Genomic DNA, 57,671 nt, shown 5'->3' on the forward strand with positions numbered 1-57,671 from the left:
AAACAGATGTTCAAATAGAAACAATAGAATTTGTTGATTTAAATTTTATTTCGGTGCATGATGCGCAAAAAGGTGCCGAAGCCAAGCTTACTAATTTGAGCAGTGATGTTAAGAAGCTGGGAGATACTACTGTAAAAGTGGATGCTACGCTGAAGGATATCGGCGCAAAAAAAGGCTATTATACGGCATTTTTATCCACCAATGAACTTAGCGCAGGCGTATGGTCAAGCTCAGAAGTAAACGGTTATCGAAATCTTGTAGCAAGCCGTTATGAAAATGAAAACGGTAATAAAGTAATGGGAATTGGTTCAAATGCTTTATATTATCACCGTGATTTTATGAATCAGCCTGCTTCTAATACCCCTACCGTTAAAGTTGTTATTGCAGAAGATATAAATGACGATGGGCAAGTTGATTGGCAGGATGCAGCCATTGAATACCGAGATTTACTGCCAAAAGTAGAAGGTGCTGAGACGGTAAACAATACAGTAGGAACACGAATTGCTATGAACTTTGGCTCTCATGCGCAACAGCCCTTTTTGAAAACGCTTGATAATGTGAAAAAGGTTGCTTTAGCAACGGATGGACTAGGACAAGCAGTTCTCTTAAAAGGATACGCCAATGAAGGACATGATAGTGGACATCCAGATTATGGCGATGTTGGGGAACGTATTGGTGGTATAAAAGATATAAACGCATTAATTAGAGAAGGAAACAAATATAACGCAGAATTTGGTGTGCATATTAATGCTCAGGAAGCTTATCCGGAAGCAAAATCATTTAGTGAAGAATTAATAAATGGACCAGAAGCAAAAGGATGGGGTTGGTTAGATCAGTCTTACACCATCGATAAGTTAAAAGATTTATATACTGGTTCGCGTGCGAAACGCTTGGATGAACTGAAGGCAAATGTACCAAATTTAGATTTTATTTATTTAGATGTATGGTATCAAGATCAATGGGAATCTAATCGTGTAGCAGAGCAATTTGCTGATCGAGGCTGGAGAATGACAACGGAATTTGGCACAGCTATTGCTAATTATTCCACATGGCAGCATTGGGCTACTGATAAAAATTATGGTGGACCAACTGATAAAGGGATTAATTCGGAAGTGCTTCGTTTTATTAGCAATCACCAAAGAGACTCATGGGTGCTGAATTGGCCGGAAGCTGGTGGCACAGCAGATCATCCATTGCTTGGTGGATTTGAGTTAGCTGGATTTGAAGGCTGGCAATCCGATAAAAACTTTGACCAATTTATAAACATGACTTTTGACACCAACGTACCAACGAAATTTTTACAAAAATATTATGTTATGAATTGGGAAACGATGGACGGTGACCCTACTAAAACGAATCTAGAGAAAGAAATTACTTTAAAGGACCCTAGTAATGGTGATGTAGTAAAAGTTACAAGAAAAGACAATTCTAGAGAGCGAGTAATTACGCTTAACGACAAAGTTGTTTTAGATGGCGACACCTATTTATTGCCATGGGTTGAACAAGATTTTGAAACACCGACACCTGATGCAAAAAAATTGTATCATTGGAATTTAGAGGGCGGTAAAACGACTTGGGAATTACCAGATGAATTTAAAAATGCATCGAAGGTATACGTGTATAAATTAACCGATCAAGGTAGATCCAAAAAACAAAAGATAAACGTTAAAAATAATCAGATCACCTTAAACGCTCAACCAGCTACACCATACGTTATTGAAGCGAAGCAAACGAAAGGCGTGCAAGTAAAAGAATGGAGTGAAAACTCCCACGTTAGTGATACAGGCTTCAATGCTGGAACTTTGAAAACGAAGCATACAAAGGTTTCTGGCGATAAAAAATCGGTTCATGTGAAACGAACAGATCAAACAGGTAGTGAACGGAATTTAAGCAGTGGCGATTACTATTTGCAATTTACAAATCCAACCAAAGACTCTAAAGTAACGAAGAAAATTAGTAATTTAGAGCCAGGAAAAGATTATGTTGCAGAAGTTTACGTAGAAAATAATAGTGATGCAAAAGCGAGTATTCAAATCGAAGGCAGTAAGCAGAAAAATGTAGAGAATTATACGTATCGAAGCTTGCAAAAAAATTATGTGAAAGCAGATTCTCATGCAACTAATGACGGATATAATAGTAAGATGCAACGTATGCAAGTAGCATTTACAGCGAAAAAATCATCTGCTAAATTAATTTTAAAACGTGAATCTGGAGAAGGGATTACGAAATTTGATGATATTCGTATCGTACAAAAAAGCTTAAGTAACCACGCTTCTGAAGCTGTATTTGAACAAGATTTTGAATCTGTTGTGCAAGGTATCTATCCGTTCGTTGTTGGTAATACAGAAGGCGTAGAAGATAACCGCGTTCATTTATCTCAGCTTCATGCCCCGTACACACAAAAAGGTTGGGCAGGCAAAAAAGTAGTCGATGATGTAATAGCTGGAAATTGGTCGCTGAAAGTAAATACAGGTAATAAAGGTCTCGTTTATCGTACTATACCTCAACATTTCCATTTTGAAGCGGGGAAAACGTATAAAGTAACGTTTGATTATCAAACAACAGCCGACTCTTATCGATTTATCTCTGGTAATAAGGCGATTGATGTTCGTGACATTAATAAAGCGGAAGGGATTCAAATAAATGAAAAACTTTCGTCAGCAGTTGACACGAAAACGGCAACCTTTACGGTAAAAGGGTCAGAAAATTACCAAACGTATATTGGTATTTTTAATGACGGTACATCATTAAATGGCGGTACTGGTAAAGGTACATTTATGCTAGATAATTTACGAATTGAAACCGTAGAAGATTAGAGACAAATGAAGTAGTTATGCATACGCATACTAAAACTAAGAATACTGTATAAGTCGAAGAAAATATGTACTTATATAATATCACTATAATGAACCGCATGAAATGAAAGTTTTAGAAGAAACTTGTTTTCATGCGGTTTTTCTCTTTATCTCCAGATATATGCATAATTAGCATGGGATTTATATTATAGTCAAAGTGTGAGGTAACATCACCTAAATGACCTTTTTTCGTCAGAGGCCTTCAGGTCATACCCTTGATTCCTAGCAATCAGTGGGATGTGTAAGCACCCCTACACAAATTGTATGAACTTTATCTTTACAAATCTTAGTTATGAATTCGCTCTCATTTCCTTCCGGTATTTAGAAGGCGTTTGCTTTGCTAAGCGCTTGAATGCTTGTGTGAAAAAAGATTGGGATGAAAAACCAGTAAAAGCAGCGATGTGCGCAATAGAGTAATCGGTTGTTTCGAGCATGAGCTTTGCTTCTTTAATTCGGACTCTGTTTAAATACTCAATTGGTGATATACCCATATCTTTTTTAAATGTATGTGCTAAATAATATTTATTAATATGGCCGATCTCAGCTAATTTATTTAAGTTTAAGTCATCACGGTAGTTTTGATTTATATAGTACATGACAAAGGCAGAAGCTTTATTAATATTTGGTGACTCCGTTTGATTGATGGTAAGCTTTTTGTCTCTTTGTAACTTGATAATCATTATCTCGATAATGTTTTGACAAATTAATTCATGTCCTTCTTTATGCTCCTGTATTTCCTCTAATATTCGGTTCAAGTAGAAAAGAATGTTAGTTCGATCTACTTGAAAACGGTATAAGCTAGAGTGTGGGTCTTTATTATCCGCTTGGCTGAAAAACAATCCCTCTATCCCTAAAGCAATATATTCAAGGGAATCATCCCAATTAGACTTTTCTGTATGTTCCACATTCGGATTAATAATGACTAAATCATTTTCTTTAATGGGAACTTCTCGGTCAGCAAGTATAAATGAGCCTTTACCTTTGACAATATAGAATAATTCGGAAAAATGATGGGTGTGTTGCGTGCTATGCCAGCCTTTATCATATTCGGAATGAGTAATATATAGAAGTTTGAACGGTGGCTTTTCATGCTTTGCACCTTTCATTTGGTACACCTCATAGGACATTTACTATAACCTCTTTTCTATCATCTATAAGCTCGTGAAGTGGTAAACAAGTATATGTTACTATTGAACTACACTTTATTTGTTTTTTATATAGAAAATCTACTACATTTTTATATCTAACTAGGAGTGGGTGCATGCAAAGGAGGTAGTTTCATTGTATACATGATAGACTTTATAGTTTAAGCATAACGACCGCTTTCGCCAAAAGAATTCTAATTACGGATATTTTCATATTATGCATCTATACGTACTATTTTATAGGGGGCTTTTGCAAAAAGCAATAAACCTAAAAAAGTAGACAAGATGTTTATTGTGAAAGCGTTTTAACCATTGTAGTATAAGGGTAAGCAAGAAAACAATTAAAACAGGGGGCTTCAATAATGAAAAAAATGAAGTTTTTATTAACTGTTTCTATCATTCTCGTTATTTTTACTTTAGCAGCATGTTCCAATGGAGAAGAGAAGGAAGAAAAATCAGCAGATAAAGAAGGTAGCGGCGAGAAAACAACATTAAAAGTAGCTGCATTAGAATCTGCATATGGTACGGAAATGTGGGAAAATGTTGTGAAGTCTTACGAAGAAGTAAATCCAGATGTAGAGGTTGATCTGCAAATGGAAAAGAACTTGGAAGAAGTTGTACGACCAAATATGCAAGCCGGGGATTACCCAGATGTGTTATTACTAGCTACAAACAGAGAAGAAGCTTTAACGGAAACCTTGATTAAAGAAGATGGTGTAGAAAACATTACAGATGTTTTTGATATGCAAGTACCTGGAGAAGAAACAAAAGTAAATGAAAAACTTTTAGAAGGTTTTACAGATACACTAGCTACTAACCCATACGCTGATGGAGAAACTTATTTAGCGCCAATGTTCTACAGTCCAACTGGCTTATTCTACAATGCAGGTTTATTTGAAGAAAAAGGTTGGGAAGTGCCGAAAACTTGGGATGAGATGTGGGAATTAGGAGATAAAGCAAAAGAAGAAGGTATTTCATTATTTACGTATCCAACGAGCAACTACTTTGATACGTTACTTGGATCCATGCTATATGCTGCAGGTGGAGCAGATTTCTACAGCTCTGCTATGACCTATGAAGATGGCATTTGGGAATCCGAGGAAGCAACTAAAGCATTAGAAACCGTCGAAAAACTAGCAGACTATGTACATCCGAATACAGTAGCAAATGCTAATCCAAATGATTTTACGAAAAACCAGCAATTAGTCTTAGATAATAAAGCTTTATTTATGCCAAATGGTAACTGGGTTGTCGATGAAATGAAGGAAGCACCACGTGCTGAAAACTTTGCTTGGGGTATGACTTCTATCCCTGCCTTTGAAGATGATGGTGACCGTTATGCATTTACTTTCTTCGAGCAAATTTGGATTCCAAAAGATGCAAAGAATAAAGATGTAGCGAAAGATTTTATTGCGTATATGTATTCAGACGAAGCAGCAGATACATTCTTAGAAGCAGGAGCAGTACAGCCAATTGAAGGTATTACCGAACAATTAGATGGCCAAAAACAAACTTTCTATAGTATTTATGACGAGGAAGGTGTGCTGCCAGCTATGGGAACTTTTGCTTCTACAAAACCAGTTCCTGGGGCGAATATGGGTGATACTTTATACGGAAGTATTGATAGTGTCATTAGTGGCGATATGACATTTAAAGAATGGCAAGAGAAAATAGAAGAAGTAAGTGATAAGCTTAGACCAGCTTTAAATTAATCATATCCAATGGACGTTAGAAAGATTTTCGTTCGTTCCAAATCTATTCGCTCAGTCTTTAACAAATAATTGGATGAATCAATAAATGGATTTACAGGGCAGCCTCCTCTGCATGCATGTTATTTTAGGAAGAACAGCATTTTAGGAACTGGCTGCCTTCAATGAATATACAAGTCAGGGCAAGATAATTACAATGAAATGTTAATAAACATACCTATAAATGGCTTTTGACATTTCTAAGAAGCGTTTGAATGAAATTCATGTTACATGATGGTTTTGTATTGGAGAGAGGTGAGAAAATGAGCAAAACGAGGTCACGTAATCTATTTATTGGCTTATGCGTTTCGCCAGCTTTGATTTTATTAATGGTCTTTATGTTTATGCCAACATTCGAGGTGTTTCGGATGTCGCTTTACCGTTGGGGTGGTTTTTCTAACACGCAACAGTTCGTTGGCTTAGATAATTTTAAGCTACTTTGGAATGATATGACGTTTATTCGTTCTTTTCAAAATTCCATCTTCTTAATCGTTGTCGTCGCGATTGTTACATTTTCGTTTGCCGTCTTTTTTGCGGCAATTTTAACGAAAGAAAACGTAAAGGGTGGAAATTTCTTTCGGATTATTTTCTACATCCCAAATATTTTATCCATTGTTGTTATTGCGGGGATATTTTCAGCCGTTTATGACCCTTCAAGTGGTCTATTAAATAGCATTCTAGGTATATTCAGCTTAGAGAATCTACAACAAATGTGGTTGGGGGATCAAAAGGTCGTTATTTATAGTTTGGCTGCAGCTCTTATATGGCAGGCCATTGGTTATTATATGGTGATGTATATGTCAAGTATGGCAGGTATCCCACCAAGTTTTTATGAAGCAGCTTCTTTAGAAGGGGCAAGTAAACTAAAACAGTTTACGAGTATTACATTACCTCTAGTATGGAATAACATTCGTACAACGCTAACCTTCTTTATTATAAGTACGATTAATTTGAGCTTTTTATTAGTAAAAGCGATGACAGGCGGAGGACCTGATGGGTCAACAGAAGTATTTCTTTCTTACATGTATGATCAAGCGTATGGAAACTCTACCTTCGGCTACGGAATGGCTATTGGGGTTATTGTGTTTCTGTTCTCCTTCTTATTAGCAGCGATTGTTAGCAGGATAACAAAGCGCGATGTATTGGAGTATTAAAGGAGGTTTGAGTCTCTAATGAAAAATTCTAAGAAATTGAGTTTAGACGGTTTAATGCGATTATTTATTTATGTGGCGTTAATCACATTAGCGGTTTCCATTATTGTACCTGTCGCATGGGTGTTTTTAGCATCAATCAAGCAAAATAAAGAGTTTTATGGAAGCCCTTGGGCACTTCCGGATGGTATTCATTTAGCTAACTTTGTAGAAGCGTTCCAAGAAGCGCAGATGGGTGAATATCTATTAAACTCTGTACTTGTTACAGCGATGGCTTTAATCATTTTATTAGTTGTAGCACTGCCAGCGGCATACGTATTGTCTAGATTTGAATTTAGAGGAAATCGTTTCATTAATGGCATGGTAAAAGCAGGCTTGTTCATTAATGTTAGTTATATTGCAGTGCCGATTTTCCTAATGCTCTTAGATTGGGATACAGGTTTAAGAACAATTGTAGGAAGTGAGCTTTTACTGAATAATCGATTTATGTTGGCGCTCATTTATGCTTCAACAGCTTTACCATTTACGATTTATTTATTATCAAGTTATTTTAAAACATTACCTTCTGATTTTGAAGAAGCAGCAAGTATAGATGGTGCAGGGTACTATAGGACAATGTTTTCGGTCATGTTTCCTATGGCGGCACCGAGTATCGTGATTGTTATCTTATTTAATTTCTTATTATTTTGGAATGAGTATATATTAGCGCTAACGCTAATGCCGGCAGAAAATCAAACGTTGCCAGTTGGATTGTTGAATTTAATGGCTGCAGAACGTTCAGCAGTGAATTACGGACCGATGTATGCAGGTATGGTAATCGTCATGCTTCCTACATTAATTCTATATATTTTGGTTCAAAAACGTTTAACACAAGGAATGACAGTTGGTGGAGTGAAAGGTTAGGTGTGAGAGATGAAAAAAACAACAGGAAGAGTTACATTACCAAGTCAGCAACATTTTTTACAAGAGACGAAGGAATTGATGGAGCGCTGGGGTGCAGATGCACTGCGAGATAGCGATGGAACGAAGTTGGATGATGAGATCAAACAATTAGATGCGAAAATTTATACGACGTATTTTGTGGCTCGGAATCATAATGATTTTGCTAAACAGCATCCAGAGGAAATGCAGCAACTATATTTAATGTCGCCCTATTATACAGCAACAGAAACCACGTTGGAAATTCCGTTTTTAAAGGGTTATTTTGAGGAACAAATAACGCCGGATTATATTCATGATCCAAAGCGTTGGTGGGAAGTAATCGACCGAACAACAGGTGAGGTTGTTTCACCAGACTATTGGCAAGTAGATGAAGCAACGAATTGTGTAACGATGAAACAAGTTGAACAGTGGCATGAATATACGGTTTCTTTTTTAGCATATATGAAATGGGATCCGACGCAAATGTATAATCATATAACAAATGATTGGGGAGATACACCACATGATATCCCGTTTGATGTCCGTCAACCTCATTCTAACCAGTATGTAAAAGCATATTTACAACAATGGTTAAAGGAAAATCCAGATACAGACGTTGTTCGCTTTACGACCTTTTTCTATCATTTCACACTCATTTTTAATGATTTAGGTAAGGAGAAGTTTGTGGATTGGTTTGGCTACGGTGCGAGTGTTTCCGTTGCAGCACTTGAAGCGTTTGAAAAAGAGAAAGGCTACCGTTTAAGGCCAGAAGATATTGTGGACAAAGGCTATTACAACACGACTTTTCGTATTCCTTCACAAGCGTATTTAGATTATATTGATTTTATTCAGCAGTTCGTTGCAAAGGAAGTGAAGGAATTAGTTGATATCGTTCATGAGCATGATAAAGAAGCGATGATGTTTTTAGGCGATAATTGGATTGGAACAGAACCTTATGGTAGTTATTTTCCATCTGTCGGCATGGACGCCGTTGTTGGTAGCGTTGGTGATGGAACGACGTTACGAATTATTTCTGATATTCCAGGTGTGAAATATACGGAAGGAAGATTTTTACCTTATTTCTTTCCTGACACATTCTATGAAGGCAATGATCCGGTTATTGAAGCAAACGAAAATTGGTTAACAGCAAGAAGAGCGTTAATGCGCAAACCTTTAGATAGAATTGGTTATGGCGGTTATTTAAGTTTAGCATATAAGTTTCCTAAATTTGTTGATTACGTGGAGAAGGTTACAAATGAATTTCGAGAAATTTATGATAATATTCACGGAATTCAACCGTATACAGGTCTAAAAGTAGCCGTTTTAAATGCATGGGGGAAATTGCGAACATGGCAAACGCATATTGTTGCCCACGGAAAATGGTATAAAAAAGCGTATTCTTATCATGGTGTATTAGAAGCATTAAGTGGATCAGCAGTGGACGTATCTTTTATTAGTTTTGACGATGTAATCGCAAAAGGGGTACCAGAAGATATAGATGTGATTATTAATGTAGGTGATGTAGGGACTGCGTTTTCTGGCGGCGAGAAATGGAAAAATCCTCAATTAATTTCCATTCTTCGTAAATGGATATATGAGGGGGGCGGTTTCGTTGGTATAGGAGAACCAACTGCTTATCATCATGAAGGGCGCTATTTTCAGCTTGCTAATGTTTTTGGATTAGATAAAGAATTAGGCTTTAGCTTATCGACGAATAAATATTTTACAGAAGTAATCGAGAATCATTTTATTGCTGAAGATATGACTGCATTTGATTTTGGTGAAAGCATGGAGTATATCTTTGCATTAAACGAGGCGACAGAAATTATCGAATATTCTAATGATGGTGTTCATCTTGCTAGCTCCGGTTTTGGAAAGGGGAGAGCCGTATATATCGCAGGTTTACCGTATAGTCATGAGAATACGAGATTATTATTACGTGCCATGTATTATGCAGCTCATAAAGAAGAAGAAATGAGAAAATGGTTTGCTTCAAATGTGCACTGTGAAGTACATGCATACCCAGAAGTGAAAAAATATGCCATTATTAATAACTCTACCGAAAAACAAGTTACCGATGTTTATGATGGCGATGGAAACAAACGTCAAGTTGAGTTAGAAGCAAGCGAAATCATATGGGAGGACTACACATGAAGGATAAAATTTTTGTAGTTGTCAAGGTTGTTTTCTTTCTATTTTGTCTGTTTCTCATATTTTATGGACAACAAACCGTTGGCAAATTTGAACTATTTCTTCAACTTATTGGCTTAACAGGTCTTTTATTTTTACTATGGAACTATAATCGGAAATTTGTATAAAGGAGTAGTGCAGTCTTTACTCTGTGTGCGGAAGATTAAAAAAGCAGGCTTCGTTCTTGGACTATAGAAAATATAAAAATTTTAAGGTTTATAGTATAAGCAAAACGACGGGTTTTGCCATAAGAATTGGCGATATCTAAGTTTATCTATAAAGAGTAACTTAAGCCATGTGTTGTAAAGGTGAGGATAAGGATGAAATACAGCATTGGGATTGACATTGGTGGAACAAAAGTGGCGGCAGGAATTGTAAATGAATATGGCAATTTAATTCAACAGGTAAAAGTGAGCAGTGATCCTACAAATAAGGAAACGATGTTTGCTAAAGTTGTGCAATGTGTAGAACAGCTGCTAGACCATTCTAGTATTCCAAAACATGAAATATATGGCATTGGCGCAGGTGTCCCGGGGAAGGTAGATCGTGAGCGAGGGATTGCTGTTTATCAGAATAATTTACCCTGGGATAACTTTCCATTTATGGAACGACTCCAAAAAGCAATCGGTATTGACAAAATTGCCATTGATAATGATGTGTATATGGCTGCGTTTGCAGAGTGGAAAAAAGCGGAAATGGCTAATCAAGAATTGCTTGTTTATATCACAATTAGTACTGGTATTTCCTGTTCTATTATTCAAGATGGTGAATTTATTCGTGGTGCTGGTTTTGCTGGGGAATTAGGTTTAATTCCAGTTTATTCTAAATTAAACAGCGAAGCCTTACAAAGATTGGAAAATGCTGCTTCAGGACCAGCAATGCAACTACAGGCAAGAAAGATATATGCAGATGATCAGGTCATAACGAAAGATATTTTTGCTAACTATTTGACAGGTGATGAAGAAGCACAGCAGTTGATAGAAGAAATGGTATTTGTTCTAACACAGGGTGTCTATACTGTCAGTAGTTTGTTAGATCCAAATAAAATTGTTTTTGGAGGAAGTGTAGTTACCCATAATCCTTGGTTATTAGAGCTAATCAAAGTAAAACTCCAAACGTATTTGCTTGCTGAACAAATCCATATCCTAGAAAATATGGAGATTAGTAAGCTGAACAATCACCAAGGCATTATTGGTGCAGGGTTAAGAGCGTGTGTGCTTTCCTAGTTGGATGTTATGTGAAATTGTAGAATATGGACCTTAAAGGAGTGATGAAGGATGGTGTATCCCTATTTAGCAGGACTTATTGAAAAAGCAGGTACCACAGAAATGATTGCACAAGCTGACAAAGTATATGCTAGGAACCAAATTATGAATGTCTTGCAATTAGAGGCATATCCAGATGGAGTAGTACCAGCAAGAGATACTTCCATCCCAAATTTAGTAGAGCATTTGATTGAATATGCATTGGAGCATGAAATTATTCGCAACGTTTTAAGTGAAAAAGAAATACTGACGGCTCATATCATGAATTGTCTTATCGCGCGCCCTTCAGAAATTAACCAGACATTTTATGAAAAGTATAAGCAATCACCAATAGAAGCTACGAATTACTTTTATGCTTTATCAAAAAATAGTAACTATATTCAAATGAATCGAATTGCGAAAAACATAAGCTATAAGGTGGACACGGCTTATGGGACGATGGATATTACGATTAATTTATCCAAACCGGAAAAAGATCCAGAGCAAATGAAGCTAGAGCGGGAAAATGTTAAAAATGTGACGTATCCGAAATGTCTATTATGTATAGAGAATGAAGGCTATGCTGGGCGAATAGATCATCCAGCTCGGGCAAATCACCGCATGATAAGAGTACCTTTACATGACGAGATGTGGTTTTTTCAATATTCTCCGTACGTATATTATAATGAGCATAGTATATTACTAGCTGGAGAACATCGGAATATGAAAATCGATCAGCAAACATTCAAACGGCTCTTAGCATTTATAGATATATTCCCGCATTATTTTATTGGCTCCAATGCAGATTTACCAATCGTTGGTGGATCTATCTTAAGTCATGATCATTATCAGGCAGGGAAGTATGAATTTGCTATGACGAATGCGAAAGAAGCATTTTCCTTTTCGTGGAGAAAGTATCCAAGATTGCATTGTGCTGTCCTACATTGGCCATTATCCGTTATTCGTATAGTGGGAAGCAATAGTACTGATTTAGTAGAAGCAGCAGATGACATTTTAGCCTCATGGAAAGATTATTCGGATGAATCAGCGGATATTCAAGCTTTTACGGAGCAAACGCCGCATAATACCATTACGCCAATTGCTAGAAAACGTAAGGACAAATATGAATTAGATCTTGTCTTGCGGAATAACCGAACGACAGAACAGTATCCTCAAGGTATTTTTCATCCGCATGCAGATGTACATCATATTAAAAAAGAAAATATTGGATTAATAGAAGTGATGGGCTTAGCTGTATTGCCAGCCCGTTTGAAGCAAGAATTAGCTGAAATAGAGAGCTATTTATTACATGGACAGCAGCAAGTAGCGGAGCATCATAGCGTTTGGGCAGACAACTTAAAAAAGCAGTATCCAGATGTACAAACTACAGAAGAAGCAAGAGAAATTGTGCGTAAAGAAGTCGGTAATACGTTCGTACGTATTTTACAAGATGCAGGAGTGTTTAAAGACAATCAATCTTTTCATCGATTTCTGCAAGTGTTTATTAATGAATAAAAGAAATAAATAATAGTATAGATTAAAGGCACTCCATGGGGTGCTTTTTTGCACTATAAGAAAGTATAAAAGTGTAAAGGTTTATAGTATAAGAAAAACTTGACTTATCGCATAACATTTGTCGACAATTCATGTTTTCTACATAACAAAAAATATAGCGTTTATAGAAGAAAACGATATTTGCATTTGTCCCATCCAGGCTTGGCGATTAGTGAGGTTTTATAAGGGGGAATGCTAAAATTTTGATGAAATATGAAACTGTGCCTAGTACCTCTTCGTACTTTATTTAAAAGGGAGGGATTATTGTTGCAATGGGTTTTAGAAATAGCAAGTTTCATTGTCATCATATGCCTTTTATATAAACGAATAAACGATATAGAAGATATATCCCTTATGCATGTGGTATATATTGTTTTGGCATTTATCATTATTTCAGTTCTATCTGCTATTATTTTTTATTATCCTGGTAGTTGGCTTATGAATAAGATTAGTAATAGCTTCTTACGTATCGTTACGGCGTATGCGATCGTTATTATTGTCATTTCAATTGGACGTTGGTTATGGACGAAAACATTTGCTGAAAATCGTTGATAGGGGGTAGGAATTTGTTACAAGAAATGTATAAACGAAGAGAAAAAATGGGGTATATATTTTTAGCTATATTTATCGTTGTAGTTCTTGGGTATATATTGATTTGGACGCCAACAGGAGCCAAACAGTGGGGAGAAGTATCCATTATAGGTTTACCCGTTTTATTTTTAATAATAATAATTATTCGAAGCAGAATAAGCTATCAGAAATTAAAAGACGTAGAGATAGGCCTTTCACAAGCATCTATTTTGCAACTTGATCATGTCGTACTTAAAAAGGATGCTAGTTTGTTACCGCGTTTATTATGTTTTGAAAAAACGGGCAAGTATGTTGGCGCTTTTCAACTTATGCACGTTTCGTTCTGGTGCTATCCTTTGCTCATTTATAATAGTTCGTTCATAAATTGGCTGCCAGTAAAGTTTGCGTTTATCTCTAACACTGGAGAACTGATATTTAAGTTGAAGCGAAAAGGCATGAAGAAAACGGAAGTTACGTATTACGATGCAAGTGACAATTATATCGGGTTTTATATTCAGAAAGATTTTAAAAGTGTCTTGCGACTAAAAGGGAAGCTCTTTGATGAGAAAGGAAAGCAAATGCTTTTTATTGATGGATCTACTATGACTGGTGATTTCACATGGATCGATGAACATCATCATCGCTGGGCCTATTTTTATAATGGAAGGTTTCCGCATGAGTATACTACTTTGTTTCACGACTTAGATAATGATATTGTCGAGGTCTCTGATAAGTTATCTCAACAGTATAAGCAATTGCTGTTCGGGGTAATTGGATTCTTATTTATTCAGAGAACGAATAAATAACGCACCCATTAACCGCTTTGCCTGGAAGTGCATTTTAAGCAGGCAGAGCGGCTTCTTGTTGTACAATGTAAATGTGTTTCTTATGACTAGTAGTTAAAATTTGTTACGTACAGATAAATAGTAGATTGTAATTTGTGCAATCGGAAAGATGAATAAAAGTAACATCGGATAAGAAGGAAACGTGTCAGCTATGAATGGATACAAGCCCATTAAAAAAAGGATTATCCCAAAAATCAATGGCATGAAAAGATAAACTTTACGACAAGCGTGAGCGTTAATCATTTTTTCACGTTCATCTTGTTCAGAAAACTCTACAGGCATGAATAATTTCAATAGCATACGCTTATGTTTCTTTGCATTATGTCTGTACATCAAGACCCCAACCCCTAAACAGATGAATAAAAAAATGATCGTCGGTGTAATATTAATCCATTCTCCTGTGCTCTCACCTTTAATCGCATTGGCTACTTGCATTCCAAATGAATAAATAGGAATAAATCCCCAAGCAGCTAGCAACAATAACAATACGTTAATAAAGAACACCCATTTTAATCTCATCTTTTAATCGTCCTCCAATAACCAAAAAGTTTCTTCCATAGGAAGATGGAACACTTTGCATATGTTTAATGCCAAAAGTAAGGATGGTACATAATCGCCTTTTTCAATGGCAGCAATGGTCTGTCTGGTTACGCCTACTTTTTTGGCGAGTTGCTCTTGCGTTAAATCAAATCGCGCTCGTAGTTCTTTTACACGATTGTTTAATTTCACGAAAGCCATCTCCTTCCTAGAGAACTTCCAATGCGCGAGTGATTCCTTCAAACATATATGTAGAGGTTACAAATAGTGTATGAGATAGCGGATGTAATGTCAAGTTGAGTTACCATTATGTTAAGATAAATTAACATTATTTTTATAGTATAATAATTCGCTATGCTAGCTTTAGTCAGTCATCAAACATGAAAGCAGGATGGTTTACTCAAGCAAAACGCACTTTTCAGCGGTCCATCCCATTACTATTTTCTAGGATTATTTTCACAGGACGAATAACGGATGTTCAAATTATAAAAAATCATGTACATTGATCTTATAAAGCCAGTGAACAATTCACAGAAGGATTTCATTACGGATTGTTCATACAACTTGCGTAAGACGGGAAAGACCTCTTTGAAAAAAGGCAAATAAGTGCTTATTTTCTGCTGTTCAGCATATAACCCTAATTTATAAACTGGGAATCAGTACTAATGGGAAGGATGAACACACTCCCTATTTTCGTTCCAACGTAGTTATTATGATACATGTTGAAAATCCACCATCTCGATTTTATTCATTATGTTATTTTCGTAGAATTAGATGCTTTCCAGACATCTTGCAAATCCCATCATTGTCTAATGATGTTTCTATAGATGACAAATTTAAAATGGAGGAGAAAAAATGGCGAAACGCTTATTTCTGTCGTTGTTGTTCGGTTTATTGCTATTGTCCACTCCATCTTATGCTATTGCACAATCGCAAAGTTTGTCGGAAGCCAAACAGCTTCATGAAGGAACAAAAGGGTCTGCAATGGGGAAGGGAGATAACGGAAATGATGAAACGCCAGGGGAATGGTTTGTAGGAGAGACGCCAACTAATCCAATACCTGACGCCCCTTTGCTTTTATTTGTGCCTGGTTTAAACAATGTGGCACAAGTATTTTGGGAGGATGGTGGATTGTATGAAGCTGCTTTTGAAGCGGGATATGAAACGGCTTTTATCCAGCTTCATGATGCAGGTGGCGCTTCTGCCGATATGTGGGATAATGGAAAATTGCTCGCTGAAAAAATTACGGAAATTTCAGATCAATTCCAAGGGAAGCCAATTACGATTATTGCGTACAGTAAAGGTGGCGTTGATGCGCAAGCTGCGGCAACTTATTACGGAGCTTGGCAATATATAGATCGTATTATTACTCTATCTAGTCCGCATCATGGATCCGAACTAGCGGACTTGGCTAATAGTAGTTGGGCTGGTTGGCTAGCTGAATTACTCGGGATGCGAGGTGAAGGAACATCTGCGGTTGAGACCGGATATATGGAACATTTTCGTTCTTTGACAGATGAAGAAACCTATGCCTATGTAAATGATTATTACACTTTAGGTGGTACGGATTGGGGATCGGTATTTTCATCGACATGGTTTGGAGGAATGTATTTATCCAGTTACGGTGATAATGATGGCGTGGTAACAACTGTGAGCAGTCGTCTGCCTAAAGGAGAAGAAGTTGCAATTGGGGATTGGAACCATACTTCTATCCGAAGTAATCGTATCTTTCCTATCATACAAGACGATGTGTTGCAGGGGAATAACCCGAGTCGGGATTATTTGATTTATAAGGAACAAATCTCAAAGACTGCAAAAACAGAGCAATATGTACACGGCGATGCATTAAGGAATAACAAAGCTGAAAAGCATCTATTTCCAATCGAAGACGCTATTGACAAGGTAAATATACAGTTGTACACAGCTAATCCACTCCAACGTGTAGAACTTATTGATCCGAATGGAAAAGTTTATGACGATGTGCAAGTGACGCAACAGGAGGGTGGTTTTTTCGCTGGAGCGACGGGGTATCACATACAAATCAATCAACCTTCAGCTGGAGAATGGTCATTAAAAATGCGTAGTGAGAAGAAAAACGCCTATTTATTGCATGGTCAATATGATAAAGCAATTCAAAAGCAAATTCTATCAGAGACACAAGATCGTGGAAGCGATAGCAAATGGAAAACGAATAAAAAGCAGGTGAAAGAAGAGAGTATAGAAGTACACTATACAATTGTGGAATCAGGACAGCAAATTCCTGTAGTGACTGCCACGTCGAAAGGCTTACCTCTATTATCAAAAGAATTTTCGCAGTTAAAAAAGAATCGAAGCTACAATATTACGATGGATATAAATGGCGAGACAATTTCTGGATCGCCTTTTAAACGGACAGTGGTTGATTCTGTTTATCTATCTGAATAACAAATAAAAATGAATTCCTCTTGCGTAATACGAGCTGTTATACCCTGCAGATTAGGGGCTATCAGCTCTTTTTTCTTTTGAGTTTGTTTTAAAAAAAAAAGTCTAGCACTACCTGAAAGTGGTATTAAACAATCCTTGGGGGATAAAAGAAAACCTCTACGGTCGTGTAAGTAAAATAACTGGGCCTTTTGTCAAGAATATGTACTAATAAACCAAGTTTTTTCTGTCAATAGTAGCACTGCCAGAAAAGAACAATAAGTTAAAATAGTATGATGTGTTCTATGTTTATAAAAAAAGACGGAATATTTTATTTAATAAGAATATATTCGCAAAATTTTATGAAATAAAAATATTCTCTTTAAATAAAAACTTGATTAGGGAGGTCTTTTACCGTATAATACAAATAATTATTTTATTTTAGTTTACAATAATCTAAACTCTTATGTGTCGTTATATACGAATGGAATAGGCACCATGTCACTAGATTAAATGTCAGAAAAATTAAAACAACACAAAACCAATTTTTGAAAGTAAAAAAGAAAGAATTTTCTTTCTTTTTAGATTGGAATTTAGAAGGAGGTCAACATGAGTAATAGCATTTTGGAAATTAAAAATCTTAAAACATCGTTTCGTATTAATGATGACTATTATGCCGCTGTGGATGATGTTTCTTTATCTGTTAATAAGAATGAAACATTAGCGATTGTTGGTGAATCAGGCTCTGGAAAAAGCGCCTTAGCATTTTCTATTATGGGATTACATACAAAAGCCAAAATAGATGGAAGCATTCAATTTAAAGGTGAAGATATTGTTCATTTATCAGCTGGGAAATTAAACAAGCTACGAGGCAATGATATGGCGATGATTTTTCAAGACCCGTTAACAGCGTTAAATCCGTTGATGACGGTAGAAGATCAGATCGCGGAAGCTTTATTATTACATAATCGACAACTATCGAAAACAAAACGAAAAGAACGGGTTATTCACTTGTTAAATCAAGTTGGCATCCCTCGTCCAGAGTACACCTGTGAACAGTACCCACATCAATTATCTGGTGGAATGAGGCAACGAGTGATGATTGCCATTGCTATTGCTAATAAGCCAGAACTACTCATTGCTGATGAGCCTACTACAGCGCTTGATGTAACGATTCAAGCCCAAATACTTGGTTTAATGAATGATTTAAAAGAACAAATGAATACAGGTGTTATTTTAATTACCCATGATTTAGGTGTTGTCGCTGAAATGGCGGATCGTGTAGCCGTTATGTATGCAGGGCAAATTGTAGAGATTGCGGATGTTTATACGTTGTTTCAAAAGCCGCTTCATCCATACACGAGATCCCTTTTAAATTCCATTCCGGCTGAAGATAGTGTGCATGACAAACTCCACGTGATTCAAGGAATTGTTCCATCCTTGCAAAATCTTCCGCGAGAAGGGTGTCGATTTAAAGCACGAATTCCGTGGATTAGTGAGGATGCACATGAAGAAAATCCTGAGCTACATGAGATAACACCAGGGCATTTCGTTCGTTGTACCTGTTATCAGCAATTTTATTTTCCGGAAGAAAAGGTAGAGGGGGAATCAAGTCATGGCACTTCTTGAAGTAAACGATTTAAAGGTGCATTTTCCCATTCGAGGGGGAATCTTAAATCGTAAAATAGGTGCAATAAAGGCTGTTGATGGCGTGTCTTTTTCCATTGAAAGAGGAAAAACGTATGGTCTTGTAGGAGAGTCTGGTTCTGGAAAAACAACAACCGGAAAAGCGATTATCGGTTTAAATCATATTACTTCAGGAACGGTGAAGTTTGATGGTGTAGATTTAGCAGGCTTTAAATCCAAAAAGTCTGATATTCGTAAAGATATTCAAATGATTTTCCAAGATCCTTATTCTTCATTAAATGGCAGAAAACGAGTACTTGATATTGTTGCAGAGCCGTTGCGAAACTTTGAAAACTTAACGAAAACAGAAGAAAAAAAACGCGTACAAGAATTGCTTGAACAAGTAGGGTTAAGCCCTGAAAGTATTTTAAAATACCCGCATCAATTCTCCGGTGGACAACGGCAACGGATCGGTATTGCAAGAGCAATCGCCTTAAAGCCTAAATTAATTATTGCCGATGAGCCTGTTTCTGCATTAGATGTTTCGGTTCAGGCACAAGTCCTTAACTTTATGCAAGATATTCAAAAGGATTTAAATTTGACGTACTTATTTATAAGCCACGATTTAGGCATTGTAAAGCATATGTGTGATGAGATTGGCATTATGTATAAAGGACGTTACGTGGAAGCGGGTACGAAAGCGGATATTTTTAATCATCCACAACATATTTATACGAAACGCTTAGTAGCAGCTATCCCAGATATTAATCCAGTTAACCGTCAACAGCAAAAAGTATACCGCGAAGAAGTAGAGAAAGAGTATCAGCAAAATTATAATGATTATTTTGATCAAGAAGGTCTAGCGTATACATTACGCCATATATCTGACTCCCATTTAGTAGCTTTACCGCAGAAAGGTTGATAGCATGTGGAAATTTATTGTTAGACGACTGTTAATTACCATGCCACAAGTTGTTTTGCTAAGTATATTAGTATTCATTATGGCACAACTAATGCCAGGGGATGCGTTGTCTGGTTTAATCGATCCAAATATTGATCCATCAGCAATTGAAGAGCAACGAGAGAAACTCGGGCTAAATGATCCATGGTATGTACAATATAAAGATTGGGTGACATCAGCCATTCAAGGCGACTTAGGACAATCTTTTCGCTTTAAGATGCCAGTCTCTGAGTTAATCGGCCAGCGCCTTGTAAACACATTCTGGTTATCCTTAGCGACGTTAATCATTACATATCTCATCGCCATCCCATTAGGTATTACGAGTGGACGTTACAATGATACATTGCGAGATCAATTAATTAATGGTTACACGTATATTGGTTTTGCAACGCCATTATTTATCTTTGCTTTAGTGATGTTATGGGCTTTTGGTTATGGTTTAGGTTGGTTCCCAACTGGCGGAAGTGTAGATCCGGGATTAGAACCAGGATCATTTGCGTATATTATGAGTAAAGTTAATCACTTATTGCTACCAGCGATAGCGATGGCATTAATTACTACCGTAAATACGGTGCAGTATTTGCGTAGTGAAATCATTGATACAAAACAGAAAGACTTTGTCATTACGGCAAGAGCAAAAGGTGCTTCTGAATCACGCGTTTATCGTCGACATATTTTCCGCAATTCCTTATTACCAATTGCTGCTTATTTCGGTTTTGAAATTACGGGACTTATTGGCGGGACCGTTTTTATTGAAACAATTTTCAGCTATCCAGGTATGGGATTGTTATTTATGGAATCTGTGCTGCAAAGGGATTATAGTGTCGTAACATCTGTTGTCTTGTTATTTGGAATCGCATCTATTTTAGGCGCCTTATTATCAGATATTATTTTAAGTCTCGTAGATCCGCGTATTCGAATTAAATAAACAATGGACTATCATGGAGGTGACACATAAATGGAATATTCAAATGTAGAAGTAGTAGAGGTAGAACAAGAAAAAGCTCCTTCTATGGCGAAAGTAATTTGGCGAGAAATTGTGCGAGATAAAGTAGCGCTTATATCTTTTATTTTTCTTATTGTTATTACAAGCCTTGTTTACGGAGTATCTTTATTTTTGAATCAAGATGAAATTGTTAAAGTAGATTTATTTGCTATTAATCAGCCACCGTCTAGTGAGTTTTTGCTAGGAACGGATTATGGGGGCAGAGATATTTTTGGACAGCTTATTATTGGGACGCGCAACTCCTTATCAATAGGTATCTTAGTGACGCTTATGACAGGGATTATCGGTATTACTTACGGGCTTGTATCTGGTTATTTTGGTGGAACAGTCGATAACATTATGATGCGTATTGTTGATTTCTTTTTAATTTTGCCATTTTTAATGATCGTTATTGTATTTGTTGCGATTGTGCCTAAATATAGTATATGGTCTTTCTCATTGATAATGACTGCATTTCTCTGGATGGGGATTGCTCGGTTAATTCGTTCAAAGGCGTTACAAGAGCGAGAACTTGATTATGCACAGGCTTCCAAAACGTTAGGAACTCCGAACTGGAAGATTATGTTTTTTCAAGTTTTGCCGAATTTAAGTTCGTTAATTATTGTGACGATGACGTTAAACTTGGCTGCGAATATCGGTTTAGAGTCTGGGTTGTCCTTTTTAGGATTCGGTTTTCCAGAAGATACCCCAAGTCTTGGAACATTACTTGGTTATGCAAGAAACCCACAAACTCTAGAATTAAGATGGTGGATTTGGGTGCCAGCAGCGATTATGGTTTTCTTATTAATGTTAGCTGTCCGAAATGTTGGCGAAGCATTGAAGCGTGCTACAGATGCAAGACAGCGCAGAGGTTAATTGATTATGTTGCTTACATCACATGATGTTAAGTATAGATCGCGTCCTATGACGTATAAACAAACTAGGGAGGTTTTTACATGAAAGGAAGTCGTTGGCGTATTTTATTATACGCACTCTTGCTAGGTTTAGTACTTACACTGGCTGCCTGTGGCGGAGATGACGAGAGTAAGTCAGATAAATCGGGCGATAAGAAGTCTGGAAAAGATGGAGATCAAATTTACTCGATTGAAGATTTTAATGTAGAAACGAAAAATGAAGGCGAAGCGATGGATGGCGGGCACTTGAAATTTGGTGTCGTCACAGATACAGCTTTCGAAGGGCTGTTAAATTTTAACTTCTACTCAGGAGCTTATGATGTTGAGTTTATTAAATGGTTTGATGAATCTTTATTATCTGCGGATGAAACGCATAATTTCACCCAAGATGGTGCTGCCACATTTGAAGTAGATGATAGTGGTAAGGTGTTTACGTTTACGATTCGTGATAATGTAAATTGGCATGATGGGGAGCCTGTAACTGCTGAAGACTGGGCATATGCTTATGAAGTTATCGGTCACCCTGATTATCCTGGTGTTCGTTATGGCGATGATTTTACAGTTATTGAAGGTATGGAGGAATATCATAACGGAAAAGCTGATTCTATTTCTGGTATTGAAGTGGTAGATGAGAAAACGATGAAAATTACGTACAAAGAAGCATCCCCTTCTTTATTAAGCGGTGGAATTTGGTCTTACGCTTTACCAAAGCATGTTTTTCAAGATATCCCTATAGCGGAAATGGAAAAGTCTGACGCTGTCAGAAAAGAACCAATCGGCATGGGACCATATAAAGTAAAAAGTATTACACCAGGAGAAGCTGTCGTATACACAAAAAATGAAGATTATTGGCAAGGTGAACCAAAGTTAGATGAAGTTACAGTTAAAGTCGTGAATCCGAAAACAGTTGTACAAGCTTTAGAATCGGGAGAAGTAGATACGGTTCATGAATTTCCTACAGATCAATATCCAGACAATGCGGATATGTCTAATGTAGAATTTATAGGGAATGTGGACATGGCTTATTCTTATATCGGCTTCAAATTAGGAACTTGGGATAAAGAGAAGAAAGAAGTAAAACCGGATCCAAATAAGAAAATGGCGGATGTGAATTTACGTAAAGCAATGGGACACGCCATTGATAATGAAGCTGTAGGGAAGCAATTTTACAATGGCTTACGCTGGAATGCGACAACATTAATTCCACCATCACATCCAGATTTCCATGATCAAGACAATCTTGGAATCGAATATAATCCAGAACAAGCAAAGAAACTGTTAGATGAAGCAGGATATAAGGATACCGATGGAGACGGAATGCGTGAAAATCCTGATGGCGAAGATTTGGTGATTAATTTTGCTTCTATGTCTGGTGGAGAAACGGCTGAACCAGTTGCAAATTACTACATTCAATCTTGGAAAAAAGTTGGATTAAATGTACAACTATTAGATGGTCGTTTACAAGAGTTTAATTCATTCTATGATCGAATTGGACAAAGTGGTGACGATGATCCGAAAGTCGATGTATATGCAGCAGGATGGGGTGTGGCAACAGATGTCAACCCAGCAGGATTATATGGACGTGACGCTCTGTTTAACTTCTCTCGCTATGCAAGTGAAGAAAATGATCAACTTCTAGAGCAAGGTGTCTCTAGAGATGCTATGGATTTAGAGTACCGTCAGAAAGTGTATAAAGAATGGCAAGAATTAATGGTCGAAGAAGTTCCGGTCATTCCTACCAATTATCGCGCAAAATTAGTTCCTGTGAATAAGCGCGTATTGAATTACTCTGTAGCACATAACTGGGGTAATTACTATGAAATTGCGGTAACGCAAGAAGAACCAGTAAAAGCTGAATAAAACATTTAGATAGACAGCCTGTGAACCTATTTCACAGGCTGTTTCTTTGTTTGTTCTGGATAGAAGTTGATCTAAGACATATACTTCAAGAATGGGAGAGTTGTGTGCTGGACAAGTGTAGGTGAGGAGGTAGCCGTCACCTATGCCCCCTTTCGCCTTTTGTACTTCATTGGTGAGAAATGAAAAATCTGTACGGAATGAAGAATTACTTCACTATGTAAGATGCAAGTTATATTTTGCTACATCCTTTCATAAACTGTTCTGTAGGCTCTATGCATCTAGGGAGGGTGACTTAATTTGTGTGGAATAGTAGGTTATGTGGATTTTAATAGAGATGTGCGGGCAAAGGAAAAAATGCTTGAACAGATGACAGACACATTGCTACATCGTGGACCGGACGAAACGAATACATGGATGAATCAACATGTTGCTTTTGGGCATCAGCGGCTTTCAGTTATTGATATTGAAGGTGGAAAGCAACCAATGCACAAAGCGAAAAACCGTCATACTTATACGCTTATATATAATGGTGAACTATATAATACGGATGAACTACGTAGCGATTTAAGGCAGAAAAACTATCATTTTGAAACGACATCTGATACCGAAGTGTTGCTTACTGCTTACTTGGAATGGCAAGAACAATGCGTCGATTATTTAAATGGAATATTTGCATTTGCAATTTGGGATGAAGAAAAAGAACAACTGTTTATAGCTCGAGATCGCTTGGGGGTTAAACCGTTATTTTTTCAAGAAAAAAATGGGCAGTTTATCTTTGGCTCCGAACTAAAAGCTATCCTAGCTCACGAAGAAGTAAAAGCGGAAATTGATCGTTCTGGTTTAGCAGAAATATTTGGTCTTGGTCCGTCTAGGACACCAGGACATGGCCTATTTAAAAATATGCATGAGCTTCGGTCAGGTCATGCATTAACTTTTTCAAAAAATGGTCTCAAGAAATGGCGCTATTGGAATGTAAACAGTTGTCATCATACAGATTCCATGTCCGAAACAATAAGTAAAGTAAGAGAGCTATGTATTGATGCAGTGCAACGGCAGCTCGTTTCTGATGTTCCTATATCCACTTTTTTATCTGGTGGTTTAGATTCGAGTGCTATCACAGCAATTGCCTCGCAATATTTTCAGGAACGAAGAAAAGGGTCTCTCACTACTTTTTCTGTAGATTATAAAGGTAATGCAGATTATTTTAAGGCAAGCAAATTTCAACCGTCCATGGATCAGCCATTTATTGAGGAGATGGCAACCGTTTTTCAAACGAATCACCATAATGAAGTGATCTCTGGGGAAGCATTAGCAAGCCATTTAAAAAAGGCTGTAGAATTACGAGATCAGCCTGGAATGGCGGATATAGATTCGTCATTACTCTGGTTCTGTCAACAGATTAAAAAGCAAACGACAGTGAGCTTATCAGGAGAATGTGCCGATGAAATATTTGGAGGATATCCATGGTTTCATTCCCCACCGACGGATGAAGAAACAGGTTTTCCATGGATGCGATCTTTGTCATCACGTATTGATTTACTTCATCCTCACTGGCAGGAGAAGTTACAGCTCTCAGAATATGTGTATGCGCGTTATCAGGAAACAATCGATGAAACACCACGCCTTGATGGAGAAAAAGAGGAGGATGCACGTAGAAGAGAGCTGTTTTATTTAAATATGCATTGGTTTATGGCTCAGTTATTGGATCGAAAAGATCGGATGAGTATGGGAGCGAGTTTAGAAGTTCGTGTGCCTTATGCGGATCATCGTTTAGTAGAGTACGTGTGGAATATACCATGGGAAATGAAGATACTTGAAGGGAAAGAAAAAGGTATTTTACGAAAAGCAATGGAAGGCATTCTACCAGAGACCATCCTTTACCGTAAAAAAAGCCCTTTTCCAAAAACATTTCAACCAGCGTATACAAATGCAGTGAAAAAATGGATGCGGGAAATAGTAGACGATGAGGATGCTCGATTATTTGAGTTCTTAAATAAGGAAAAAGTAGAGGCTATTTTAGTAAGCGAGGGGAAAGAATTTAAAGAACCGTGGTATGGACAATTAATGCAAGGACCGCAACTCATTGCTCATCTTTGCCAGATAGATTACTGGTTGAGAACGTATGATGTCAAGGTGGTGGAGTAAGGATCGATTCTTAATCTAATGCTTTAGGAAAGCATACATTTTAAGGAGCGACGTTTTTCCACCATAAGAGTTGAAGAAAAGTCATGTTTATCTCATAAGATAGAAAGTATAAAAATTAGATGCTTTGGGATAAGGAAATAATAGAATAAGCCACGTCCGGCTCCAGCGCCCAGCAACTAGGCGACTTCACTCCATTGCCCTAAGATAAGTCACCATCGGTTTGTGCTACATAGGGAGGTCGACTAAAAAACGGGCTTGCCTTAGGGCGTCGGCATACCCCTGATTTAGTGGCATGATTCCTAAAACTTTCGTTGATTTGTTCCACTCGCTACGTTGCTAAACGGGCGCCCCGCGCCTTTGTTCTTAGATAAACATGTATGAGCAAACATGCCGTGGTTGCACGAAAACCACGGCGTTTGATGTACAACAGCTTTTCGATGGAGTTTATCGCTTCGTGCATGTTAAAAATAGGGGAAAATAGTTGCCGTATCAATGGATAGCAAGACATTATGTTCATCAAGTACTTAATGAATAACAATATCTATCTTTTTTGATAGTAATTTACCTATTTTTTTACGTACTTTTTCTACATAAGATGGATGGTTTAGCTTCTTGTACTTTAATTTTCCGATCCATTCACGCACATCTCTATCATAAACAATTACTTTATATATTTCTGGATGTTTTAAGTAGTTTTGAAACCACTGTTGTTGCTTTAGGTAACGGATATTTTTTTCAATATCTTTTTCTTCCACACGCCTTGATTCATAAAAATAACGTACAATATCAAATAAATCCAATAGAATACTCAAGGAAAGTCACCTCCTGTATGAGAATAGTGAGACTTGAAATATAAAGAAAGGGTTTATCAATAAGCCAAATTTTCTTAGCAAAGCTTATACGTTACTTAGGTTACGAATAGAAAGATGTAAAAGTTTCACATCTTATCAAAATGAAATGAATAATTTTTTTGTTTTCTGACATAGCTGGACAACATGCTTAAGCTTTTAATACACGTTAGCGTAAAAGTGCATGTAGTAGACGAAGAAAAACATGTATCTCGAAAGGTCTATAGATCTTTTTTTGTGATAAATATTTTTCAATAGATAAAAAATTACATCTTAAATGAAGGCAGGGGAGGAAAGTGGAAGAAAGAATGGAGGAAAAGACCATAAAACAAACAAGAAAGAAAACGAAATTAACAATCATTATTATTGGAATGATAACACTCATTTTAGTAATCGCTTTCTTTGTTGTTACTGTTTACTTGGATCGCTTGGTTGAAAAAACAGAGGGAAGCATTCAGCTTTCCGTTTTAAAGCAGAAGGTGGACGTGATCACGGATGCTAATGGCGTGCCAAAGATACAGGCGCAAAATGAACATGATTTATATGCAGCACAAGGGTATGTCCAAGCACAATATCGGTTATTTCAAATGGAAATGTCCCGCAGACAGGCATCCGGTACGATCAGTGAGGTAGCAGGCGAGGCAGCTGTTGATCAAGATAAATATTTTCGTACATTAGGACTAAGAAGAGCAGCTGAGAAATCTTACGACCTTTACAGCGATGAAGCAAAAGAAGTATTAGAGGCGTTTGCCAAAGGGGTCAATGCCTATATGCAACAAGCGAAGGAAGATAATACGCTACCAATTGAATTTAAATTAATGGGCTTTGAACCAGAAAAATGGACACCACTAGACTCATTAACTATTGGTAAATACATGGCATTTGATTTGGGTGGTCACTGGGAGCAGCAAGCGTTCAATTACTATTTACTACAACAATTTGGAGAAGAAAAAGCATACGAGTTATTTCCATCTTATCCTCAAGAAAAGCCTGTTATTATGAAAGAAAAATATGTTTCTGTAAAAGATAAACTATCTCAAGCAATTATTCCGCCAGCATTTAATGGGAGCAATAATTGGGTCGTTTCTGGTGAGAAAACAGCTTCTGGATTCCCTATGTTAGCAAATGATCCACATTTGGGCTTAGCGACTCCATCTATCTGGATTCAAATGCAGTTGCAAACCGAAACGCAACAAGTAAGCGGTGTTATTTTTGCAGGAGTTCCAGGAATTATATTAGGTCATAATGAACAAATTGCGTGGGGAGTAACCAACACAGGACCAGATGTGCAACAATTATACCTTGAAAAAAGAAAGCCTTATTCTAAAGCGACGTTTTTATTTGAAGGGGAGTGGGAAAAAGCAAGTATTATTCAGGAACCGATTGCTGTGAAAGACGGAGCAACGATTGATTATGAAGTAGTCGAAACAAGGCATGGTCCTGTTATCTCCGAATTTGTTGAAGATAGTGGGGAGGAAAATGTTCTGTCACTCAAGTGGACTGCATTAGAAGCAACGACGGAATTGGAGGCTATTTTACAAATAAATAAAGCGAAGAACTGGGAATCCTTTGAAAAGGGATTGGAAAAGTTCTTAGCCCCCGCACAAAATTTTGTCTTTGCTTCTAAAAGCGGAACAATAGCTTATAAGGCAAATGGAAATATTCCAGTTTATGAAAACGGAAAAGATGCCTTGCTCCCACTTCCAGGTTGGCAAAGAGAAAATGAATGGCGTGGCTATATTCCGTTTGATGAGCTTCCTATAATGATTAATCCAGAAAAAGGTTATATTGCGACTGCTAACAACAAAATAACGACAGAAGATTATCCGTACCATATAAGTAATGTATGGGCGCAACCGTATCGCTATGAACGCATTGTAGAAGTATTAGAGAGTGTGGAGGAAATAACAGTTCAAGGCATGCAGGATTTACAAATGGATAGCTTTAACATGCAAGCAAAAGAACTTACACCTTCATTTTTACAATTATTAGAAGGGGGAAAACTATCCAAACAAGCTACAGAAGCACTCTGTCTTTTAGATGAATGGGATTATAAGGATGATGCTTCTGCTAGTCAGCCATTACTATTTCATCATTGGCACAAAAATATTGAAAAGACCATTTATCAAGAAATACCAGATTCCATGTTAGATCTATTTAAAGGGAAGGGACATTCGACAGATACTTTATTAAGAAAAGCAATTAAAGGAGAACCGTCTGCATGGTTAGAAACTTATGGAGGTTTACAACAAGTTTTATTGGATTCATTACAACAGTCTATTACGGAGTTAGAAGAAAAATATGGGGAGACTATATCAGAGTGGAAATGGGGAGATTACCATCGCGTCTACTTTGAACACCCTCTTTCCAACGTTCATCCTGTTTTAGAGTATATTTTTAATCAAGAAGGTCCTATTCCAGTAGATGGAAGCAGTGTAACGCCAATGGCTGCAAGTTTTGAAGAAGAAACAGGGATTGTAGATCATGGTGCTTCTTGGCGGTTTGTAATAGATATGGCACCCCCATCAAAAGGCTACCATATCGTTTCACCTGGACAATCAGGTCACGTGAAAAGTCGGTTGTATCAGGATCAATTACCAGATTGGGTGAAGGGGAATTATCATACAACCTATTTGGATAGTATGACAGGAGAGCAATTGACACTGTACCCGTAAATGAAGAATATTTCCCGGGGAATAAACTTTAGCAACCTAATTCCTAAAATATTTTTACAGATTTATGTCATGTTGTAGAAAACATAAGTTTCTGTCAATATAAAAGAACGATAATCGGAGTTCTTTTATGACCAAGGTAAGCAGTAAAAAAATATTGACAACGCTTTCTTTGTGAAGTAATATAAACCTATAAGTTAATTATGTGGCGGAGAATAGGAGATCCACACTTTATGATAGTATAATTCTTGAGGGAATGATATGCATATAAAGGTGTGGATTTTTTTCGTATGCTGTAAAATTAAAATAATTCTGATATTTTAAATTGGAGAGCTAGAAAAGGCTAGTGCTTCTATTAGTGGTTTGGAGAAAGGCTTCTCAGTATACTCCGTCATGAGAATGGAGTGAGTGAATGTAAAGATAGCAACATTAGAAGTATACAACTAGATAGAAGCTCTCACTGAAAGAAATTTATATTTAAAGCCCATAATTAATGTAGTCTAAATCAAAGGGGTGTTATGGTGGCTGAATCAGAATTTTTAGCTGAATTAATTGGTACGATGATTCTCATTATTCTTGGTGGTGGTGTTGTTGGTGGTGTGACTTTAAAGTCATCCAAAGCGGAAGGATCTGGGTGGGTCGTTATTACGATTGCCTGGGGATTGGCAGTTGCCTTTGGGGTTTATGCAGTCGGGAACTACTCTCCTGCACACATTAACCCTGCTGTTACGATAGGTTTCGCATCTATTGGAGAATTCCCATGGTCTAAAGTACCGATGTATGTAACGGCGCAAATCATAGGGGCAATTATTGGTGCGGCGGTCGTTTTTATTAATTATTTACCCCATTGGAGAAAAACAAAGGATCAAGCTACGAAGCTAGGCGTTTTTGCTACTGGACCAGCAATTCGCAGTCCGCTTGCAAACTTATTGAGTGAAATGGTTGGTACATTTGTGCTCGTTTTAGGGCTTTTGTTTATTGGAGCAAATGAATTTACAGAAGGTTTAAATCCGATTATAGTTGGGGTATTGATTATAGCAATAGGTATGTCATTAGGTGGGGCAACGGGTTATGCTATTAACCCTGCTCGTGACTTAGGACCACGTATTGCTCATGCCTTACTTCCGATTCCGGGGAAAGGTTCTTCCGATTGGGAATATGCTTGGGTTCCGATCGTAGGTCCAATCTTAGGTGGAATATATGGAGCATTTTTTTACGATGCACTATTTATCGGTGAATTCACTGCTGTTTTCTGGATATTAAGTGTTGTTATTGCATTACTTATAATAGGGGCAGTTAGCATGGAGACGAAGGGAGAGCGTTCTGCTAAAATAAATAATCATAACGCTTAGGGGGATAATAATGGAAAATAAATATATTTTGTCAATTGATCAAGGTACGACAAGTTCTCGTGCGATTATCTTTAATCAGAAAGGGGAAATTGTCGAGACAGCACAAAGGGAGTTTGAACAATTTTTTCCTCAACCAGGTTGGGTGGAACATGATGCAAATGAAATTTGGACATCTGTACTAGCTTGTATAGCAGATGTATTACGTAAAGCTGATTTAGCAGCGAATCAAATTGCCGGTATTGGAATAACAAACCAACGTGAAACTGCTGTGGTTTGGGATAAAAAAACAGGCAAACCAATTTATCGGGCCATTGTTTGGCAATCTCGTCAAACAGAAAATATTTGTAAGGAACTTAGAGAAGCTGGACACAATGAATTGTTTAGAAAGAAAACAGGATTGCTTCTTGATCCTTATTTTTCCGGTACGAAAGTAAAATGGATTTTGGATAACGTAGAAGGTGCAAGAAAAAAGGCGGAAAATGGAGAATTATTATTTGGTACGATTGATAGCTGGCTCGTTTATAAATTCTCTGCTGGAACCACACATATAACCGATTATACGAATGCATCTCGTACATTGATGTTTAATATCTATGATCTCCAGTGGGATGATGAATTATTAGAAATTTTAACCATCCCGAAAAGCATGCTACCTGAAGTGAAACAATCATCAGAAATATACGCACATACGGTATCCTATCATTTCTTTGGTGAAGAAGTTCCAATTGCAGGTATCGCTGGAGACCAGCAGGCAGCATTATTCGGGCAAGCGTGCTTTGAAAAAGGAATGGTAAAAAACACGTACGGTACAGGTTGCTTTATGCTTATGCACACAGGTGAAGAGGGTGTAGCTTCTGACCATGGCTTATTAACTACGTTGGCTTGTGCAGTAGACGGTAAAGTAGAGTATGCATTAGAAGGCAGTATCTTTGTGGCTGGCTCTGCTATTCAATGGCTTCGAGATGGGTTAAAACTCATTGAAGATTCTCCGGAAAGTGAGCTGTTTGCCAAAAATGTTCCAAACACGGATGGCGTATATATGGTCCCAGCCTTTGTAGGTTTAGGCACACCTTATTGGGATAGCGATGCTAGAGGAGCTGTATTTGGGCTAACTCGTGGAACAACAAAAAGTCATTTCATACGTGCAACACTAGAATCTTTAGCGTATCAATCTAAAGACGTTATTAATGCCATGGTTGCTGATTCACAATTAGATTTAAAAACGTTACGTGTGGATGGAGGAGCCGTTAAAAATGATTTGTTAATGCAATTTCAAAGTGATATTTTGGATGAAGTACCTGTTGAACGTCCTGTCATTCAGGAAACGACAGCATTAGGCTCTGCATATTTAGCTGGTTTAGCGTTAGGTTATTGGAAAGACAAAGATGAAATAGCCCGTCAATGGGAAGTAGAAAAAACGTTTCATGGAAACATGGGCAAACAAGAACGTGAAAAATTATATGCTGGCTGGCAAAAGGCTGTAGAAGCGACAAGAGTTTTTAAATAATCGTATAAAATGTATAAAAAAGGAGGTCAGGATTATCTTAAGGGTAAGCATGACCTCTTTTTACACTACAGGAAAGCATAAGATTTTTTGAAAGATAAGAAAGTATAAGATGTGATGCTATGGCGTAACCAAATAACCGAATGGGCCCCGTCCAGCTCCAGCGCCCAACAACTAGGCGACTTCACGAAATCGCCCTACGATAAGTCATCATCGGTTCGTGTTAAAAAGGAAGGCCGACTAAAAACGGGCTTGCCGCCCAACGTCGGCATACCCCTGTTGCAGGGGCATGATTCCTAAAACTTTAGTTGATTCGTTCCACTCGCTACGTTGCTAAACGGGCGCTTGCGCCTTTGTTCTAGAGTAAAAAACCGAGAACAGTCTTCGTTCTCGGTTACCCTCTTTTCGCAAATAAGGAGTGAGTTTGTGGATGTTTAGAAGCGTATTCGTGTTTATACCAAAAATAGAGCATGATAGCTCCACTGACTAATAGCAGTATACTCGTGAACAGAAATACTGCAGAAAACCCGAAAAATCCAGCAATTACGCCGCCTAATGCTGGACCGATAATATTGCCTAAAAAGCGTAGGCTTGTATTGTAGCCAAGTACTTCTCCTTGCATGGATAGCGGGGCAGTTTGTCTAATATAAGCGATACGTACAGGGATAATTCCGCCTATGGCAATACCGAGTAAAAAGCGTAAAATAACGAGTTGCCATATATTGGTTACCCAAGCTCCGGGTAGATAAACAATTCCAGCCATAAATAATAATGCGATGAGTACTTTAATATAACCAATTTTGTCCCCTAGTCTGCCAAGCCTTCTTGACATTAGTAGATTACCAAGTCCAGCCGCAGAGAATGCTACTCCAGAGAAAAAAGCAATACTTGCTGGTCCGTGAATTTCTTGAACAAACAAGGAAAGGATTGGTTGTACGCTAAAGTGAGCGATCTGAACTAAAGCTGAGATTAGCATGACAATGAGTAAGACTGGGCGAGAAACGATATGCTGAAGGACTTGCTTTCTTGTATATGATTTTTCGTCTCTTTCCCCATCAGCGAGATTTGCTTTTATTTCTTTCACGCCAAAGAACACAATGACGGCCGAAAAGAAAATGGTGATGGATACCCATTTAAATGTATTAGCATAGCCAAATGCATCAGCAAGTGTTCCACCTAAAAGGGGGCCCATTAATGTTCCTGTAATGCTACCAGTTTGTAGTGTTCCAAGTACTTTTCCAGCGATGTGCTTTGGCGTCTGCGTGGAAATAAATGCTTGGGACATGGGAATAAAACCTGTAGCGACACCCATCAATAGGCGAAGTAAGAATAGTTGCCATACGGAAGTAGCGAAACCCATTAAAAATATAGATAGCCCCATTCCTGTTGCAGAGAAGATAAGCAACTTTTTCCGTCCGTATTTATCACCAATCCTCCCCCAGATTGGCGAAAAGATAAACGCGGTGACAAAGGTGATCGCAAAGGTCCAGCCTGACCAATTCTGGACATAAGCGTCAGAGAAGTTTCCCATGGAGTCAATGTACAAAGAAATAAATGGGATTACCATTGTCATACTTCCAGCCACAAAAAAATTAGCAAACCACATGATTGCTAAGTTCCGTTTTATTATAGGATGATTGTCAATGATGGCAATACCCTTCTTTCCGTTAAATATTTCGTCACCCTAAATATTATCGCAAATACAGAGAAAAGAAAAGGAATCTGCTCACTATAGAATGGTGATATGTTCCATTGTAGATGTGGAGGGTATATAGGTCTGTGGTAGTAAATGTAGTAAAAAGATATTCATTCTTTTGCAAAACAGGTATAATAATATTTAGTTCATAGAAGACATAAACTATAGCAAGAACAAATAAAGGGAGAAATGAAATGATGACCAAAAAAATAAGTAAACTTCTCATCATTACACTAATCGCAGTGTTCATGCTTGGGACGAACCTATCTGTTTCTGCTGACAGTGGAGCAAGTGATACGAGTAGTATTAATGAAAAATTAGGTCCACCTATCGTCGTATATGGCGCGCAACTCTCTGACAACCAGCGAGCAGAAGTGAAGGATTTATTAAATGTTAAAGACCAAGATCAAGTGGATGAATATGATGTGTCTGGACAAGACGCAGCGAAATATATTAATGGCAACCCAAATTCAAATATGTATTCCAGCGCAAAAATTACTCGTCAGGAAGCTGGAAACGGTCTAACAATTAATATTGTAACCCCTGATAATATTACAGAAGTAACCAAAGAAATGTATGCAAATGCATTGTTAACTGCAGGCGTCGAGAATGCGACAGTGGATGTTGCTTCTCCTGTAAAGGTGAGTGGACACTCTGCTTTGACAGGAATATATAAAGCTTATGACGTCGAAGGAGAACAGCTTGATAAAGAACGTATGGAGTTAGCGAATGAGGAGCTTGACGTAGCCACACAGTTAGCGAATAAGGAAGGCATGAATCAGGAAAAAGTTAGTCAATTACTTACAGATATTAAAAAGACGATTGCTGAGCAAAACCCGGCAACGAAAGAAGAAGTGGAGCAAATTGTTCAAGAGCAATTGGATAAATTGGAAATAACGTTAAGTGATAAAGACCGCCAATTATTAATTGATTTAATTGATAAGATGCGTGACCTAAACATTAATTTTGACCAAGTAAAAAACCAATTAGACGATATTACATCTGCCATTAAAGATAAAGCAGATGAACTTGGTTTAGATGAAGGTTTTTGGGAAAAGGTCGGGAACTTCTTCCGTGAACTTTTCGAAGCAATTAGTAACTTCTTTAAAGGGTTATTTAGTTAGTAGGAATATATTAGATTGGCAAGCATACCTTTATGCATAAGGGTATGCTTTTTTGTGCTATAAGAAAGTATAAGATTTTTTTGGTTGATAGTATAAGAAAAATAAAGGCATTTGCGAAGAACATGCGATAAGCCAAGTCTTTCTAATACGATAAAATTTTAAGCTTATAGTATATGGGAAACGACATTTTTTTCATCCGTATGGACTGGTGAGGAACTGGTTTTTTCTCATTCATTGAAGTATAGCCCGGACCCTGATATTTGCCTATCTGCGTGTGCTTTGCTTGTGGTTTTAAGTACAAAAAAACGAAATATTGTTTATGGCATTCATAGATTTTGGCTATCTTCACGCCATAAAAGTTATATTACATAGGTGTGCTTCTATGACTATCGTAATACAATATAGTAGATTGATAGTACTTTTATATCAAATTCATTACAACTGTAATAAAACAACCTCATTTCGGTAATCCTTGTAATGCGCTTTTAAACGTACTGTAACTGCACGGCTATAGCCCATGTGTTAGGATAGGCTATGTCAGATATTTAAGGAGGGAAAACGAATGAAAAAGATTGTGGCTTCATTCGCTACTGGTATGATTATTGCTGGCACTGCTGCTACTACAGTATCAGCAGAAGAGTACGACGTGAAACAAGGAGATAACCTTTGGAATATTGCAAATAAATACAACACAACTGTAGAACAGTTAGTTGATGTAAATGAATTAAAAACGACTACCATTCAACCAAAACAAACTCTTATTATAAATAAACAAGCAAAAATGAAATATAAAATTCAACAAGGAGATACACTAAGCGGGATCGGTCATAAGTACGGTGTATCTGTAGAAGATATTAAGGAATGGAATAATCTAGATTCCGATTTAATTGTCACTGGTCAGAATTTAACGTTAGAAGGCGTAACAGTTTCCAATGACAAGCCAGCAAAAGAAGAACCACAAGCACAACCAAAACAAACGCAAAAAGAACAGCAACCAGTTACAAAAACGAAAGCACCTGCAAAAGAGGAGCAAGCAACACCAGCTTCTTCTAAACCAGCAACGAGCCAAAAGGCGCCTGAGCAAACAAAGCAGGAAAGGCCTCAAGGTCAATCATTTTCTGTAACAGCAACTGCTTATACAGCAAGTTGTGATGGATGCTCTGGTGTAACAGCAACAGGTGTTAATTTAAATAATAATCCGGATGCAAAAGTCATTGCGGTTGATCCTAATGTCATTCCATTAGGCTCCAAAGTGTATGTAGAAGGCTATGGCTATGCAACTGCTGCTGATACTGGTGGTGCTATTAAAGGAAATAAAATTGACGTACATGTTCCAAATAAAGGCGATGCTATGAATTGGGGCGTCAGAACAGTTAATGTAACAGTTGTAGAATAATAGATTTCTAACACATAAATATTGCAATGCTAAATCGAGTGAGATGTTCATCTTGCTCGATTTTTTTCGTGGTCTAGGAAATTATAAAATTTTGCAGCTGTGGATAAACTTACTAAGTTATTTAGCCACGTCCAGCTCCAGCGCCCAGCAACTAGGCGACTTCACGAATCGCCCAACGATAAGTCATCATCGGTTCGTTCTAAATAGGAAGGCCGACTAAAGACGGGCTTGCCGGAGGGCGCCGGCATACTCCTGTTGCAGGAGCATGATTCCTAAAACTTTCGTTGATTCGCTCCACTCGCTACGTTGCTAACCGGGCGCCCCGAGCCTTTGTTGTTTGTTTAAGGAAAACGATCGCATTTTTACATGACTAGCCTGAAAATGTAAAGTGCATGATGCAGATTTTTAACGGTAAATGATCGTTGTGACAATTGTCATGTTGCATTAATGACAACGCATACTACTTATTTTTCTATGGATACCGTAGACTAAAAAAAGAACAAGTCGTTTGTAAACCTATTCCCATATTTATGGGTCTTTAAACAAAAGATGGTCGCATTTTCCATAAAAGCTTAGCGATAAGTTACGTTTTTCTAAAAATAAGTGTATGCAAGGGGAGAGGAATATGTTTCTAGAAGCAAAATCGATCTCTAAATCGTACGGAGACAAACAAGCATTGCAAGACGTCTAATATATTTGACATATTATTGAAGGTCTTTACTCATTCATGAATTCCAAAGCAAGTTACTTGGAACGGAGGGCGGCGACTCCAGCGGGAATAGTATGGAGTCTTTTGATACCGCAACGATCGTTTTTTGGGAGCGAGGAGGCTCAAGCAGCCCTGAGGAAAGCGTCCGCCTCCAGTGGAAAGTAACGGGTGCGCTAGCAGATACAATTCTTATGAATTAGTCAGGTTGAGAAGGCGAAAAAGTAATGCCTAAACATACTATACGAGGAGGTATTTCATGGAAGACACGATTGTTTATGCACACAAGTTAAGTAAAACATTTAAGCAGAAAGAAGCGGTACGCAATGTATCGTTTTCTATCGCTAAAGGGGAAGTCGTTGCTATGCTAGGCCCAAACGGTGCGGGGAAGACGACAACACTTTCGCTTGTTTTAGGTTTATTAAAGTCGACAAAAGGTAAGGTGCAAGTTTTTCAGCAACCCCCACAAAGTATGCACGTTCGGGAGCGAATTGGTGTGATGTTACAAGAAGTAAGAATGATGGATGGCTTAAAAACGAAAGAAATGTTGCAATTATTTCGCTCCTATTATCCAAACCCTTTAGCCCTTTCTGAGATGATTGCGCTAACTGGGTTAGCTAATGCAGATTTGACTACAAAAGTAGAAAAGCTTTCTGGAGGGCAACGAAGAAGAGTGAACTTTGCTGTTTGTTTAGCAGGAAATCCAGACTTCATCGTTTTAGATGAACCGACAGCAGGGATGGATACGACTTCGAGAGTGAAATTTTGGAAAACGATTCATCAATTGGCGGAACGAGGAAAGACAATTTTGTTCTCTACACATTATCTTCAGGAAGCAGATGATAGGGCAAAGCGAATTATTTTGCTACATCAAGGACAGAAAATTGCTGATGGAGCTACCGAAGAGATAAAGCATCAATTATCGAGGCAATATGTCTCTTTTCGTCTAAATGGAAAATTAAATCGAGCAAAGCTTAATGTGCCAGATGTGTTAGCAATAGAAGAACGAGAAGAACGAATTTATTTAGAAACGAAAAATACCGATGCGTTAATTTCCTATATTATGCAGCATTTTTCAAATGCCTATGATCTGCGAATAGATAAAGGCAGTATGGATGATGTATTTGAAACTTTAGTACAAGGGAGCAGAGAAAATGAATAAAATACTATATTCATGTATTGCGGAAGTAAAACGTGCCATTCGCAACCCATATTATGTACTTTGGTCGCTCCTTATACCAGTTTGTTTTTATGTTATTTTTACGAAGGTGTTTACATTTAATGACAATGCTGCAGATCAAGCATTATGGGAAGCGCATTATTTAATGTCGATGGCTGCTTTTAGTGTGATGGGCTCTAGTGTAATGACCGTAGGCATTCGTCTTGTGCAAGATAAACAGCAAGGGTTTATCACGTTTCTAAAAGTAACCCCATTACCCGAATATGTCTATATCATTAGCCAAATGGTAGGGCAAAGTGTTATTCATATTTTATCCATCGTGGTTATATTTTTTGCAGGTGCCCTCCTTAACGATGTGTCGCTAACGGCTATGCAATGGGTGCTTAGTGGTGTATGGATTTTATTCGGTTCTCTCGTTTTTTTAGCTTTAGGTACACTTGTTGGGACAATGAATAAAGTGGAAACAGCAAGTGGCGTAAGCAATATTTTATTTTTAGGACTGGCATTACTAGGTGGCATGTGGATGCCTCTAAATGCAATGCCTACGCTTTTCCAAGATATTGCTACATGGTTACCTTCCTATCATTATGCGAATGGACCATGGGAAATTATTCGTGGAAATAGTCTAGCGTGGAATAATATATTTATGCTTATCGTGTTTTTATGTTTGTTTATGGTATTATCAGTTTATATAAGACGGAAGCAAGAAGGGCTGTAATGTATATGACGGCACAAACCAAATGGGAACTATTTCCAAAAAAGTATGGATTTTTCCCTTATATATTTCTCATTTATTTATTCATACCTGCAACGTTACTAATGAAAGAAGACGGAATAAAGCGAGTAGTTGGTTACTTGCTTTTACTGCTGTTTTTAATTAGTTACCGTCAACTTTATCATGAAGAAGGGACGGGCAGATTTGCTTTTTGGCTCGGTCTGCAAATGATCATTATTGGTTATCAGAGCATGGTTTACGATTATAATTTCCTATATCTTGGGTTTTTCACGGCTAATTTTATTGGTTGGTATGCGGATAAAAAACAATTTCAAGCAGCTTGGTTTGCTTTAATGGGAACGTTGTCACTTCCTATTTTGTATCACGTGATATTTACAGGTGACTTTTCGAAGGAGCAGTTTTATATGATTCCATTTTTAATTGTTATTTTAGTTTCTCCTTTTGGAATTCGGTCTATGATTAAAAATATGGAATTGGAAAAAGAGTTAGATGAAGCAAATGCAAAAATCAAAGAGTTGGTTAAACGAGAAGAAAGAACACGAATTGCGCAAGACCTTCATGATACGCTTGGCCATACGCTGTCACTAATCACATTAAAAAGCCAATTAGTGGAACGATTAATTACGAAGGATGCTAAACGTGCCATAGAGGAAGTGAGCGAAATTGAAACCACATCTAGATCAGCGCTCGATCAAGTTCGAGAATTGGTAACGGATATGAAAGCGCAAACGTTAGCCGAAGAAGTAGTACAAGCGGAGCAGCTATTAAAAGCAGCAAATATGAACGTACAGATAAATTTTCCATTTGAAATGCATGTTGATTCATCCCTCACAGAGCATATGCTTAGTCTTTGTTTAAAAGAAGCAGTAACAAACGTTGTTAAGCATAGTCGAGCGAGTAAATGTTGGTTGCTCTATCGAGAAGAAGAGCAAGCGATCATTATACAAGTGAAAGATAATGGCATTGGTATAGATAATCAGAGCGTGGAAGGGAATGGGCTTGTAGGGATGAAAGAAAGACTAGCCTTAGTAGATGGCTCGCTATCTGTAAGTAAGAATAGTGGAACAACGGTAGAAATGAAAGTTCCCAAGGTGAAAAAACCAGAGAAAGAAGGGGAAATCCATGCTTAAAATTGTAATAGCAGAAGACCAAAAAATGTTGTTAGGTGCAATCGGTTCTTTATTGAATTTAGAAGTGGATATGGAGGTGATCGGTCAAGCAGTGAATGGCGATGAGGTATGGAGACTCATCCAAGAAAAGCAACCAGATGTTTGTTTGTTGGATATTGAAATGCCTGGGAAAAGTGGTTTGGAGGTAGCGGGGCTGTTAAATAAACTAAAGCAACGCCCACGGATCATTGTCTTAACAACGTTTGCAAAACCAGGTTATTTTGAAAAAGCGGTCAAAGCTGGCGTAGATGGTTATTTATTAAAGGATCGTTCTATTGAAGAACTAACAGCAGCTATTCGTAAAGTAGTGCATGGTGAAAAGGTGTATAGTCAAGAACTCATGGTCGACTACATGTGCGATCCTAACCCTTTAAGTGAGCGAGAACAAGAAATTTTGCGACTAGTAGCTGAAGGAAAAACGACCAAAGAGTTAACAAATATTTTATATTTGTCTTATGGTACGATTCGTAACTATTTGTCTGAAATCATGCAAAAATTAGAAGCGAAAAATCGTTTAGAAGCGGTTGATATCGCTCGAAATAAAGGGTGGATTTGAGCGGCGTATTTCCAGCTTAAACATAATAAACGACGTTTTTCTTTCTAAAGGGTTGTAGGCTGAACCATTTTCTTCGATTATTCATTTCTCACGGAAAGAAATTGGATCAGCTCTCTTGAACTTTTATGCTGTTAGGGTTTTCGTTAATGATCTCATTTGAATTACTGTTTATTTCTATATATCCAAATATTCCAAAAGTAATAATAAGTACAGCACATAGAACAACTAATAATTTCTTCATAATCCTTCCCTCCTCATATGCTTTCTATGACTTCTACACTCAGTATAAATAACCTGCTACTGTGTAGCCATTGTTTTTGGTGACATTTTAACAGGTGAATCTTACAAAGTTGCAAGTTTTATCCCCCATTTTTGTATCCTAATACCAGTTTTACAGTCATTTTACGATTAAACATTTTGTTGTACTTGTGTTAAACTGAAAGGGGAATAGTAAGATTATCGTGCGCATAAATTGCCCTAAGATTCTGCTTTATAGGAACGATAGTAGCAACATTTTACTTCAATTTGTTCCACTATTGGTTTATCGTATAGCAAAACGACGGTGTTTCATCGTCATATAGATTTGGCGATAGCCTAGTTCTTTAAAAATGGGGTTTAGATGATGTTGCTGTAGCGAGGTAAGCATCCATATGCGTATGAAATGGTGAAATGTGGATGATGGGTTTAAGGAAGTATAAACGAACACAAACTTACATAAAGGAGGACAAAAAAATGACGAGTAAAGCGTTAAATTCTTTTTTAAATGACAATATTGCTGATTTGAAAGAACGAGGCTTGTATAATGAAATTGATCCTGTTCAAGGTCCAAATGGTCCAGAAATAAAAATTGGTGACAGGACGTTAATTAACCTTTCGTCAAACAACTATTTAGGATTAGCGACAGAGGATAGATTGAAGCAAGTTGCCAAGCAAGCGGTCGATTCACATGGTGTTGGTGCAGGTGCTGTACGTACTATCAATGGAACGCTTGATCTCCATCTTGAATTAGAGAAAAAGCTTGCGGCATTTAAAGGCACGGAAGCGGTTATTTCCTACCAATCTGGGTTTAACTGTAATATGGCAGCTATATCTGCGGTAATGGATAAGCATGATGCCATTTTATCGGATGAATTAAATCATGCATCCATCATTGATGGATGTCGTTTATCTAGAGCGAAAATTATTCGTTTTAATCATTCCGATATGGATGATTTGCGAAAAAAGGCGAAAGAAGCTGTCGAATCTGGTCAATACAATAAAATCATGGTCATTACCGATGGTGTGTTTTCGATGGATGGGGATATTGCGAAACTTCCAGAAATTGTTGACATTGCCGAGGAATTCGACCTGATTACGTATGTGGATGATGCTCACGGTTCTGGTGTTCTTGGTAAAGGGGCAGGCACAGTAAAACATTTTGGGTTGCAGGATAAAGTAGATTTTCAAATGGGTACATTGTCGAAAGCAATCGGCGTGATTGGTGGGTACGTAGCAGGCAAAGCAAATCTTATTGATTGGTTAAAAGTTCGTTCTCGTCCGTTCTTGTTCTCCACAGCTGTTTCACCTGCGGATGCGGCAGCAAGTACGAAAGCTGTTGAAATCCTTATGGAAAGCACAGAGCTAAATGAAAAGTTATGGGAAAATGGAAATTATTTAAAAGCTGGCTTAAAGCAACTAGGCTTTGATATTGGTAATAGCGAAACACCAATTACTCCTTGTATTATTGGTGATGAGAATGCGACACAAACATTTAGCAGGCGCTTAAATGAAGAAGGCGTCTACGCGAAGTCCATTGTTTTCCCAACCGTACCACGCGGAACAGGTCGTGTACGCAATATGCCAACAGCCGCACATACGAAAGAAATGCTAGATAAGGCTATTGCGATATATGAAAAAGTAGGTAAGGAACTTGGCGTTATTTAACACGATAGGAAAGATAAGAAAAACGAAGGCTTCCACCATATGACTTGGCGATAAGCCAAGTTTTTCTAAGAAAGATTAGCACTAGAGAGGATTTCACGGATGAAAAAAATATTAGTAACCGGAGCTTTGGGTCAAATAGGGTCAGAGCTTGTTATAAAGTTAAGAGAAATTTACGGTACGGATCAAGTAATAGCGACAGATATTCGCAAGGCGGAAGGACGTATTGCAGAAGGCCCGTTTGAAGTTGTTGATGTAACAAATGCAAAGCAACTTTCTGACGTTACAAAGAAGTATCAAGTAGATACAATGATGCATTTGGCAGCTTTATTATCAGCTAAAGCGGAAGAAAATCCGAAGCTAGCTTGGGATATTAATATGGGCGGTTTAGTTAATGCGCTTGAAATAGCTCGGGAATTAGATTTGCAATTTTTCACCCCAAGTTCCATTGGAGCTTTTGGTCCAACAACACCGAAAGATAACACACCACAGGATACATTGCAACGCCCGACGACAATGTATGGGGTGAATAAAGTATCTGGCGAGCTGTTAGCTGATTATTACCACACTCGTTTTGGAGTGGATACCCGTGGTGTACGTTTCCCTGGTTTAATTTCACATGTTACATTACCAGGCGGTGGAACGACGGATTATGCTGTTGAAATGTATTATGAAGCAGTAGAGAAGGGGAACTATACGTCCTATATAGGCAAGGGTACGTACATGGATATGATGTATATGCCAGATGCGATCCATGCCATTATCCAATTGATGGAATGTGATACAAATAAACTACAACATCGTAATGCTTTTAATATTTCAGCTTTCTCCGCAGCACCGGAGGACTTTGCTACATCGATCCAAAAGCATATTCCTTCTTTCTCATTAAAATACGATGTTGACCCGTTTCGACAAGCAATTGCAGACAGTTGGCCAAATAATTTAGATTCCGCCTGTGCTATTGATGAATGGGGCTTTAAAGTGGAATATGATTTAGACAAACTGACAACGGATATGTTAAGTAAAATTAAACAGAAACAAGCACATTAGAAAAAACTTGGCTTATCGCTATGCGATAAGCCAAGTTTTTCTAACCGTCTAGGAAATTATAAATTTTGCAGCTGTGGATAACTTACTAAGTTATTTAGCCACGTCCGGCTCCAGCGCCCATCAACTAGGCGACTTCACGAATCGCCCTACGATAAGTCATCAATGGTTCGTGCAACACCGTCTCACCATGATTCCTAAAACTTTAGTTGCTTCGTTCCACTCGCTACGTTGCTAACCGGGCGCTTGCGCCTTTGTCCCCGTCTTATCGTACTATAACGGATTCTATCTACAATGTTTCTTTCCTTTGGCTACTTGTTGTACATAGTAGCAATTTTCGCTTGCAATTCTTTATCTTGTACGTACTCATCATAGCTCATCTCTTTATCAATCAAACCATTCGGTGTAATTTCAATGAGGCGATTGGCAATACTTTGAATGAATTGATGGTCATGAGATGTAAATAAAATGGAACCTTTAAATTTGATAAGTCCATTATTTAAAGCAGTAATGGATTCTAAATCAAGATGGTTTGTCGGCTCATCCAAAAGAAGTACGTTGGCGTTGCTCAACATCATTTTGGATAGCATACAGCGTACTTTTTCTCCTCCAGATAAAACATTTGCTTTTTTCAACGCTTGTTCCCCGGAAAATAGCATTCTCCCTAAAAAGCCACGTAAGAAAGTTTCTGTTTCATCTTCTGGTGAATATTGTCTTAACCAGTCTACTAAAGGTAAGTCACTATTTTCGAAGTAAGCACTATTATCTTTTGGGAAGTAAGATTGGGATGTTGTGACCCCCCATTTATACGTTCCCGCATCTGGTTCCATTTCCCCCATCAAAATTTTAAATAGTGTCGTTTTTGCTACATCATCGCCACCAACAAAGGCGATTTTGTCATCTTTATTCATCGTAAAACTAACATTATTCAATAATTTTTCACCATTAATGGTTTTTGTTAATCCTTGAACAGCTAGTAGATCATTTCCAATTTCCCGTTCTGGGGTAAAGGCAATATATGGGTATTTTCTTGAAGATGGTTTTATATCATCCAGCGTAATGCTGTCTAACAATTTCTTTCTTGATGTCGCTTGTTTAGATTTGGAAGCGTTAGCGCTAAAGCGTGCAATAAATGATTGTAACTCTTTAATCTTTTCTTCTTTCTTTTTGTTTGCTTCCTGTGCCATTTTCGTTGCTAGCTGACTAGATTCATACCAAAAGTCATAGTTACCGATATAAATTTCAATTTTTCCATAATCAACATCCGCAATATGTGTACATACTTTATTTAAGAAGTGGCGATCATGGGAAACCACAATGACGGTATTTTCAAAATGAATGAGAAATTCTTCTAGCCATTGAATGGCATGAATGTCTAACCCGTTTGTTGGCTCGTCTAATAATAAGATATCCGGATTGCCAAATAGCGCTTGGGCAAGTAACACTTTCACTTTTTCGTCTGCATGTAGCTCAGCCATTTGTTTATCATGGTGTGACTCATCGATGCCAAGTCCTTTTAATAGAACAGCTGCATCAGATTCAGCTTCCCAGCCATTCATTTCAGCGAATTCGCCTTCTAGTTCAGCAGCACGCATGCCGTCTTCTTCCGTAAAATCGCCTTTCATATAAATAGCGTCTTTTTCCTGTTTCACAGCGTAAAGCTTTTCATGCCCCATAAGCACCGTGTCGATAACGTTATAGTCCTCGTAAGCGAAATGATCCTGCTTTAGAACAGCAAGGCGTTCGCCTGGAGATAAGGAGACATGACCCGTTTGTGGCTCTATTTCACCAGATAATATCTTAAGGAAAGTGGACTTACCAGCTCCATTTGCACCAATTAATCCATAACAATTACCTGGAGTAAACTTTAAGTTCACATCTTCAAATAATTTTTTATCGCCATATCGTAAACTCACATTCGATACATTAATCATTCGGTTTAATTTCCTCCAATAAAATAAAAGTAATCAACGTTAGCTTACGTTATTTCAAGTAATTCGTCAATGTTTGGCTTCATGAATAACAATCGCTTTTAGTACTACAAGGAAAAATGAACAGGATAAATAAAATAAAGCTGAACTATCCTTGTTTTCATTTGGGCGCTTTCTGAGGGAATGTATTCACTTCTCAAAATTAAGCGATGGCTTGATAAAATAGTTTGCCGACAAGCTTGTGTTTTCTATGCTAAAAATATACTTGTGCAAATGCGTTTTTTTTGTAATAGTATAAGAAAGGTGAGGTATGAATTGCTCTTTTAAAAGATCTGCGGTGGGTAGATATGTCAAGAATAAGAAGCGTCCAAGTTAATTCCAGTAATAGTATGAGCAGGTAAGCAGTCGCTTTATCAACTTCATGCGGCGACTCCTGTATAAAACGCATGAGCTTGGTGTTTTTTGGCGAGTAAGGAGGCTTAAACACCCCTGAGGAAAGTGTCCGTCTGTAATGAAAAGCCGCGGGTTCAAGCGCATATACAATTTCGATCAGGAATACAATGAAATGGTAGAAATAATAGCGAATATTAACGCTTAAATATGCTATGTGAGGAGTTTTTAGAGAGAATGTGCTTTAAGGTGTTTGACTCCTATTTAAAAAGTTCAAACTAACAATCTTACATGCTGTTTCTTTTAAAGCATCTTACCAAAACCTTATTGCAGTAATCAATAGTAAAAATCCCTATGTTAGAAAGTCTTATCATCTACAGGAGTAATTTTGAAATACACAGGGGTGCTAACAACATGACGTGCTAACCTATTTAATTTAGCTCTTTTACAGCATAGATGGAAGGGGATATGTGTATTGGGGGAAAAATTCATTTATCTTCTCTTCACAGATACGGGCACGAATTTAGCGAAAGCTATTCATTTCTTTACAAAACAGTCCTTGAACCACGTTTCCATCGGATTTGATGAGGATTTGCAGAGATTGTATAGCTTTGGTCGGAAGCGGCCCAAAAATCCTTTTATTGGGGGGTTTGTTCAAGAAGACATTCATAGTGATTTTTTAAAGAATGCAGCTTGTGCAGTTTATCGTTTTACCGTATCTGAAGAAGAGCGTGAGCAAATCTTGCAGCATATTGAGCGAATTGAATGTGACAAAGATCGCTACCGTTACAATTTTATCGGTTTAATCGGCATCTTGTTGCAAATAGAAATTAATCGGAAGTGTGCATTCTTCTGCTCGCAATTTGTAGCAACTGTATTAAATGATGTCGAACATTTTCAACTTAAAAAGCCGACTTGCTTTGTGACCCCTGAAGATATAAGAAGTCATGAGGGAATGCAGTTAATATACAAAGGAAGGCTCGGCGACTATCCATACCGTAATAAAACAGCAATGTGTGATTCAAAAGAAGAAGCGCAGGTTATGTCATCATATATTATTTATTCTCATATGAACGAACAATAACTCGTAGCGAGGAGGAAGCTCTTATTGAGGTTATTCCTCATCCTACGAGCCATTTTTTAATACTATTTTCACAAGCTAATATAAGCGAAGCTAGATATTCTAGCTTCGCTTAATTAATACCTAATGTTTGATATGGTATACGAAATTTAAACGATAAATTATTTGCCTGTAAGTCAATATGTTCGACGGCGACCTGAAAATTACTTTTTAACTCGATATCCGTCACAGCTACATATATTTCTTCTTCTTTTGGATTAACAGTAACCCATTCTGGCATCGGGAGGTATTTATCCATGTATTCCATAATTTTTTTGTTCGGTAGTTTTAATAAGCCGATAGAAATGGACTTCTGTTTCAAAATAATATCTCCATTTTCTTGTACAAAAGGTTCTAAATGAACAGATAATGGAACGGTTGAGGAAAAAACAGGTAATTCACCAATTAAGTGTACATCATCTCCTAGTTCAATACGATATTCATGATCTGTCCCTTCAAGCAATTGGTCAATATACGTATTGGCCAAATCGTTTAAATTTTTTTTAGTCGTACGAACAATAAATTCTGAATTTGCATCTGTTTCTTCAGTAGCTTTTTCTGGGTATTCAGCTTGTGGAACTGGCCAAAAAATAAGTGTGAGCAATACAAAAAGCAGGATCATGTTAAAGGAAAGTAACCCGATAAATAGCCTTTTCCACTTTTTACTTTTGGTATGTTCCGTTCTATTCCCCATGCTGTTCATCCTCTTTCTTGTTCATTCTTTAGAACCTCAAATATACGTTCAGCAATCCGCTCATAGCCTAACTGATTTGGATGAAAATTATCTTCTGCAAACAAATTTTCATCTGTGTTTGAAAATAAATCACTAATTGGTATAAAGGAGCTGTTTTCATACGTAGTTATTATCTCTTTACCAGTTTTATTCCAATTGTCTGCAATTAGCTTCAGTTCTTTAATGTCCTTAAAATACTGCCCAAAAGGGTTGTAAAAACCGAGTAAGTAAATTTTCGTATCTGCATTTACCGTTCGGATGTTGGTTAAGATTTTATGAAGTCGTTTTTCATAGTCTACCCGAGCTTTTTCAAATGCCTCCATTTGGAGATTTGTAATATTTTCTTTTAATACACGCATCACATCATTAGCGCCAATTGTTATAAATACAATGTCCGCTTGCTTTATGGAAGCAATAATATCGTCTTGCTGCAGTCTTTTAAGTAGTTGGTCTGAGCGATTGCCTCGTACACCAAAATTATCAAAAGAAGCTTCTGTGTTTGCTTGAGTCATTATTTGTTCAAGGGCTCCGACATAGCCTCCTTGTTTTGTTTCATCGCCAACACCTTGTGTCAACGAATCACCAATTGCCGTGATATGTCTTGATTGATAAAAATGCTTCGTAACCTGTTGCTCTTTATGAATAAAAAGCTTTGGCGATGGTTTTTGCTCATGCTTTTTGATGTTGGCCGTTTTTTCTTTTGTTGCTGCATCCTGTTGCTTTATATCCTTTTCAGCAAGATTTGCTTGATCTGCTTCATGTATGAAAATATAGAGCGTGGCTCCTACGATGAGTAACAGGAGAGTTACTCCGGTTATTAATTTCTTTTTTTGCATCGTTATCAACACCTAAGTGGATTAGTTTTAAACATCGGGCTTGTTAAAAGTTTTATGGTAACTATACTAACTTAATGAGGACTTTGTTTGTATGATTAGAGTATTGGCTGCTTGTAGTATACAGCATATGTATACTACAAGCATTTGCTTACACTATAGGGCAGTATAATATTTTGAAGTTTATCCCGACTATAAGATACTATAAAACTCGCGCTGTTCTGAGCTAACAGCATCCCAACTTTTAAAATAAGTAGGGGATGAAAGAAAATTCCACTGATTAGAAATTCACTTTATATCATAAGTTGAATTTTTCCAATTAGACGTATCAAATCTTCTATTTCTACTGACTACTTTCATAGCTTGCCGATTTTGGCTACCTTCATTCATTTTATCATTAGAAAAACTTGGCTTGTCGTAGGAAGAAAGCCTTTGTTTTTCTTAAGAGATAAGAAAGTATAAAATTAGGGGCTAATGAGGGGCTTATGTATAACCAAATAACCTAATAAGCCAGCACCCAGCAACTAGGCGACTTCACGAAATCGCCTTACGATAAGTCATCATCAGTTCGTGCTAAATAGGAAGGTCGACTAAAACGGGCTTGCCTTAGTGCGTCGGCATACCCCTGTTTTAGTGGCATGACTCCTAAAACTTTCGTTGATTTGTTCCACTCGCTACGTTGCTAAACGAGCGCCCTGCCTTTGTTCTACTATAAACCAAAAAAATCTAATAGTAAAAAAGATCGCCTTCAATTACAAGGCGATCAGAAAGGGAAGGTTAGTTATAATTTTTCCAATTATACAAACAAATAAACCTGTTATAAAAAAGGTAATGGTATGCTATGCAAATACAGGTGCCTCCGTAGCATTGTTTCGAAGCAATAACGCTTCTTCATAAGGGTTTTTTTGTGTAATAACGGTAATGCCAGTTGCTTTGGCATGTTCTATCGTAGCAGCTGTTTCATTTGTATTTTCCACCCATAAAAGCTTACAGTCTTTATTTACGAGCTGCTCTAACAGTGGAGCTGGTAATGTAGGCTGCAGTGACCAAGTAGCGTCCACTACTGGGATGTCCGTTAATTCTTTATATTGTGGTAAAGGGATAGTTAGGTTAGTACTTCCCACAACAGCTATATCGAATCCGAACGCTTGTAATTGGAAGACTTTTTTTCGGTCTGTTTCATTTGCTGTTTCTAAACCGTATACGGCAAGGCATTTTTTGCGCACATTTCCACCGTCTCTTAAAAAAGAAGAATGAAGCAGCCAATGGATAGCCTGTTGTTCACCAATAGCGATGGTTGCTTGTTCCCCTGTAGCTTTTGCTATTGCGTTGTCCAAAGTAATGAGTAGATCATGAACAGACTCTAAGCCAACCGATAAACGAATGGTTTCTTCTGTTGTCCCACTTGCGGCTAATTCCTCCGTTGTTAGCTGTTGATGTGTGGTAGATGCAGGGTGAATAATGAGCGATTTAGCATCACCTACATTTGCTACATGCGACCATAATTCAATTTGATCAATTAATTGTCTTCCAGCTTCCCTTCCACCTTGAATACCGAACGTTATAATTGACCCGGCAGTACCCTCACGAAAGTATTTTTTTGTTAATGGATAGGAAGGATGATTGGACAAGCCAGGATAATTAACCCAATCAATTGCTGGATGATCTGTTAAAAAAGCAGCAATTTTTTGTGCGTTCTTCGTATGTTGTTGCATGCGTAAATGTAACGTTTCTAACCCTTGAAGCAACAAAAATGCGCTATGTGGGCTTAAACAAGCTCCAATATCACGAATTAATTGTACACGTAGTTTTGTAGCGAAAGCGGCAGGTCCAACATCAGCAAATCGCAAGCCGTTGTAACTTGCATCAGGTTCGGTAAAACCTGGGAATCTATCGTGATTCCAATCAAACCTTCCTCCGTCTACAACCACCCCGCCAATCGTTGTTCCGTGACCACCGATCCATTTTGTTGCAGAATGGACAATAATATCTGCTCCCCATGCGAATGGTTTAACGAGGTAAGGGGCAAAGGTATTATCGATAATTATAGGGATATGGTGTGCATGTGCTATTGCTGCGATCGTTTCAATATCAAAAACATGCAGGCTGGGATTGGTGATCGTTTCCCCAAAAATAGCTTTTGTTTTCTCAGTAATTGCAGCCTCTACTTCATTTGGATTGGAACCATCTATGAATTTTACATGAATTCCGTAACGAGGAAGTATATTAGCAAATAAATTGTATGTGCCACCGTAAAGATTGCTATCGGTAATAATTTCGTCCCCAGCACTTGCTACATTTAAAATAGCGAAAGTGATTGCGGCCATTCCAGAAGATGTAGCTACTGCAGCGACACCATCTTCTAGTTGGGCAACACGTTGTTCAAACGTATCTACAGTTGGATTACCAATTCGGGAGTATATATTTCCAGGTTCTTTTAAACCGAATAAGTTTTGTGCGTGTTCTGTATCGTTAAATACATAAGAGGTCGTTTGGTAAATAGGGACTGCTCTAGCTCCTGTTTCTGAATCGGGGGTTTGCCCACCGTGAAGTAATGCAGTTTCTGGATTTTGCGTAAAAAAATGACTCATTATTTTTCCTCCTTTGATTAAATGTAAAAATGGGTTTGCTATTCGACTAATTGAAAAAGAGAGTGCATGGATAAGAACCATGCATCTTGTGTTGCACTATAGAAAAGTATAAAATTTTTTGGGTTTATAGTATAAGAAAAATGACAGCGTTTTTTCGCCATAAGACTTGGCGATAAGCGAAGTTTTTCTACTATTGGTTAGAAGTAAGTAGTTTGCAAGGAAGAAATGAAAACAAAAAATAAAAAACCCTCTTCTTAAGAAGAGGGTTTAAAATATACATTCCGTCCTCCTCTTATCTTCCAAACCTTATAATAGGTTTGTAGGATTTAGCACCGTAAAAAGCAAAGTTGGTTGCTTTCAGGTTGCCGGGCTTCATAGGGCCTATTCCCTCCACCGCTCATAATAAGAGATGTTATTTAAATTACTGAATATTATATAAGGTTCAAATGAATTTGTCAACGGTGATTTTTGTTATTAGAGCTTGCTTGTTCAACTGTTTGTTTTTAATAAAGCGTTAGTTTGCTTTTTTAAATTGCTTTTTTGTAGGCTTTTGGTAACTAGCTAACAGATAGTTAATCAGTGCGAACCATATGAATAAAAATGCGATGAAGTGAGCAGAAGTGAATGGCTCTTTATATAAAAAAACTCCTATTAACAACATAAGCGTTGGTGCAAGGTATTGCAAAAAGCCGACCAAGGATAAAGAAATGCGTTTCGCTCCACTTGCAAATAGTAATAACGGTATTGCTGTAACTACGCCAGCACCTATTAGTAGCATGTTTGTCGTTGATAGAATGGTGCTCCATTGAAAAGTGTTTTGCGGAAGAAACAATAAGAATAGAAGAGCGACTGGAGAAATTAACATCGTTTCGATTGTCAGTCCAATCATAGGACCAATATCTATCTTTTTCTTTAACAAACCGTACAACCCAAAGCTCGTTGCAAGCAATAAAGATATCCAAGGAAATACGCCATAACTTATTGTCAAATAAAGGACGCCAATAGCTGCCATGATAAAGGAAATGGTCTGTCTAAAGGTAAAAGATTCCTTCAGCACAAGGATACCAAGCAAAATACTGATTAAAGGGTTAATATAATATCCTAAACTTGCTTGAATAACATGATCATTGTGCACCGCCCAAATAAATGTCAGCCAATTGAGACTAATAACAGTAGTTGCCATAAAAACGCCTATGAATTTTCGTCTGTTTTGCATTAATGCCTTCCATTCGCGAAGCAATTCATGCCATTTCCCAACAATAAGTACAATGATAATCATAAAAATAGCCGACCATATAATTCGATGTGCCAGCGTTTCGCCAGGTGAAACGCTCTCTAGAAATTTCCAATAAATGGGAAGAACTCCCCATAAAGCATAAGCTCCTAAGGTATGTATGATACCCGTTTTATCTTGTGTAACGGTCATGTTCTCCCTTCTTTCATGTAAAATAATATGGTGAGTAAGAGATAAAAAAAGAAAATTCACGTTTATATATTGATGAAAGCACTGTGCAGTTAAGCTTTTTTAATACAAAGAAAGCATGTAACCTCTCCAGATGGATGTCAATATAATATAGTCATTCTAAATCTCTTTTGCAAGAAAAGAAAGAATAGTAAGTAAAAAGCCTTTTCCAGATTCCGAGGAAAGTTTTTTTGTACTATAGGAAAGTATAAAGGTTTAAAGTATAAGAAAAACGACAGCGTTTTTTCGCCATAAGATTTGGCGACAAGCCAAGCTTTTCTAAATACATAGAAAAACATTAAAATGAAGGTTAATTTTATAAATAAAACAAAGGCTTTGGCCGTAAAGACTTTGTAAATCTATGTTTTGTTTATACATGAAAAGGGGATTTTAAAATACAATAGATAAAAAATGAATAACATGGTATGCTATAGTATTATGGGAGAGTGTAAAAAAAATGGAGTAAGGTTGGGGAAGGGGGGAAAGTAATGCAAATAGATCTATCTTCTTATTTGCTAAGCTTTGTTTTAATTTTAAATATTGCCTTAGGAATTTCTATTATCTTTCTTGAACGAAAAGATCCAACCTCAACTTGGGCTTGGCTAATGGTGCTATTGTTTATCCCAATTGCAGGGTTTATCCTGTATTTGATTTTTGGGAAACCAATTAGCAGAAGGCGTATTTTCACTTGGGATACCAAAAGTAGATTAGGGGTAAAAGCAGCCGTACAATCGCAGTTGCGTGCGCTTGAAGAAGGAACTTTTGAATTTAAAAACAAAGACATCGCTAAATATGAAGACCTCTATTATTTACATTTACGCAACGACGATGCAATTTTCACTCATAATAATGAAGTAAAGATTTTTACAGATGGTAAGGAGAAATTTGAAGCCTTAATCAAAGATTTAGAACGGGCTACAGATCATATTCATTTGTTGTATTATATTGTTCGTAGTGACCAGCTCGGCCAAAGAATTGCAGATGTGTTAATAAAAAAAGCAGAAGAAGGTCTAGAAGTACGTATGTTGTTTGATGATATGGGGTCACGATCTTTAAGTCGAAAGTATATAAAGAAACTTCTTAATGCCGGTGTAGAAGTAGAAGCTTTTTTTCCTCCTAAGATACCTAAGATTAATTTTAAAATAAATTACCGAAACCATCGTAAATTAGCCATTATTGACGGAAAGGTAGGGTATATTGGTGGCTTTAATATTGGTGATGAATATTTAGGGATGAATAAAAAATTTGGGTATTGGCGTGACACGCATTTGTGTATTTACGGAGATGCTGTACGCCAAATGCAAACACGTTTTATATTAGATTGGAACCAAGCTTCTCGTAACGACATCTTATATGAAGACCGTTATTATAGTGCTAACCCAGTAGGTCATGTTGGTGTACAAATTGTCTCCAGTGGACCTGATTCGGATTGGGAGCAAATAAAAAATGGCTACATTAAAATGATCATGACTGCAAAAGACTATGTTTATATTCAAACTCCTTATTTTATTCCTGATGAAAGCTTGCGTGATGCACTGCGAATTGCTTCACTGTCTGGGGTCAATGTTCGAATCATGATTCCTAATAAACCAGATCATCCTTTCGTATATTGGGCAACATTATCACATATAGGGGATCTATTAGAAGCAGGAGCAGAAGTATTTATTTATCAAAATGGCTTTCTGCACGCCAAAACCATCGTAGTAGATGGTAAAATCGCTTCTGTTGGAACAGCAAATATTGATGTTCGTAGCTTCCGCTTAAACTTTGAAGTGAATGCTTTTTTATATGATAATGATTTGACGCAACAATTAGTATCGAAATTTGAAGAAGACATGTTGCTATCGACACAAATGACAGAAGGTTTATATCGCCAGCGGTCGTTAGGAATTCGATTTAAAGAGTCTGTTTCACGACTTCTTTCGCCAGTATTATAAAGCAAGCCTTTCATCTGTAGGAGCACTAATTGTTAGTAGGCCAATAATATGTGACCTAAAGGTCTCTAACGAAAAAAGGATTTTGTGCTGTTATCTCGCACGAAGTCTTGTCCAGCTCCATCTTCCAATTCTTGAAGTAAGTCTTACAGCACCCTAAGTATCGGATAAATGATAAGAAGGAGGGGTAAAGTGGAAAAAAGAACTTGTACACATTCTTTGGCAGTCAAAACATCGTATGTGTTGCCACCAGATACGAATACGTATGGTACGTTATTTGGCGGTAAGCTCATGGCTTATATGGATGATGTTGCTGCTATAGCCGCATCACGACATGCTCGTATGCCCGTTGTTACAGCTTCTACCGATTCGGTTGACTTTTTAGCTCCAGTAAAAGAAGGCCATTCTATCTGTGTGGAAGCTTTCGTTACCTGGACGCACAACACGTCGATGGAAGTATTTGTGAAAGCAGTAACGGAAGATTTACGAACTGGACAGCGGCAGGTTTGTTCAACTGCTTTTTTAACATTTGTAGCGATAGATGAAGAGGGAAAACCTAAACCTGTGCCAAGTGTCGTTCCAGAGTCCGAACATGAACAGAAACTGCATGCATCAGCAGCAGATCGCGCCAAACATAGAAAAGAGCGGAGAAAGCAGGCAAAAGAATTTGCTGAAATTTTTGGCACAGATTACCCATGGAATCGTTCGAGAAATTAATGTAAAATGATACAATAACAAGCAAATGGAAGCTGAAGCTCTTTGGGTGGAAAAGGGTCTTCCACGACATCTTTGGCTTAGTTAGGCGGAAGAATTAAATGAAAGATTTTTTTATGATGACTGTAATGCGATGTACAACCTTATATGTAAAAGGGAATCTTTTTCAAAGACGTCCGCCTGCTGAGTCAGGCTGTTTTAATTTGCGCAGTAACCAATAATAAGGAGAGATTAGCTATATTGTCAAAAAGAGTTGGCGATAAGCGAAGTTTTTCTAAAGGGGAGATGAATAGGGGAATATTTCAATTTATTTAAAAAGTTTGTTGTTTTATGATGTGTGGAATGACATCATAAACAAGAGGAGGAATAATCGTGTTATTTTTGGAAAATTTGATTGGTGATGTAAATAATGTTTTATGGACATACGTCTTAATTGCTGTATTACTTGGATTAGGCTTATGGTTTACGATTAAAACAGGTTTTGTGCAATTCAGATACTTACCTGAGATGTTTCGAGTTATTGCAGATAAACGAACCATTAGTGCTGCAGGTAAAAAAGGGACTTCTTCATTTCAAGCTTTTGCCATTAGTGCAGCATCGAGAGTGGGGACTGGGAACATGGCTGGCGTAGCTGCAGCTATAGCAGCTGGAGGCCCGGGAGCGGTTTTATGGATGTGGATCATCGCTTTACTTGGTTCAGCCTCTGGTTTTGTAGAAAGTACATTAGCGCAAGTATATAAAGTTCCTCATGAAGATCAATATCGCGGTGGACCTGCATATTATATGGAAAAAGGACTAAAAAGTCGTTGGCTTGCAGTGTTATTTGCGATTACAATTACGTTTACGTACGGATTGGTGTTTAACTCTGTTCAATCAAATACTATTAGTTTGGCGTTTGAAAATCAATTTGCCATTGATAGTGAAGTTATTGCTATTATTTTATTTGTTTTTACTGCAATAGTTATTTTTGGTGGATTAAAGAGCATTGCGAATGTAACACAAATCATCGTACCTGTAATGGCTATTTTATATATTTTATTAGCTATTTATATTTTAATTACAAATATTACTGCAATCCCAGATATGTTAACGTATATCGTCTCCAATGCTTTTGGAATTCGTGAAGTAGCTGGTGGTGGTTTTGGTGCAGCTATTATGATGGGGATTAAACGTGGTTTGTTCTCTAATGAAGCAGGTATGGGTAGTGCCCCAAATGCTGCAGCGACTGCTGAAGTTACCCATCCTGCTAAGCAAGGGCTTATTCAGGCATTAGGGGTATTTTTTGATACGATTTTAATTTGTAGTGCCACTGCGTTTGTGATTATTACAGCAGGTGGTTTTGAAGGAAGTAAGGCTGACGGTATACAGTTGACGCAAAATGCGTTCACTTTCCATATAGGAGATTGGGCTGGCGGTTTTATTGCCATAGCTATACTATTGTTCGCTTATAGTTCCATTTTAGGGAATTATTACTATGGGGAAACAAATATAACGTACATCCGGGATAGTAAAGTAGGTTTATTTTTATATCGAATCGGAGCGCTATTAATGGTGGCGTTTGGTGCAATAGCTTCGTTTGACTTTGTTTGGTCATTAGCTGATTTAACGATGGCAATTATGGCTTTAATTAACTTGTATGCGATAGCCAGATTGTTTAAAATCGCTAATCAAGTGCTTCAAGATTATCGTAGACAACGGAAAGCAGGAAAAGATCCTGTCTTTTACCGCGATGTGTTAGATGATCAGGAAGGTATTGAATATTGGGATCGAGAACAAGCAGAGCATTCTAAATAAACAAACACAAAAAACAAGAGCGCGTCCTATGTATAGGAGGCGCTCTTGTTCATGCGTCAATATTCGGGAAAAAGATCTTTGTTTAACATTCCTCACTTGTCTCATCATCGGAAATATGTTCTTCTGCCCACTTTTGAATTTCTTTAATGACTGGTGCGAGTGCTTTTCCTTTCTCGGATAAAGAATATTCAATGCGAACAGGGAATTCCGAGTAGACATCTCTTGTAACAATACCTTCTTTTTCCAACATTTTTAGTCGATCTGAAAGTAAACGTCCACTTATTGGTAAATCAGCTTCCATTTCCGAAAATCGCTTTGTACCTTTAAGTAAATCAAACAGAATGAGTCCTACCCATCTTGTGCTTAATAAGCCCATTGCTTTTTCAAAACGAGGGCATAGATTCGTATCCATAGATCATCACCTCAATTGGTATCCATTCCCATAGATAAACAGTTATTACGAAAAGTAACTTGTTTCTAGGGTATCATATTTTAGATGTTGCGTAAAGTTTGCTAAGAAGCACGTTTGTGTTAAGTTTTTCTCTACATAAGTATAGCCCAAACATCCAACCTCTTTACGTCCACTTTTACTGTTTTAAAAGGAACAATTGG

Annotated in this window: 45 protein-coding genes and 1 riboswitch (1 of these 46 only partly in view); of the genes, 33 read left to right on the plus strand and 12 right to left on the minus strand. The window is 37.5% G+C overall.

Going from position 1 to position 57,671, the window contains the following annotated elements:
* Window positions 1-2,816: the 3' portion of an endo-alpha-N-acetylgalactosaminidase family protein gene (locus HLX49_RS00245; RefSeq protein WP_483372437.1), read on the plus strand. The gene continues 988 nt to the left of window position 1, outside the view; only the last 2,816 of its 3,804 coding nucleotides appear in the window; the start codon falls outside the window, past its left edge; its stop codon occupies window positions 2,814-2,816.
* 329 nt (window positions 2,817-3,145) lie between these two features.
* Here HLX49_RS00245 and HLX49_RS00250 read toward each other — a convergent pair whose 3' ends face one another.
* Window positions 3,146-3,961 (minus strand): AraC family transcriptional regulator, encoded by an 816-nt coding sequence (locus HLX49_RS00250; protein WP_367112712.1) that lies wholly within the window; start codon window positions 3,959-3,961, stop codon window positions 3,146-3,148.
* 401 nt (window positions 3,962-4,362) lie between these two features.
* On the opposite strand from HLX49_RS00250, the gene HLX49_RS00255 reads away from it, so the two are divergent.
* The 9 genes from HLX49_RS00255 to HLX49_RS00295 all read left to right on the plus strand — a co-directional run bounded on the left by HLX49_RS00255 (window position 4,363) and on the right by HLX49_RS00295 (window position 14,184).
* Window positions 4,363-5,712, plus strand: coding sequence for a carbohydrate ABC transporter substrate-binding protein (locus HLX49_RS00255; RefSeq protein WP_077705653.1), 1,350 nt, complete (start codon window positions 4,363-4,365; stop codon window positions 5,710-5,712).
* A 299-nt stretch (window positions 5,713-6,011) separates the two neighbouring features.
* Window positions 6,012-6,902 carry a carbohydrate ABC transporter permease gene (locus HLX49_RS00260; protein ID WP_077706940.1) on the plus strand — a complete coding sequence of 297 codons (891 nt, stop codon included), beginning with the start codon at window positions 6,012-6,014 and terminating at the stop codon, window positions 6,900-6,902.
* Between the two features lie 18 nt (window positions 6,903-6,920).
* Window positions 6,921-7,802, plus strand: coding sequence for a carbohydrate ABC transporter permease (locus HLX49_RS00265; protein ID WP_101932445.1), 882 nt, complete (start codon window positions 6,921-6,923; stop codon window positions 7,800-7,802).
* Window positions 7,803-7,811: 9 nt separating this feature from the next.
* The gene (gene gnpA, locus HLX49_RS00270; RefSeq protein ID WP_296360353.1) at window positions 7,812-9,974 is read left to right on the plus strand and encodes a 1,3-beta-galactosyl-N-acetylhexosamine phosphorylase; all 2,163 of its coding nucleotides are present in this window, start codon (window positions 7,812-7,814) and stop codon (window positions 9,972-9,974) included.
* Window positions 9,971-10,138, plus strand: coding sequence for a DUF6903 family protein (locus HLX49_RS00275; RefSeq protein ID WP_162985856.1), 168 nt, complete (start codon window positions 9,971-9,973; stop codon window positions 10,136-10,138). Before gnpA ends, HLX49_RS00275 begins: the two co-directional genes overlap by 4 nt.
* 192 nt (window positions 10,139-10,330) lie before the next feature.
* A complete protein-coding gene (locus tag HLX49_RS00280) occupies window positions 10,331-11,236 on the plus strand; it encodes an ROK family protein (protein ID WP_077705644.1) in 906 nt (301 codons plus the stop codon).
* A 51-nt stretch (window positions 11,237-11,287) separates the two neighbouring features.
* Entirely contained in the window at window positions 11,288-12,769 is a 1,482-nt protein-coding gene (gene galT, locus HLX49_RS00285) for a UDP-glucose--hexose-1-phosphate uridylyltransferase (protein WP_101932443.1), read from the plus strand.
* Between the two features lie 306 nt (window positions 12,770-13,075).
* Window positions 13,076-13,360 carry a hypothetical protein gene (locus HLX49_RS00290; protein ID WP_296360354.1) on the plus strand — a complete coding sequence of 95 codons (285 nt, stop codon included), beginning with the start codon at window positions 13,076-13,078 and terminating at the stop codon, window positions 13,358-13,360.
* Window positions 13,361-13,374: 14 nt separating this feature from the next.
* A complete protein-coding gene (locus HLX49_RS00295; RefSeq protein WP_296360355.1) occupies window positions 13,375-14,184 on the plus strand; it encodes a hypothetical protein in 810 nt (269 codons plus the stop codon).
* A 93-nt stretch (window positions 14,185-14,277) separates the two neighbouring features.
* Here the strand turns inward: HLX49_RS00295 and HLX49_RS00300 are convergent, their stop codons facing one another.
* Window positions 14,278-14,742, minus strand: coding sequence for a hypothetical protein (locus HLX49_RS00300; protein WP_077705634.1), 465 nt, complete (start codon window positions 14,740-14,742; stop codon window positions 14,278-14,280).
* 3 nt (window positions 14,743-14,745) lie between these two features.
* Window positions 14,746-14,952: a helix-turn-helix transcriptional regulator gene (locus tag HLX49_RS00305; RefSeq protein WP_303046186.1), complete on the minus strand. Its 207-nt coding sequence runs from the start codon at window positions 14,950-14,952 to the stop codon at window positions 14,746-14,748.
* 663 nt (window positions 14,953-15,615) lie between these two features.
* Here HLX49_RS00305 and HLX49_RS00310 point away from each other — a divergent pair.
* The 7 genes from HLX49_RS00310 to asnB all read left to right on the plus strand — a co-directional run bounded on the left by HLX49_RS00310 (window position 15,616) and on the right by asnB (window position 25,651).
* Window positions 15,616-17,184, plus strand: a complete 1,569-nt coding sequence (locus HLX49_RS00310) for an esterase/lipase family protein (RefSeq protein ID WP_296360356.1) — start codon at window positions 15,616-15,618, stop codon at window positions 17,182-17,184.
* A gap of 585 nt (window positions 17,185-17,769) precedes the next feature.
* Window positions 17,770-18,789, plus strand: a complete 1,020-nt coding sequence (locus tag HLX49_RS00315; protein WP_077705628.1) for an ABC transporter ATP-binding protein — start codon at window positions 17,770-17,772, stop codon at window positions 18,787-18,789.
* Window positions 18,776-19,708 carry an ABC transporter ATP-binding protein gene (locus HLX49_RS00320; protein ID WP_101932441.1) on the plus strand — a complete coding sequence of 311 codons (933 nt, stop codon included), beginning with the start codon at window positions 18,776-18,778 and terminating at the stop codon, window positions 19,706-19,708. The genes HLX49_RS00315 and HLX49_RS00320 overlap by 14 nt, the downstream gene beginning before the upstream one ends.
* Before the next feature lie 4 nt (window positions 19,709-19,712).
* Window positions 19,713-20,675 (plus strand): oligopeptide ABC transporter permease, encoded by a 963-nt coding sequence (opp4B, locus tag HLX49_RS00325; RefSeq protein WP_077705623.1) that lies wholly within the window; start codon window positions 19,713-19,715, stop codon window positions 20,673-20,675.
* A gap of 30 nt (window positions 20,676-20,705) precedes the next feature.
* Window positions 20,706-21,608, plus strand: coding sequence for an ABC transporter permease (locus HLX49_RS00330; RefSeq protein ID WP_077705620.1), 903 nt, complete (start codon window positions 20,706-20,708; stop codon window positions 21,606-21,608).
* Between the two features lie 80 nt (window positions 21,609-21,688).
* A complete protein-coding gene (gene opp4A, locus HLX49_RS00335) occupies window positions 21,689-23,506 on the plus strand; it encodes an oligopeptide ABC transporter substrate-binding protein (protein ID WP_077705617.1) in 1,818 nt (605 codons plus the stop codon).
* A gap of 297 nt (window positions 23,507-23,803) precedes the next feature.
* Window positions 23,804-25,651, plus strand: a complete 1,848-nt coding sequence (gene asnB, locus HLX49_RS00340; protein ID WP_077705614.1) for an asparagine synthase (glutamine-hydrolyzing) — start codon at window positions 23,804-23,806, stop codon at window positions 25,649-25,651.
* 524 nt (window positions 25,652-26,175) lie between these two features.
* Here the strand turns inward: asnB and HLX49_RS00345 are convergent.
* On the minus strand, window positions 26,176-26,463 hold the full coding sequence (locus HLX49_RS00345; RefSeq protein WP_101932438.1) for a hypothetical protein: 288 nt from the start codon (window positions 26,461-26,463) through the stop codon (window positions 26,176-26,178).
* A 344-nt stretch (window positions 26,464-26,807) separates the two neighbouring features.
* Here HLX49_RS00345 and HLX49_RS00350 point away from each other — a divergent pair, with 344 nt between their 5' ends.
* The 3 genes from HLX49_RS00350 to glpK all read left to right on the plus strand — a co-directional run bounded on the left by HLX49_RS00350 (window position 26,808) and on the right by glpK (window position 32,030).
* Entirely contained in the window at window positions 26,808-29,174 is a 2,367-nt protein-coding gene (locus HLX49_RS00350) for a penicillin acylase family protein (protein ID WP_296360419.1), read from the plus strand.
* Between the two features lie 515 nt (window positions 29,175-29,689).
* Window positions 29,690-30,523 (plus strand): MIP/aquaporin family protein, encoded by an 834-nt coding sequence (locus HLX49_RS00355; RefSeq protein ID WP_101932437.1) that lies wholly within the window; start codon window positions 29,690-29,692, stop codon window positions 30,521-30,523.
* Window positions 30,524-30,533: 10 nt separating this feature from the next.
* A complete protein-coding gene (glpK, locus tag HLX49_RS00360; protein ID WP_077705606.1) occupies window positions 30,534-32,030 on the plus strand; it encodes a glycerol kinase GlpK in 1,497 nt (498 codons plus the stop codon).
* Between the two features lie 391 nt (window positions 32,031-32,421).
* Here glpK and HLX49_RS00365 read toward each other — a convergent pair whose 3' ends face one another.
* Window positions 32,422-33,633: an MFS transporter gene (locus HLX49_RS00365; protein WP_296360361.1), complete on the minus strand. Its 1,212-nt coding sequence runs from the start codon at window positions 33,631-33,633 to the stop codon at window positions 32,422-32,424.
* Between the two features lie 287 nt (window positions 33,634-33,920).
* Here HLX49_RS00365 and HLX49_RS00370 point away from each other — a divergent pair, with 287 nt between their 5' ends.
* The 7 genes from HLX49_RS00370 to HLX49_RS00400 all read left to right on the plus strand — a co-directional run bounded on the left by HLX49_RS00370 (window position 33,921) and on the right by HLX49_RS00400 (window position 40,590).
* Complete coding sequence (locus tag HLX49_RS00370; RefSeq protein WP_077702306.1) at window positions 33,921-34,847, plus strand: DUF1002 domain-containing protein; 927 nt, start codon at window positions 33,921-33,923, stop codon at window positions 34,845-34,847.
* A gap of 562 nt (window positions 34,848-35,409) precedes the next feature.
* On the plus strand, window positions 35,410-36,243 hold the full coding sequence (locus HLX49_RS00375; RefSeq protein WP_296360363.1) for a LysM peptidoglycan-binding domain-containing protein: 834 nt from the start codon (window positions 35,410-35,412) through the stop codon (window positions 36,241-36,243).
* A gap of 783 nt (window positions 36,244-37,026) precedes the next feature.
* Window positions 37,027-37,152: a hypothetical protein gene (locus tag HLX49_RS00380; RefSeq protein ID WP_296360365.1), complete on the plus strand. Its 126-nt coding sequence runs from the start codon at window positions 37,027-37,029 to the stop codon at window positions 37,150-37,152.
* A gap of 56 nt (window positions 37,153-37,208) precedes the next feature.
* Window positions 37,209-38,111: an ABC transporter ATP-binding protein gene (locus HLX49_RS00385; protein WP_296360366.1), complete on the plus strand. Its 903-nt coding sequence runs from the start codon at window positions 37,209-37,211 to the stop codon at window positions 38,109-38,111.
* On the plus strand, window positions 38,104-38,847 hold the full coding sequence (locus HLX49_RS00390) for an ABC transporter permease (RefSeq protein WP_296360367.1): 744 nt from the start codon (window positions 38,104-38,106) through the stop codon (window positions 38,845-38,847). Before HLX49_RS00385 ends, HLX49_RS00390 begins: the two co-directional genes overlap by 8 nt.
* Window positions 38,847-39,995, plus strand: a complete 1,149-nt coding sequence (locus tag HLX49_RS00395; RefSeq protein WP_296360368.1) for a sensor histidine kinase — start codon at window positions 38,847-38,849, stop codon at window positions 39,993-39,995. Before HLX49_RS00390 ends, HLX49_RS00395 begins: the two co-directional genes overlap by 1 nt.
* Window positions 39,988-40,590 (plus strand): response regulator transcription factor, encoded by a 603-nt coding sequence (locus HLX49_RS00400; RefSeq protein WP_077702310.1) that lies wholly within the window; start codon window positions 39,988-39,990, stop codon window positions 40,588-40,590. Before HLX49_RS00395 ends, HLX49_RS00400 begins: the two co-directional genes overlap by 8 nt.
* 106 nt (window positions 40,591-40,696) lie before the next feature.
* Here HLX49_RS00400 and HLX49_RS00405 read toward each other — a convergent pair whose 3' ends face one another.
* Window positions 40,697-40,831, minus strand: coding sequence for a hypothetical protein (locus HLX49_RS00405; RefSeq protein ID WP_257790354.1), 135 nt, complete (start codon window positions 40,829-40,831; stop codon window positions 40,697-40,699).
* A 491-nt stretch (window positions 40,832-41,322) separates the two neighbouring features.
* Here HLX49_RS00405 and HLX49_RS00410 point away from each other — a divergent pair, with 491 nt between their 5' ends.
* Window positions 41,323-42,513 carry a glycine C-acetyltransferase gene (locus HLX49_RS00410; protein ID WP_101933293.1) on the plus strand — a complete coding sequence of 397 codons (1,191 nt, stop codon included), beginning with the start codon at window positions 41,323-41,325 and terminating at the stop codon, window positions 42,511-42,513.
* Window positions 42,514-42,612: 99 nt separating this feature from the next.
* A complete protein-coding gene (locus HLX49_RS00415; protein ID WP_077702312.1) occupies window positions 42,613-43,560 on the plus strand; it encodes an L-threonine 3-dehydrogenase in 948 nt (315 codons plus the stop codon).
* 308 nt (window positions 43,561-43,868) lie between these two features.
* Here the strand turns inward: HLX49_RS00415 and HLX49_RS00420 are convergent, their stop codons facing one another.
* On the minus strand, window positions 43,869-45,491 hold the full coding sequence (locus HLX49_RS00420) for an ABC-F family ATP-binding cassette domain-containing protein (RefSeq protein ID WP_296360375.1): 1,623 nt from the start codon (window positions 45,489-45,491) through the stop codon (window positions 43,869-43,871).
* Window positions 45,492-46,353: 862 nt separating this feature from the next.
* On the opposite strand from HLX49_RS00420, the gene HLX49_RS00425 reads away from it, so the two are divergent.
* Complete coding sequence (locus HLX49_RS00425) at window positions 46,354-46,962, plus strand: hypothetical protein (protein ID WP_077702314.1); 609 nt, start codon at window positions 46,354-46,356, stop codon at window positions 46,960-46,962.
* 109 nt (window positions 46,963-47,071) lie between these two features.
* On the opposite strand, the gene HLX49_RS00430 is transcribed toward HLX49_RS00425, so the two are convergent.
* The 4 genes from HLX49_RS00430 to rarD form a co-directional block, all read right to left on the minus strand.
* Window positions 47,072-47,692 carry a YpmS family protein gene (locus tag HLX49_RS00430; protein WP_296360376.1) on the minus strand — a complete coding sequence of 207 codons (621 nt, stop codon included), beginning with the start codon at window positions 47,690-47,692 and terminating at the stop codon, window positions 47,072-47,074.
* Between the two features lie 5 nt (window positions 47,693-47,697).
* Window positions 47,698-48,567 (minus strand): SGNH/GDSL hydrolase family protein, encoded by an 870-nt coding sequence (locus HLX49_RS00435; RefSeq protein ID WP_101933295.1) that lies wholly within the window; start codon window positions 48,565-48,567, stop codon window positions 47,698-47,700.
* 836 nt (window positions 48,568-49,403) lie between these two features.
* Window positions 49,404-51,155, minus strand: a complete 1,752-nt coding sequence (locus HLX49_RS00440) for an O-acetylhomoserine aminocarboxypropyltransferase/cysteine synthase family protein (RefSeq protein ID WP_296360378.1) — start codon at window positions 51,153-51,155, stop codon at window positions 49,404-49,406.
* Window positions 51,156-51,444: 289 nt separating this feature from the next.
* A riboswitch (SAM riboswitch) is annotated at window positions 51,445-51,564 on the minus strand.
* Between the two features lie 105 nt (window positions 51,565-51,669).
* Window positions 51,670-52,581: an EamA family transporter RarD gene (gene rarD / locus HLX49_RS00445; protein WP_077702318.1), complete on the minus strand. Its 912-nt coding sequence runs from the start codon at window positions 52,579-52,581 to the stop codon at window positions 51,670-51,672.
* Window positions 52,582-53,105: 524 nt separating this feature from the next.
* Here rarD and cls point away from each other — a divergent pair.
* The 3 genes from cls to HLX49_RS00460 all read left to right on the plus strand — a co-directional run bounded on the left by cls (window position 53,106) and on the right by HLX49_RS00460 (window position 57,059).
* Window positions 53,106-54,554: a cardiolipin synthase gene (gene cls, locus HLX49_RS00450; RefSeq protein WP_414930254.1), complete on the plus strand. Its 1,449-nt coding sequence runs from the start codon at window positions 53,106-53,108 to the stop codon at window positions 54,552-54,554.
* Window positions 54,555-54,743: 189 nt separating this feature from the next.
* Complete coding sequence (locus HLX49_RS00455) at window positions 54,744-55,268, plus strand: acyl-CoA thioesterase (RefSeq protein ID WP_176087263.1); 525 nt, start codon at window positions 54,744-54,746, stop codon at window positions 55,266-55,268.
* Between the two features lie 378 nt (window positions 55,269-55,646).
* Window positions 55,647-57,059 (plus strand): alanine/glycine:cation symporter family protein, encoded by a 1,413-nt coding sequence (locus HLX49_RS00460; protein WP_414930256.1) that lies wholly within the window; start codon window positions 55,647-55,649, stop codon window positions 57,057-57,059.
* Window positions 57,060-57,141: 82 nt separating this feature from the next.
* On the opposite strand, the gene HLX49_RS00465 is transcribed toward HLX49_RS00460, so the two are convergent.
* Complete coding sequence (locus HLX49_RS00465) at window positions 57,142-57,471, minus strand: winged helix-turn-helix transcriptional regulator (protein WP_077702321.1); 330 nt, start codon at window positions 57,469-57,471, stop codon at window positions 57,142-57,144.
* Between the last annotated feature and the right edge of the window lie 200 nt (window positions 57,472-57,671).

The sequence above is a fragment of the Virgibacillus sp. genome (genome assembly GCF_013393565.1).
Lineage (GTDB): Bacteria > Bacillota > Bacilli > Bacillales > Amphibacillaceae > Virgibacillus > Virgibacillus dokdonensis.

Coding starts and splice junctions, on each gene's coding strand:
- HLX49_RS00250 (WP_367112712.1), bottom strand. CDS start 3,961: ATGAAAGGTGCAAAGCATGAAAAGCCACCGTTCAAACTTCTATATATT.
- HLX49_RS00255 (WP_077705653.1), top strand. CDS start 4,363: ATGAAAAAAATGAAGTTTTTATTAACTGTTTCTATCATTCTCGTTATT.
- HLX49_RS00260 (WP_077706940.1), top strand. CDS start 6,012: ATGAGCAAAACGAGGTCACGTAATCTATTTATTGGCTTATGCGTTTCG.
- HLX49_RS00265 (WP_101932445.1), top strand. CDS start 6,921: ATGAAAAATTCTAAGAAATTGAGTTTAGACGGTTTAATGCGATTATTT.
- gnpA (WP_296360353.1), top strand. CDS start 7,812: ATGAAAAAAACAACAGGAAGAGTTACATTACCAAGTCAGCAACATTTT.
- HLX49_RS00275 (WP_162985856.1), top strand. CDS start 9,971: ATGAAGGATAAAATTTTTGTAGTTGTCAAGGTTGTTTTCTTTCTATTT.
- HLX49_RS00280 (WP_077705644.1), top strand. CDS start 10,331: ATGAAATACAGCATTGGGATTGACATTGGTGGAACAAAAGTGGCGGCA.
- galT (WP_101932443.1), top strand. CDS start 11,288: ATGGTGTATCCCTATTTAGCAGGACTTATTGAAAAAGCAGGTACCACA.
- HLX49_RS00300 (WP_077705634.1), bottom strand. CDS start 14,742: ATGAGATTAAAATGGGTGTTCTTTATTAACGTATTGTTATTGTTGCTA.
- HLX49_RS00310 (WP_296360356.1), top strand. CDS start 15,616: ATGGCGAAACGCTTATTTCTGTCGTTGTTGTTCGGTTTATTGCTATTG.
- HLX49_RS00315 (WP_077705628.1), top strand. CDS start 17,770: ATGAGTAATAGCATTTTGGAAATTAAAAATCTTAAAACATCGTTTCGT.
- HLX49_RS00320 (WP_101932441.1), top strand. CDS start 18,776: ATGGCACTTCTTGAAGTAAACGATTTAAAGGTGCATTTTCCCATTCGA.
- opp4B (WP_077705623.1), top strand. CDS start 19,713: ATGTGGAAATTTATTGTTAGACGACTGTTAATTACCATGCCACAAGTT.
- HLX49_RS00330 (WP_077705620.1), top strand. CDS start 20,706: ATGGAATATTCAAATGTAGAAGTAGTAGAGGTAGAACAAGAAAAAGCT.
- opp4A (WP_077705617.1), top strand. CDS start 21,689: ATGAAAGGAAGTCGTTGGCGTATTTTATTATACGCACTCTTGCTAGGT.
- HLX49_RS00350 (WP_296360419.1), top strand. CDS start 26,808: ATGGAGGAAAAGACCATAAAACAAACAAGAAAGAAAACGAAATTAACA.
- HLX49_RS00355 (WP_101932437.1), top strand. CDS start 29,690: ATGGTGGCTGAATCAGAATTTTTAGCTGAATTAATTGGTACGATGATT.
- glpK (WP_077705606.1), top strand. CDS start 30,534: ATGGAAAATAAATATATTTTGTCAATTGATCAAGGTACGACAAGTTCT.
- HLX49_RS00365 (WP_296360361.1), bottom strand. CDS start 33,633: ATGTGGTTTGCTAATTTTTTTGTGGCTGGAAGTATGACAATGGTAATC.
- HLX49_RS00370 (WP_077702306.1), top strand. CDS start 33,921: ATGACCAAAAAAATAAGTAAACTTCTCATCATTACACTAATCGCAGTG.
- HLX49_RS00375 (WP_296360363.1), top strand. CDS start 35,410: ATGAAAAAGATTGTGGCTTCATTCGCTACTGGTATGATTATTGCTGGC.
- HLX49_RS00380 (WP_296360365.1), top strand. CDS start 37,027: ATGGAGTCTTTTGATACCGCAACGATCGTTTTTTGGGAGCGAGGAGGC.
- HLX49_RS00385 (WP_296360366.1), top strand. CDS start 37,209: ATGGAAGACACGATTGTTTATGCACACAAGTTAAGTAAAACATTTAAG.
- HLX49_RS00390 (WP_296360367.1), top strand. CDS start 38,104: ATGAATAAAATACTATATTCATGTATTGCGGAAGTAAAACGTGCCATT.
- HLX49_RS00395 (WP_296360368.1), top strand. CDS start 38,847: ATGTATATGACGGCACAAACCAAATGGGAACTATTTCCAAAAAAGTAT.
- HLX49_RS00400 (WP_077702310.1), top strand. CDS start 39,988: ATGCTTAAAATTGTAATAGCAGAAGACCAAAAAATGTTGTTAGGTGCA.
- HLX49_RS00405 (WP_257790354.1), bottom strand. CDS start 40,831: ATGAAGAAATTATTAGTTGTTCTATGTGCTGTACTTATTATTACTTTT.
- HLX49_RS00410 (WP_101933293.1), top strand. CDS start 41,323: ATGACGAGTAAAGCGTTAAATTCTTTTTTAAATGACAATATTGCTGAT.
- HLX49_RS00415 (WP_077702312.1), top strand. CDS start 42,613: ATGAAAAAAATATTAGTAACCGGAGCTTTGGGTCAAATAGGGTCAGAG.
- HLX49_RS00420 (WP_296360375.1), bottom strand. CDS start 45,491: ATGATTAATGTATCGAATGTGAGTTTACGATATGGCGATAAAAAATTA.
- HLX49_RS00430 (WP_296360376.1), bottom strand. CDS start 47,692: ATGGGGAATAGAACGGAACATACCAAAAGTAAAAAGTGGAAAAGGCTA.
- HLX49_RS00435 (WP_101933295.1), bottom strand. CDS start 48,567: ATGCAAAAAAAGAAATTAATAACCGGAGTAACTCTCCTGTTACTCATC.
- HLX49_RS00440 (WP_296360378.1), bottom strand. CDS start 51,155: ATGAGTCATTTTTTTACGCAAAATCCAGAAACTGCATTACTTCACGGT.
- rarD (WP_077702318.1), bottom strand. CDS start 52,581: ATGACCGTTACACAAGATAAAACGGGTATCATACATACCTTAGGAGCT.
- cls (WP_414930254.1), top strand. CDS start 53,106: ATGCAAATAGATCTATCTTCTTATTTGCTAAGCTTTGTTTTAATTTTA.
- HLX49_RS00465 (WP_077702321.1), bottom strand. CDS start 57,471: ATGGATACGAATCTATGCCCTCGTTTTGAAAAAGCAATGGGCTTATTA.